The organism is Streptomyces sp. NPDC055506, from assembly GCF_053643595.1.
This window is the reverse complement of sequence record NZ_JBSHKH010000033.1, coordinates 1-56801: the sequence shown is the minus strand read 5'-3', so window position 1 is coordinate 56801 and position 56801 is coordinate 1. Positions and strand designations below refer to the sequence as shown.

General features: G+C 71.3%; 52 protein-coding genes, 1 pseudogene and 1 riboswitch (1 of these 54 running past the window's edge). Of the genes and pseudogenes, 12 read left to right on the top strand and 41 right to left on the bottom strand.

Annotated features, from left to right (window positions below):
* The 8 genes from ACWIF2_RS15515 to ACWIF2_RS15480 form a co-directional block, all read right to left on the bottom strand.
* Positions 1-43, bottom strand: the beginning of a protein-coding gene (locus tag ACWIF2_RS15515) for a hemolysin family protein (RefSeq protein WP_382497526.1). Its footprint begins 1292 nt before the window's first position; the window shows 43 of its 1335 coding nt (coding positions 1-43); the start codon lies at positions 41-43; its stop codon lies off the left edge, out of view.
* A 246-nt stretch (positions 44-289) separates the two neighbouring features.
* Positions 290-742 carry a PH domain-containing protein gene (locus ACWIF2_RS15510; RefSeq protein ID WP_454360777.1) on the bottom strand — a complete coding sequence of 151 codons (453 nt, stop codon included), beginning with the start codon at positions 740-742 and terminating at the stop codon, positions 290-292.
* Positions 743-755: 13 nt separating this feature from the next.
* Positions 756-1604, bottom strand: a complete 849-nt coding sequence (gene hisG / locus ACWIF2_RS15505; RefSeq protein ID WP_454360775.1) for an ATP phosphoribosyltransferase — start codon at positions 1602-1604, stop codon at positions 756-758.
* Between the two features lie 55 nt (positions 1605-1659).
* A complete protein-coding gene (locus ACWIF2_RS15500; RefSeq protein ID WP_361934420.1) occupies positions 1660-1932 on the bottom strand; it encodes a phosphoribosyl-ATP diphosphatase in 273 nt (90 codons plus the stop codon).
* Between the two features lie 34 nt (positions 1933-1966).
* Positions 1967-2452 carry a 6,7-dimethyl-8-ribityllumazine synthase gene (gene ribH / locus ACWIF2_RS15495; protein ID WP_184597131.1) on the bottom strand — a complete coding sequence of 162 codons (486 nt, stop codon included), beginning with the start codon at positions 2450-2452 and terminating at the stop codon, positions 1967-1969.
* 19 nt (positions 2453-2471) lie between these two features.
* Positions 2472-3767, bottom strand: a complete 1296-nt coding sequence (locus ACWIF2_RS15490) for a bifunctional 3,4-dihydroxy-2-butanone-4-phosphate synthase/GTP cyclohydrolase II (protein WP_454360773.1) — start codon at positions 3765-3767, stop codon at positions 2472-2474.
* The gene (locus tag ACWIF2_RS15485; RefSeq protein WP_454360771.1) at positions 3764-4408 is read right to left on the bottom strand and encodes a nicotinamide mononucleotide transporter family protein; all 645 of its coding nucleotides are present in this window, start codon (positions 4406-4408) and stop codon (positions 3764-3766) included. The genes ACWIF2_RS15490 and ACWIF2_RS15485 overlap by 4 nt, the downstream gene beginning before the upstream one ends.
* Complete coding sequence (locus tag ACWIF2_RS15480; RefSeq protein WP_454360769.1) at positions 4405-5013, bottom strand: riboflavin synthase; 609 nt, start codon at positions 5011-5013, stop codon at positions 4405-4407. Before ACWIF2_RS15480 ends, ACWIF2_RS15485 begins: the two co-directional genes overlap by 4 nt.
* A 144-nt stretch (positions 5014-5157) precedes the next feature.
* Positions 5158-5288: riboswitch (FMN riboswitch) on the bottom strand.
* Positions 5289-5542: 254 nt separating this feature from the next.
* Between ACWIF2_RS15480 and ACWIF2_RS15475 the strand changes: the two genes are divergently transcribed.
* The 3 genes and pseudogenes from ACWIF2_RS15475 (at position 5543) to ACWIF2_RS15465 (ending at position 10277) form a co-directional block, all read left to right on the top strand.
* On the top strand, positions 5543-6430 hold the full coding sequence (locus tag ACWIF2_RS15475; protein WP_454360767.1) for an RNA polymerase sigma-70 factor: 888 nt from the start codon (positions 5543-5545) through the stop codon (positions 6428-6430).
* 137 nt (positions 6431-6567) lie between these two features.
* Positions 6568-7344, top strand: coding sequence for an SDR family oxidoreductase (locus ACWIF2_RS15470; RefSeq protein WP_454360766.1), 777 nt, complete (start codon positions 6568-6570; stop codon positions 7342-7344).
* 168 nt (positions 7345-7512) lie between these two features.
* A pseudogene (locus tag ACWIF2_RS15465) lies at positions 7513-10277 on the top strand (Tn3 family transposase).
* A gap of 61 nt (positions 10278-10338) precedes the next feature.
* On the opposite strand, the gene ACWIF2_RS15460 reads toward ACWIF2_RS15465, so the two are convergent.
* The 6 genes from ACWIF2_RS15460 to ACWIF2_RS15435 form a co-directional block, all read right to left on the bottom strand.
* Complete coding sequence (locus ACWIF2_RS15460) at positions 10339-10722, bottom strand: nuclear transport factor 2 family protein (RefSeq protein WP_454360765.1); 384 nt, start codon at positions 10720-10722, stop codon at positions 10339-10341.
* Entirely contained in the window at positions 10719-11618 is a 900-nt protein-coding gene (locus ACWIF2_RS15455) for an NAD-dependent protein deacetylase of SIR2 family (RefSeq protein ID WP_454360764.1), read from the bottom strand. Before ACWIF2_RS15455 ends, ACWIF2_RS15460 begins: the two co-directional genes overlap by 4 nt.
* Complete coding sequence (locus tag ACWIF2_RS15450) at positions 11615-12550, bottom strand: protein-ADP-ribose hydrolase (protein ID WP_454360763.1); 936 nt, start codon at positions 12548-12550, stop codon at positions 11615-11617. The genes ACWIF2_RS15455 and ACWIF2_RS15450 overlap by 4 nt, the downstream gene beginning before the upstream one ends.
* Before the next feature lie 130 nt (positions 12551-12680).
* Positions 12681-13004, bottom strand: a complete 324-nt coding sequence (locus tag ACWIF2_RS15445; RefSeq protein WP_454360762.1) for a MoaF-related domain-containing protein — start codon at positions 13002-13004, stop codon at positions 12681-12683.
* Positions 13005-13035: 31 nt separating this feature from the next.
* Positions 13036-13797, bottom strand: a complete 762-nt coding sequence (locus ACWIF2_RS15440; protein WP_454360761.1) for a nuclear transport factor 2 family protein — start codon at positions 13795-13797, stop codon at positions 13036-13038.
* A complete protein-coding gene (locus ACWIF2_RS15435; protein WP_454360760.1) occupies positions 13794-14495 on the bottom strand; it encodes a DsbA family protein in 702 nt (233 codons plus the stop codon). The genes ACWIF2_RS15440 and ACWIF2_RS15435 overlap by 4 nt, the downstream gene beginning before the upstream one ends.
* A gap of 120 nt (positions 14496-14615) precedes the next feature.
* On the opposite strand from ACWIF2_RS15435, the gene ACWIF2_RS15430 reads away from it, so the two are divergent.
* Positions 14616-15524, top strand: a complete 909-nt coding sequence (locus tag ACWIF2_RS15430; protein WP_454360802.1) for an AraC family transcriptional regulator — start codon at positions 14616-14618, stop codon at positions 15522-15524.
* Between the two features lie 211 nt (positions 15525-15735).
* Positions 15736-16566, top strand: a complete 831-nt coding sequence (locus tag ACWIF2_RS15425) for a recombinase family protein (RefSeq protein WP_454360759.1) — start codon at positions 15736-15738, stop codon at positions 16564-16566.
* A gap of 204 nt (positions 16567-16770) precedes the next feature.
* On the opposite strand, the gene ACWIF2_RS15420 is transcribed toward ACWIF2_RS15425, so the two are convergent.
* Positions 16771-18057, bottom strand: a complete 1287-nt coding sequence (locus tag ACWIF2_RS15420) for an ROK family transcriptional regulator (RefSeq protein WP_454360758.1) — start codon at positions 18055-18057, stop codon at positions 16771-16773.
* 133 nt (positions 18058-18190) lie between these two features.
* Here ACWIF2_RS15420 and ACWIF2_RS15415 point away from each other — a divergent pair, with 133 nt between their 5' ends.
* Together ACWIF2_RS15415 and ACWIF2_RS15410 are read left to right on the top strand one after the other, a co-directional pair.
* Positions 18191-19399 (top strand): MFS transporter, encoded by a 1209-nt coding sequence (locus ACWIF2_RS15415; protein WP_454360757.1) that lies wholly within the window; start codon positions 18191-18193, stop codon positions 19397-19399.
* Between the two features lie 107 nt (positions 19400-19506).
* Complete coding sequence (locus ACWIF2_RS15410; RefSeq protein ID WP_454360756.1) at positions 19507-20886, top strand: uracil-xanthine permease family protein; 1380 nt, start codon at positions 19507-19509, stop codon at positions 20884-20886.
* Between the two features lie 52 nt (positions 20887-20938).
* Here ACWIF2_RS15410 and ACWIF2_RS15405 read toward each other — a convergent pair whose 3' ends face one another.
* Positions 20939-22069, bottom strand: a complete 1131-nt coding sequence (locus ACWIF2_RS15405; protein WP_454360800.1) for a glycoside hydrolase family 6 protein — start codon at positions 22067-22069, stop codon at positions 20939-20941.
* Positions 22070-22244: 175 nt separating this feature from the next.
* Here ACWIF2_RS15405 and ACWIF2_RS15400 point away from each other — a divergent pair, with 175 nt between their 5' ends.
* Complete coding sequence (locus ACWIF2_RS15400; RefSeq protein ID WP_454360755.1) at positions 22245-22937, top strand: DUF5995 family protein; 693 nt, start codon at positions 22245-22247, stop codon at positions 22935-22937.
* A gap of 194 nt (positions 22938-23131) precedes the next feature.
* Here the strand turns inward: ACWIF2_RS15400 and ACWIF2_RS15395 are convergent, their stop codons facing one another.
* Positions 23132-24829 carry a flavin monoamine oxidase family protein gene (locus tag ACWIF2_RS15395; protein WP_454360754.1) on the bottom strand — a complete coding sequence of 566 codons (1698 nt, stop codon included), beginning with the start codon at positions 24827-24829 and terminating at the stop codon, positions 23132-23134.
* A gap of 44 nt (positions 24830-24873) precedes the next feature.
* A complete protein-coding gene (locus tag ACWIF2_RS15390) occupies positions 24874-25662 on the bottom strand; it encodes a carbon-nitrogen hydrolase family protein (RefSeq protein ID WP_454360753.1) in 789 nt (262 codons plus the stop codon).
* 309 nt (positions 25663-25971) lie between these two features.
* On the opposite strand from ACWIF2_RS15390, the gene ACWIF2_RS15385 reads away from it, so the two are divergent.
* Positions 25972-26535 (top strand): Repetin, encoded by a 564-nt coding sequence (locus ACWIF2_RS15385; protein WP_454360752.1) that lies wholly within the window; start codon positions 25972-25974, stop codon positions 26533-26535.
* Here the strand turns inward: ACWIF2_RS15385 and ACWIF2_RS15380 are convergent.
* From ACWIF2_RS15380 to rpe, 7 genes are all read right to left on the bottom strand, one after another.
* Positions 26510-27655, bottom strand: a complete 1146-nt coding sequence (locus tag ACWIF2_RS15380) for an MFS transporter (RefSeq protein ID WP_454360798.1) — start codon at positions 27653-27655, stop codon at positions 26510-26512. The genes ACWIF2_RS15385 and ACWIF2_RS15380 overlap by 26 nt on opposite strands.
* Before the next feature lie 116 nt (positions 27656-27771).
* Positions 27772-28224, bottom strand: a complete 453-nt coding sequence (locus ACWIF2_RS15375) for an Lrp/AsnC family transcriptional regulator (protein ID WP_003988931.1) — start codon at positions 28222-28224, stop codon at positions 27772-27774.
* A 10-nt stretch (positions 28225-28234) separates the two neighbouring features.
* Positions 28235-29701 carry an amino acid permease gene (locus ACWIF2_RS15370; protein WP_454360751.1) on the bottom strand — a complete coding sequence of 489 codons (1467 nt, stop codon included), beginning with the start codon at positions 29699-29701 and terminating at the stop codon, positions 28235-28237.
* A 332-nt stretch (positions 29702-30033) separates the two neighbouring features.
* On the bottom strand, positions 30034-31476 hold the full coding sequence (locus ACWIF2_RS15365) for a GuaB1 family IMP dehydrogenase-related protein (RefSeq protein ID WP_454360750.1): 1443 nt from the start codon (positions 31474-31476) through the stop codon (positions 30034-30036).
* 108 nt (positions 31477-31584) lie between these two features.
* Positions 31585-31938 carry a barstar family protein gene (locus tag ACWIF2_RS15360; protein WP_454360797.1) on the bottom strand — a complete coding sequence of 118 codons (354 nt, stop codon included), beginning with the start codon at positions 31936-31938 and terminating at the stop codon, positions 31585-31587.
* A 24-nt stretch (positions 31939-31962) separates the two neighbouring features.
* Positions 31963-33006: a sugar-binding transcriptional regulator gene (locus ACWIF2_RS15355; RefSeq protein ID WP_454360749.1), complete on the bottom strand. Its 1044-nt coding sequence runs from the start codon at positions 33004-33006 to the stop codon at positions 31963-31965.
* 78 nt (positions 33007-33084) lie between these two features.
* Positions 33085-33771, bottom strand: a complete 687-nt coding sequence (gene rpe, locus ACWIF2_RS15350) for a ribulose-phosphate 3-epimerase (protein ID WP_454360748.1) — start codon at positions 33769-33771, stop codon at positions 33085-33087.
* A gap of 134 nt (positions 33772-33905) precedes the next feature.
* On the opposite strand from rpe, the gene ACWIF2_RS15345 reads away from it, so the two are divergent.
* Positions 33906-36053, top strand: coding sequence for an MMPL family transporter (locus ACWIF2_RS15345; RefSeq protein WP_454360747.1), 2148 nt, complete (start codon positions 33906-33908; stop codon positions 36051-36053).
* On the opposite strand, the gene ACWIF2_RS15340 is transcribed toward ACWIF2_RS15345, so the two are convergent.
* Both ACWIF2_RS15340 and fmt read right to left on the bottom strand, forming a co-directional pair.
* On the bottom strand, positions 36034-37461 hold the full coding sequence (locus tag ACWIF2_RS15340) for an RsmB/NOP family class I SAM-dependent RNA methyltransferase (RefSeq protein ID WP_454360746.1): 1428 nt from the start codon (positions 37459-37461) through the stop codon (positions 36034-36036). The genes ACWIF2_RS15345 and ACWIF2_RS15340 overlap by 20 nt on opposite strands.
* A 65-nt stretch (positions 37462-37526) precedes the next feature.
* Positions 37527-38459, bottom strand: a complete 933-nt coding sequence (fmt, locus tag ACWIF2_RS15335; protein WP_454360745.1) for a methionyl-tRNA formyltransferase — start codon at positions 38457-38459, stop codon at positions 37527-37529.
* Positions 38460-38785: 326 nt separating this feature from the next.
* On the opposite strand from fmt, the gene ACWIF2_RS15330 reads away from it, so the two are divergent.
* Complete coding sequence (locus tag ACWIF2_RS15330) at positions 38786-39337, top strand: hypothetical protein (RefSeq protein ID WP_454360744.1); 552 nt, start codon at positions 38786-38788, stop codon at positions 39335-39337.
* Between the two features lie 101 nt (positions 39338-39438).
* Here ACWIF2_RS15330 and ACWIF2_RS15325 read toward each other — a convergent pair whose 3' ends face one another.
* From ACWIF2_RS15325 to pyrR, 14 genes are all read right to left on the bottom strand, one after another.
* Positions 39439-41592 carry a primosomal protein N' gene (locus tag ACWIF2_RS15325; protein WP_454360743.1) on the bottom strand — a complete coding sequence of 718 codons (2154 nt, stop codon included), beginning with the start codon at positions 41590-41592 and terminating at the stop codon, positions 39439-39441.
* Between the two features lie 120 nt (positions 41593-41712).
* Complete coding sequence (metK, locus tag ACWIF2_RS15320) at positions 41713-42921, bottom strand: methionine adenosyltransferase (RefSeq protein ID WP_454360742.1); 1209 nt, start codon at positions 42919-42921, stop codon at positions 41713-41715.
* Positions 42922-43158: 237 nt separating this feature from the next.
* Entirely contained in the window at positions 43159-44361 is a 1203-nt protein-coding gene (gene coaBC, locus ACWIF2_RS15315; RefSeq protein WP_454360741.1) for a bifunctional phosphopantothenoylcysteine decarboxylase/phosphopantothenate--cysteine ligase CoaBC, read from the bottom strand.
* Between the two features lie 115 nt (positions 44362-44476).
* Positions 44477-44749 carry a DNA-directed RNA polymerase subunit omega gene (gene rpoZ, locus ACWIF2_RS15310; protein ID WP_003988945.1) on the bottom strand — a complete coding sequence of 91 codons (273 nt, stop codon included), beginning with the start codon at positions 44747-44749 and terminating at the stop codon, positions 44477-44479.
* 70 nt (positions 44750-44819) lie between these two features.
* The gene (gene gmk / locus ACWIF2_RS15305; RefSeq protein ID WP_382497575.1) at positions 44820-45377 is read right to left on the bottom strand and encodes a guanylate kinase; all 558 of its coding nucleotides are present in this window, start codon (positions 45375-45377) and stop codon (positions 44820-44822) included.
* 37 nt (positions 45378-45414) lie between these two features.
* Complete coding sequence (locus ACWIF2_RS15300) at positions 45415-45738, bottom strand: integration host factor (protein ID WP_003977346.1); 324 nt, start codon at positions 45736-45738, stop codon at positions 45415-45417.
* Positions 45739-46015: 277 nt separating this feature from the next.
* A complete protein-coding gene (gene pyrF / locus ACWIF2_RS15295) occupies positions 46016-46861 on the bottom strand; it encodes an orotidine-5'-phosphate decarboxylase (protein ID WP_454360740.1) in 846 nt (281 codons plus the stop codon).
* Complete coding sequence (locus ACWIF2_RS15290; protein WP_454360739.1) at positions 46858-47964, bottom strand: quinone-dependent dihydroorotate dehydrogenase; 1107 nt, start codon at positions 47962-47964, stop codon at positions 46858-46860. Before ACWIF2_RS15290 ends, pyrF begins: the two co-directional genes overlap by 4 nt.
* 70 nt (positions 47965-48034) lie before the next feature.
* On the bottom strand, positions 48035-51343 hold the full coding sequence (carB, locus tag ACWIF2_RS15285; RefSeq protein WP_454360738.1) for a carbamoyl-phosphate synthase large subunit: 3309 nt from the start codon (positions 51341-51343) through the stop codon (positions 48035-48037).
* The gene (carA, locus tag ACWIF2_RS15280; RefSeq protein ID WP_454360737.1) at positions 51336-52478 is read right to left on the bottom strand and encodes a glutamine-hydrolyzing carbamoyl-phosphate synthase small subunit; all 1143 of its coding nucleotides are present in this window, start codon (positions 52476-52478) and stop codon (positions 51336-51338) included. The genes carB and carA overlap by 8 nt, the downstream gene beginning before the upstream one ends.
* Positions 52475-53044 (bottom strand): PH-like domain-containing protein, encoded by a 570-nt coding sequence (locus tag ACWIF2_RS15275; RefSeq protein WP_454360736.1) that lies wholly within the window; start codon positions 53042-53044, stop codon positions 52475-52477. Before ACWIF2_RS15275 ends, carA begins: the two co-directional genes overlap by 4 nt.
* Positions 53041-54327, bottom strand: coding sequence for a dihydroorotase (locus ACWIF2_RS15270; RefSeq protein ID WP_454360735.1), 1287 nt, complete (start codon positions 54325-54327; stop codon positions 53041-53043). Before ACWIF2_RS15270 ends, ACWIF2_RS15275 begins: the two co-directional genes overlap by 4 nt.
* Complete coding sequence (locus ACWIF2_RS15265; RefSeq protein ID WP_454360734.1) at positions 54324-55310, bottom strand: aspartate carbamoyltransferase catalytic subunit; 987 nt, start codon at positions 55308-55310, stop codon at positions 54324-54326. The genes ACWIF2_RS15270 and ACWIF2_RS15265 overlap by 4 nt, the downstream gene beginning before the upstream one ends.
* A gap of 98 nt (positions 55311-55408) precedes the next feature.
* A complete protein-coding gene (pyrR, locus tag ACWIF2_RS15260) occupies positions 55409-55975 on the bottom strand; it encodes a bifunctional pyr operon transcriptional regulator/uracil phosphoribosyltransferase PyrR (RefSeq protein ID WP_184597184.1) in 567 nt (188 codons plus the stop codon).
* 266 nt (positions 55976-56241) lie between these two features.
* On the opposite strand from pyrR, the gene bldD reads away from it, so the two are divergent.
* Positions 56242-56745: a transcriptional regulator BldD gene (gene bldD, locus ACWIF2_RS15255; RefSeq protein ID WP_018570201.1), complete on the top strand. Its 504-nt coding sequence runs from the start codon at positions 56242-56244 to the stop codon at positions 56743-56745.
* Positions 56746-56801: the final 56 nt, after the last annotated feature.

Below are 56801 nucleotides of genomic sequence, written 5' to 3'. Positions count from 1 at the left end.
TCAGCAGGAACGCGGCTGCCAGGAGCAGCAGGGGGGTGGTCATGATGCCGCCGCCTCCGCAAAGTCGCGTACCTCGAAAGCGAGGTCCGCGCTATGTCGGCAGGGGGCGGCGCAGGTACTACAGGACGATCCGTCCATCGCCGGAGAGGGTCACTCCTCGGTTAGCAGGAGCCTCGGTGCACCGGGCGGGGCAGCAGAGGCGGAGGCGCATCCGTACACGCCTCCGCCAACAGATTAATCAAGACACGGGCCGGTGCGGCAGTGGCGACCGCCCAGTGGATTTCCCGAGTCAGCTCTGATGCCGCTCGTCCGCCACCGAACGGGCCTCGGCGAGCGCCCGCAGGGCCCGGGCGTCGGCGATCGCCCGCTGCCTCGCGATACCGGGCTGAATACCGAGGACAGGCAGGCTGGTGCCGTCGCTGAGGTTGAGGAACACCCAGGGGTCGCCGGGCCGGAGGGTGACCTGAAGGATCTCGGCCCACTCCAGCCGGCGCTTGTTCGTGAGGTTCACCACGGTGACGCCGGATTCGTCGGCGACGACCTTCGGCCGGGCCAGCAGGAGCAGCACCGCGTCCAGCAGCAGCGCCGTGACGACGAAGCTGAGACGCTCGGCGGGGCTGAGCTGCTTCAGCAGCATCGCGACAGCCGTGATCACGACCAGGATCGCGACGGCGGCGGTGAGCAGCACCGCCCGGGTGCTGCCCGGCCGGAAAGTGACGGGCAGGGTGGGCAGATCGGACATCGGTGTACGCCCCTCAGAGACGGCAGGCGTGGATGGCCGTGGTCAGGATGGCCCGGGCCCCGATGTCGTAGAGGTCGTCCATGATCCGCTGCGCCTCCTTGGCCGGGACCATCGCGCGGACGGCGACCCAGCCCTCGTTGTGCAACGGGGAGACCGTCGGCGACTCCAGGCCGGGGGTGAGGGCGACGGCCTTCTCGAGCTGCTCCACTCGGCAGTCGTAGTCCATCATCACGTACGTGCGGGCGACCAGGACGCCCTGGAGGCGGCGCAGGAACTGCTGCACCTTGGGGTCGTCGGCGTCCGCGCCGGTGCGGCGGATCACGACGGCCTCGGACTTCATGATCGGCTCGGCGACGACCTCGAGGCCCGCGTTGCGCAGCGAGGTGCCGGTCTCGACGACGTCCGCGATGACCTGGGCGACGCCGAGCTGGATGGCGGTCTCCACGGCGCCGTCGAGGTGGACGACGGAGGCGTCGATGCCGTTGTCGGTGAGGTGCGCCGCGACGATGCCCTCGTAGGAGGTGGCGACCGTCTTGCCCGCCAGGTCCGCCAGGCCGCCGATGGTGTCGGGCTTGGCGGCGTAGCGGAAGGTGGAGCGGGCGAAGCCGAGCGGGAGGATCTCCTCGGCTTCGGCGCCCGAGTCGATGAGCAGGTCGCGGCCGGTGAGGCCGATGTCCAGCTGGCCGGAGGCGACGTAGATGGCGATGTCGCGGGGGCGGAGGTAGAAGAACTCGACCTCGTTCACCGGGTCGACGATCCGCAGCTCCTTGGATTCCCGGCGCTGCTGGTAGCCGGCCTCATGCAGCATCTCCGCCGCAGGGCCGGACAGGGAACCCTTGTTGGGGACGGCGATGCGCAGCATGAGGTCGGCTTCCTTTGCGTGGTGTCTTACGGGAACGGGTGCGGCGTGCCGCGGCTTACAGGTGGGCGTAGACGTCGTCGAGGGAGATGCCGCGGGCGACCATCATCACCTGGACGTGGTACAGCAGCTGCGAGATCTCCTCGGCGGCCGCGTCCTTGCCCTCGTACTCGGCGGCCATCCAGACCTCGGCTGCCTCTTCTACGACCTTCTTGCCGATGGCATGGACGCCCTTCTCGACCAGTTCTGCGGTGCGGGAAGTGGCGGGATCGCCCTGGGCGGCCTTGTGCTGGAGCTCGGTGAAGAGCTCCTCGAACGTCTTCTTGGACATGGTGACGCTCAGCCTATGCCACACCCGGCCTCCGTCAGCGCCAGGGTTCGGATACCGAGCGGAGGGTGGCCGCGGTCGCCACCGCCGCCGTCACCGCCTCGTGTCCCTTGTCCTCGTTCGAGCCGGGCAGGCCCGCGCGGTCCAGGGCCTGCTCGTCGGTGTCGCAGGTCAGCACGCCGAAGCCGACCGGGACGCCGGTCTCGACCGACACCTGGGTCAGGCCCTGGGTCACGCCCTGGCACACGTACTCGAAGTGGGGGGTGCCCCCGCGAATGACGACGCCCAGTGCCACGATCGCGTCGTAGCCGCGGCCCGCGAGGACCTTGGCGACCACCGGCAGCTCCCAGCTGCCGGGGACCCTGAGCAGGGTCGGCTCGTCGATGCCCAGGTCGTGCAGGGCGCGCAGGGCGCCGTCGACCAGACCGTCCATCACCTTCTCGTGCCACTGTGCCGCGATGACGGCGACCCTGAGGTCACCCACATTGCGTACGGACAGTTCCGGTGCACCCTTGCCGCTCACGTCTCTCCCTCTTGCTCTCTTACTGGTTGCTGCAGGCCGGCACGGTGGTCGTGTCGAGCCAGGGCAGGTCGTGGCCCATCCGGTCCCGCTTGGTGCGCAGGTAGCGGAGGTTGTGCTCGCCGGCGCTCACGGGCATCGGCACCCGCGCCTTGACGGCGATGCCGTGGCGGACGAGCGCGTCGGTCTTGTCGGGGTTGTTGGTCAGCAGCCGCACGCCGCGCACCCCGAGGTCGGCCAGGATCTGGGCGCCGGCGGCGTAGTCGCGGGCGTCGGCGGGCAGGCCGAGTTCGAGGTTGGCGTCGAGGGTGTCGCGGCCGCGCTCCTGCAGTTCGTAGGCGCGCAGCTTGGACATCAGGCCGATGCCGCGGCCCTCGTGTCCGCGCAGGTAGACCACCACTCCCCTGCCCTCGGCCTGGATACGGGCCAGGGAGGCGTCCAGCTGGGGGCCGCAGTCGCAGCGGGCGGAGCCGAAGACGTCGCCGGTGAGGCATTCGGAGTGGACGCGGACGAGGACGTCCTGGCCGTCGCCGATGTCGCCGTGCACGAGGGCGACGTGCTCGACGCCGTCGACGGTGGAGCGGTAGCCGTACGCCGTGAACGTGCCGTGGGCGGTGGGCAGTCGGGTCTTGGCCTCGCGGCGGACGGTCGGCTCGCTGCCGCGGCGGTAGGCGATCAGGTCCTCGATCGAGATGATCGTCAGGCCGTGCTTGCGGGCGAAGGGGATCAGCTCGGGCAGCCGCAGCATCGTGCCGTCCTCGCCGGCGATCTCGACGATCGCTCCGGCCGGGCGCAGGCCCGCGAGGCGGGCGAGGTCGACGGCGGCCTCGGTGTGGCCGTTGCGGGTCAGGACCCCGCCGGGCCGGGCGCGAAGCGGGAAGATGTGGCCGGGGCGAACGAAGTCCTCGGGCCCCGTGACGCCGTCGGCGAGCAGTTGGAGCGTGGTGGCGCGGTCGGAGGCCGAGATGCCGGTGCTCACGCCGTGCGCGGCGGAGGCGTCGACGGAGACCGTGAACGCGGTCTTCATCGACTCGGTGTTGTCCTCGACCATCTGCGGCAGGCGCAGCCGGTCGAGTTCGTCGCCCTCCATGGGGGCGCAGATCAGGCCGCGGCACTCGCTCATCATGAAGGCGACGATCTCGGGGGTCGCCTTCTCCGCGGCGATGACGAGGTCGCCCTCGTTCTCCCGGTCCTCGTCGTCGACGACCACGACGGGGCGGCCGGCCGCGATGTCGGCGATGGCCTGCTCCACGGGGTCGAGTGCGAAGTCCTCGACGTCGTCGGTGCGGTCGGTGTACAGGACGGTTGCGGCGCTCATGCCGGCGCTCCTTCCAGGGTGGGCTGTGCTGCCGCGCGCGAGCGCAGCCACCAGTCGCGCATGCCCCACAGGACGAGCGCGCCGTAGATGATGTAGACGAAGCCGGAGAAGGCGAAGCCGTTGGCGAAGTTCAGCGGGACGCCGACCAGGTCGACCAGCAGCCAGGCGAACCAGAACTCGACCATGCCGCGGGCCTGGGCGTACATCGCGACGATGGTGCCGACGAAGATGTACGCGTCCGGCCAGGGGTCCCAGGAGAGGGTCGGGAAGGCGGTGAACAGGCCGCCGACCGCGAGGGTGCCGACGGCGGCCGCCCCGGCCAGGACCCCGCGTTCGCGCCAGGTGGCGAACCGTACGGCGATGGAGCCGTCCTGGGCCTGCTGCCTGCCGCGGTTCCACTGCCAGAAGCCGTAGGTGGCGACGAGCATGACGACGATCTGCTTGCCTGCGCTGCCCGCGAGGTGGGCGGTGGCGAAGGCCGCGAAGAGGATGAGGCCGGAGAGGAACTGGGCGGGCCAGGTCCAGATGGAGCGCCGCCAGCCGAAGGCGAGGCCGATCAGGCCGATCACGTTGCCGATCATGTCCGACCACTTGATGTGCTGGCCGAAGAGCGTGAACGCCTCGGAATTGAGCCAGTTCACCGGTCCGCCCCCCGCACTCGGTCGCCCATCATCCGCTCGACGTACTTGGCGATGACGTCCACCTCGAGGTTGACCGGGTCGCCGGGTCCCTTGTGGCCGAGCGTGGTCAGGGCGAGGGTGGTGGGGATGAGGCTCACGGTGAAGTAGTCGGGGCCTGCGTCGACGACGGTGAGGCTGATGCCGTCGACGGTGATGGAGCCCTTCTCGACCACGTAGCGGGTGAGGTCCGCGGGGAGGGAGATCTTCACGATCTCCCAGTTCTCGGACGGCTTGCGCTCCAGGATCTCGCCCGTGCCGTCGACATGGCCCTGCACGATGTGCCCGCCGAGGCGTTCGCCCACGGCCATGGGGCGTTCGAGGTTGACGCGGGTGCCGACCGCGAGGGCGCCCAGGCTGGAGCGGTTCAGCGTCTCGGCCATCACGTCGGCGGTGAACTCGTCGCCCAGGTGGTCGACGACCGTGAGGCAGACGCCGTTGACCGCGATCGAGTCGCCGTGCTTGGCGCCTTGGGTGACGACGGGACCGCGCAGGCGGAAGCGACAGGCGTCGTCGAGGGTCTCGACGGCGGTGATCTCGCCCAGCTCTTCGACGATTCCGGTGAACACTTCCCGGGTCCTCCTGCCTCTTGGGGCACGGACTCCGGGGCTGTCGATGACGACAGATGTACGAGCAGGGACACCGGGGGCGACGCCGGACGGAGTCCGCCCCGAGGACGGACTTCTTCGGCGGCACGCACGTATGCCTGCCCGCCGCGCACTGCCTCCCATCCGGACTTTAACCGTCGGTCCAGGAATTTCACCTGGTCAACCGATCGCTGGAGGCGACCGGGTCGCGGACTGTAACCGCCGGTTCGGACTTTCACCGACCCCGGAGTGCGCTGCTACTGGTACACGGCCAGTGTGCCACGCCTGATCGACGTTCAAAGAGGCGATCGGTGTGGCCTGCCTCACAGACCGTGTCGCCATGCTCACCGGGATTGGTACGCACCTATTGACGGTGTGGTCTAGTCCTTTTTAGGGTCGCCTCCAGGGTTGACATGCCCCCACAGACCGGTCCGGCGACGGTGACGACGGCCCTTGCCCGTCGCCGGGCCTCCCCACACCGCGCGGACGGCGTTCTGGCAGGGTGAGCCCCATGACCACCACGATCGCCGACGAGTTCGAGGTCCACCGGCCCCGGTTGTTCTCGCTCGCCTACCGGCTGCTGGGCTCCGCCGAGGAGGCCGAGGACGCGGTCCAGGACGCGTATCTGCGCTACAGCGGCGCCGACCGTACGGGGATCGAGCATCCGGCGGCCTGGCTCGCCAAGGTCGTCACGAACCTCTGCCTGAACCGGCTGACGTCCGCGCGCGTCCGGCGCGAGCGGTACGTCGGGACCTGGCTGCCGGAGCCGGTGGTCACCGGGGACGGCGCGCTCGGCCCGCTGGAGTCGGCCGAGCAGCGGGACGCCGTGTCGATGGCGATGCTGGTGCTGCTGGAGCGGCTCACGCCGACCGAACGGGCCGTGTACGTGCTGCGGGAGGCCTTCGGGTACGGGCATCGGGAGATCTCCGGGGTCCTGGATCTGAGCGAGGCGAACTGCCGTCAGCTGTACCGGCGGGCCGTGCGGCGGGTGGGCGAGCCGCAGGCCCGTTTCGAGCCCGTGTCCGAGCAGCAGGAGGAGCTGGTCGCGTCGTTCATCACGGCGGCCCGTGACGGCGACCTGGCGGGGCTGGAGAAGCTGCTCGCGGCCGATGCCACCTGGTGGAGCGACGGTGGTGGCAAGGTCACGGCGGCCCGGTGGCCGATCGAGGGCGGTCCCAGGATCGCCCGGTTCCTGGCGGGCGGGGGCCCGAAGTTCTCGGTGGGCCTGGACTTCACGTCGGCCGAGGTCAACGGCGCGACGGGGCTGGCGACTTGGGCCGGCGACACGCTCGTGGGGCTGGCGGCGTTCGAGGTGCGCGACGGGCTGGTCACCGGGGTGCGGGCCGTGGTCAACCCGGAGAAGCTGGAGTTCGCACGGCGTCAGCTCGCCCGGCCGTAGGACGGTCGGACGGTCGGACGGTCGGACGCGGTCGCGGTTTCGCCGGGTGTGGCTGTCACATTCGGCGGGGGTGTCCGGTCTCAGCTGACGAGGGCGCTCCGGCCGGAGCGTCCGGGCCTTCGAAGGGACTGAACGGCATGACCACGATCCTGGTGACCGGTGGCACCGGAACACTCGGCCGGCTCGTCGCCGAGCGCCTGCGCGCGGACGGGCACGAGGTCCGGGTGCTCAGCCGGCGCACCCAGCCGTACGCGGTCGACCTGCGGGAGGGCGGGGACGCGCTGGACGCGGCCGTCGCCGGTGTGGACACGATCGTGCACTGCGCGTCGGCCCAGAAGGGCGACGAGCAGGCGGCGACGAACCTGATCAGGGCGGCGCGCGGTGCCGGGGTGCGGCACCTCGTCTACATCTCGATCGTGGGCGTCGACCGGGTGCCGTTCGGCTACTACAAGAGCAAGCTCGCCGTGGAACGGCTGGTCGAGGAGTCGGGGCTCGGCTGGACCGTGCTGCGGGCGACACAGTTCCACGACCTGCTGGTCATGGTGCTGCAGGGGCTGTCGAAGCTGCCGGTCCTGTTCCTGCCGGCCGGTGTCCGGGACCAGCCCGTCGAGGTGTCCGAGGTCGCGGACCGGCTGGTCGAGCTGGCGGCGGGCGAACCGGCGGGGCGGGTGGAGGACCTGGGCGGGCCGGAGGTACGGACGTTCGAGTCGCTGGCTCGCGCGTATCTGAAGGCGTCCGGCCGGCGCCGTGCGGTGGTGAACGTACCGCTGTGGGGAGCGGCGTACCGGGGCTTTCGGAGCGGGGGTCATCTGACGCCGGGGCGGGCGGTCGGCACGGGGACGTTCGAGAAGTACCTGGCGGCGCGGTTCGGAGACGGGCAGGTGCGGACGGGGAGCGGGCGGTCGCGGGCTTAGCGGGGCGCCTGGGCGCAGTCGGGGGCCCGGGCATTCGGGTGTGACTAGTTGGCGTACAGGAAATCCCGGTGAGAACGATCATGGTCGGCTAGCACACCGTTCTGCGGCCTTGCTGAGGTTCACGGAAAGATCGTCGAGCGGGTGCCGGTGCTGGCCACGGTCCGCCTCGTGCCGGTGGAGTTTCTGACTGATGAGCAGGCCGAAGCGTACGGCGCGTTCACCGAGGTGCCCACGCGCCCGGAGCTGGAGCGGTTCTTCTCCCTCGACGATGACGACCGCGATCTGATCGCGCTGCGGCGCACGGATGCGCACCGGCTGGGCATGGCGGTGCAGATCTGCACGGTCCGCTACGTCGGCCGGTTCCTGGGCGAGGACCCGCTCGCCGTGCCGTGGGAGGCCGTGGAGTACCTGGCCGGGCAGCTCGGCATCGCGGACGCCTCGTGCGTGAAGCGGTACGCCGAGGGGCCGGTGGCGCTGTTCAACCACGCGGTGACGTGGCTGCGGAAGAACCGGGTGCTACTGCCGGGCGTCTCGGTGCTGGCCCGGCAGGTGTCTGAGGCCCGTACGGCGGCCGAGCGGCGCCTGTACGAGGCGGTGGCCCGGGCGACGGTCCGGGCGGATGCGGCGCTGGCGCCGGCCTTGGCGGAGCTGCTGGTGGTGCCTGAGGGCAAGCGGGTCTCGGAGCTGGAGCGGCTGCGTACGCCTCCGGTGAAGTCGACGGGCACGGCGATGCTGCGGGCAATGGAGCGGGTGGAGGAGATCTCCGCGTTCGCGCTGGGGCGGGTGGACCTGTCCCGGGTGCCGGTGAACCGGTTGTCCGCGCTCGCCCGGTACGGGCAGCTGAGCAAGGCGCAGACGATCGAGCGGGCGCCGGAGCCGCGGCGGACCGCGCTGCTGACCGCGGTGGTGCGCCAGCTGGAGGCGCAGGCGGTCGACGACGCCCTCGACCTGTTCGCGGTGAGGATGGCGAACCGGCTGATCAGCCCGGCCCGGCGGGCGTCGGACCGCGAGCGGCTGGCGATGCTGCCGCAGCTGGAGAAGGGCGGCCCGCATCCTGGCGAAGGCGTCGAAGATCCTCACCGAGGAGCTGGACCTGGTCGCCGAGCACGAGGCGGACCTGGACGTCGCCGCGCTGTGGTCGGCGGTCGAGGAGGCCGTGCCGCGTACGGCGGTGGCCGGGGCGGTTGCGACCGTCGAGGCCTTGGTGCCCGAGGACGACGGCTCGGCCGAAGCCGCGATGCGCGAGAAGCTGGCCCTGCGCTACAGCACCGTCCGCGCGTCCTGTCCCTGATGGGCGAGTCGGATGCGCTGGGCGCCGCCCCGGCCGGGCGGCGCATCCTCAAGGCCGTGCGCCGCCTGCCCGCGCTCTCCCGGTGCCGGGTCAAGGACCGGCCGCTGCTGCCCCGCGAGGTCGACGCCGAACTGGTGCCGACGATGTGGAAGCGCGCGGTGTTCTCCAACGCCAAGCTGCCTCAGGGCGCGGTCGACCGTGACGCGTACGTGGTGTGCGTCCCGGAGCAACTGCACCGTGCCCTGAATCGGCGCGATGTGTTCGCTGCCCCGTCGAACCGGTGGGCGAACCCGCGCGCGAGGCTGCTGGACGGGCTGCGTCCGGGGGTTGGACGCGGCGTGGCGGCAGATTGCCGACCGTCTGGAGGAGGCCGGCGCCGACGCGAAGGTGGAGATCGTCGTCCCCGAGGGCGGCGGACGCGCCCGCCTGTCGGTCGGTGGACAAGCCCGGCGCGGTGGGCGAGCCGGAGTTGCTGACCTGGCTCAAGGCCACCACGGAGGCGATGCTCCCGAGGATCGACCTGCCGACCTGCTGTTCGAGGTCCACTCCTGGACCGGGTTCCTCGACACCTTCGGTCACATCTCCGAGCGGCGCACCCGCATGGAGGGTCTGCTCGTCTCCCTGGTCGCGCTGCTGGCGGCGGAGAGCTGCAACATCGGCCTGACCCCGGTCATCGACCCGGAGAACAAGGCGCTGACCCGCTCTCGGCTGTCCCACGTCGACCAGAACTACCTGCGCGCCGACACCATCGCCGCGGCGAACGCCGCGCTCATCACCGCCCAGTCCCGCATCGAGCTGGCCCAGATGTGGGGGGGGCGGGCTGCTCGCCTCCGTCGACGGCCTGCGGTTCGTCGTCCCCGTCAAGAGCATCAACACCGGGCCCTCGCCCAAGTACTACGGCCACAAACGGGGTGTGACCTGGCTCAACGCCGTCAATGACCAGGTAGCGGGGATCGGCGCGATGGTCGTACGCGGCACCCCGCGCGACAGCCTCTACACGCTGGACACGCTGCTGAACCTCGACGGCGGGGTGAAGCCGGAGATGGTCGCGACCGACAACGCCTCGTACTCCGACATGGCCTTCGGCCTGTACAAAATGCTCGACATGCTCCGCGTCGCCGGGTCGCTCATCACCAACCAGGTCCGGGCCTACGACCTGCTGCGGATGTTCGGCCGTGAGGGCCACCCGACCCCGCTCGGCGCCGCGTTCGCCGAGTACGGGCGGATCGACAAGACCATGCACCTGCTCGCTCCGGTCGACCCGGTCGACGACACCTACCGTCGGCTGCAGGAGTCCCGCCACCGTCTGGCCCGCGCGATCTGCCACGGCGGTCGCGGCCAGATCCGCCAGGCGTACCGCGAGGGCCAGGAGGACCAACTCGCCGCCCTCGGCCTGGTCCTCGACGCCGTCGTCCTGTGGAACACCCGCTACCTGGACGCCGCCGTCGCCCAGCTCCGCGCCGAGGGCCACAAGATCAAGGACGAGGACGTCGCCCGCCTCTCTCCGCTCAAGGACCGGCACATCAACTTCCTGGGCCGCTACCTGTTCGACATCAAGACCAGCGGCCCCGGCCAGGGCCTGCGCCCGCTGCGGGACCCGGACGCCGTCGAGTACGACGAAGACGAGTCGGCCGCCGACTGAAGCGGGGTGTCAGCCTCCGGGTAACAGCGCGGCGTCGTACTGGAGAACGGCCGAGGCCTGGTCAGAACATGGTGTTGTCGTTCTTGGAGGTGGCCGGGATGACCTGGAGGACGTCCCAGTGCTCGACGATCTTTCCGTTCTGGTCGAAGCGGAAGATTTCGATGCCCGCGTAGTCCTCGTCGCCTGGCCAGGTCTGGTGGCAGTGGAGGATGACGTGGTCGCCCTCGGCGAAGGCGCGTTTGTACTCGACGTGTTTGCCGGGGTACTCGGCGGCCATGCGCTCGAAGTAGTCGATGAATGCCTGTTTGCCGTCGCCGACGTGCGGGTTGTGCTGGATGTAGGTGTCGCCGACGTAGCGATCGAGGGCCTCGGCAGGGCGGCAGTCGTTGAACATGAGGTCGTAGAACGCCTTGGCCGTGGTCTTGTTCTTCTCCGGATCGCTCATGAGGTCACCATAGGACCGGCCGGGGCCTGCGGCGCAGTGAGTGCGTCGAGCAAGTGATCGGCGCCGGCGGGGACTGGCAGAGCCCGTCCTGCCAGGTCGGAGGGTATGTCGGGGTGGGCGGGGTTGACGCGGACCAGGCGGGCCTGGGGGAAGTGGCGGGTGAGATGCTCGCCGGGGTGGCGGATGACGCCGGGGGTGTTGAACCCGGCGCCGAACTCCAGGATCAGGAGGCGGGCGTCGGTGGGGGCCTCGTTCAGCCATTCCCGCAGACGCCGGCCCGTGGGGAGGTAGGGGGCTTCGACGAACTCGGGGCCGATGCGGACGTTGATCTCGACCTCGCCGCCGCAGTTCGGGCAGCGGGGCAGGGCGTCGGGGTCGGTGACGGCGCCGGTGTCCGGGTCGTACGCGGACAGGAGCCGGTCGATCACGGGCTTGCTGTCCCAGGTGATGGGGGTGCAGGGGGTCGTGCACTGGTAGCGGCCGTAGTCGCCCTGCGGGGTGAAGACCCGGTCCGCCGCGAAGCCGTTGCGGGGGAAGAGTGCGTCGACATTGGAGGTCATCACCCAGTGGTCCTTGTCCCCGACGAGTGTGCGCAGCCGCTGGTAGAGCGGGTTGAGGGCAGGGCTGTAGCGGATGTCGTCGATGTGGACGGCCCAGTATCCCCACAGCAGGGCGGGCGGCAGGGGCAGGCCGACGAGATAGCGGGAGCGCAGGCCCAGGCGGTACAAGGCGGGGAAGAGTTCCTGGAAGCGGTCGGTGTCGCCGTAGTCGTAGCCGGCCGCGGCGCTCAGTCCGGCGCCGGCTGTGATGAGCACGCGGTCGGCGTCGGCGAGCCAGGAGCGGACCGTGTCGGCCTGGGCTTGAAGGGCGTGGGGCTGGTGGTTCGTCTGGTTCATCGGGTGGTGGCCCCTTCGGTCAGGGCGTCGAGGTAGGCGGCGCGGTCGTCGGGCGCGTACACGTTGAAGATCACGCGGTCCAGGCGTCCGGGGTGGGCGTCGAGCCAGTCGGCCACCGTGTCCAGGGCGATGCGGGCCGCGGGCCGCTTGGGGTAGCCGAAGACGCCGGTGCTGATGGAGCAGAACGCCACCGTGCGGATGTCCGCGACGTCGGCGGCGAGGTCGAGGCAGGCCCGGTAGGACGCGGCGAGGAGACGCTCGTGCGTCGGGCGCAGGACACCGTCGACGATGGGGCCGACGGTGTGCAGGACGTAGCGGGCGGGCAGGTGGTAGCCGCGGGTGATCTTCGCGGTGCCGGTCGCCTCCGGGTGGCCCTGCCGGGTCATGATCGTGTGGCAGTCGTCGCGCAGGCGGGGGCCCGCCGCGCTGTGGATGGCGTTGTCGATGCACGGGTGCTGGGGGACGAAGCAGCCGAGCATCGCGCTGTTGGCGGCGTTCACGATCGCGTCCGCGCCGAGCGCGGTGATGTCGCCCTGCCACAGCACCATACGTTCCGCGGCCGGGTAGGCCGTGGCCGTGTCGGGAAACTCCTCGGCGATGCAGGGAAGGCGTTTCGGGTCCGTCACGGTCCTGGCCGCGCGCTCGCTGCTCAGGAGGGCGTCCAGCAGCTCGGACGCATCCGCTGGAAGCGGGCCCGGTCGGCGGACGGTGAGTACCGCGCGCAGCAGGCGTCGGGCGGCCACGTCGTCGAGCCGGTCCGCGTCGCCCGCTCCCAGGTCCGCCGCCGTCGTGGCCGGGTCCTTGTCCAGCGCGGACAGCGCGGCACGGACCAGGTGCGCCGGGCGTGCGGCCGGGGCGCCGGTCGGCCGGAACGGCTCGTCCAGGGCTATCGCGCCACGGTAGGCGTCGAGCGGCAGCGGGGCGGCATGCACGATCGTCCTCCAGGCAGTGTGGGTGGTGCGTCAGGCAGGCGGCCTCGTGAACCGGGCTGTCGGGCCGATGGGCGCCGCCAGTGCCTTTCGGGCATGGCGAGAGGGCACGGCGGCGCATCGGGGGACGGATTCAGCCGGGCTCGAGGGTTCCGGTGTGGAGCTCGGCAACCCGGCCGGCGCCCTCCTGGTAGGTCCAGAAGGCGTGGACGGTCAGGGCGTCCAGGTTCATGATGTGGGTGACCGTCATGCCGGACTCCTCGACCCAGCCGACCATGAACTGGCCGGGGCCGAGTGCGGCGGTGTGGAGCGTGACCGTCTCCGTCGTGCCCTTGGTCGGCCCTGCCAGCGTCTCGTAGTGCAACGTGGTGCCGTCAGCCGCGTAGGTGTTGCGGAAGACGACTCCGTTGTCGACCCGCAAGACGAAGGTTCGGCCGGCGTAGGTGCGCGCGTTCATGCTGCTCTTTCTCACGTGTGACTCGGGGGCGTCAGAACAGGCCGTTGCTGTGGGGAAGTTCGGCCGGGATCGGGGCGACGACGTCCCAGTGCTCGACGATCTTTCCGTCGGCGACGCGGAACAGGTCGTAGTAGGCGACCGGGCCACCGAACTCGCCTTCGGACTGGGTCAGGACGAAGTCGCCCTCGGCGATGACCTTGTGGACCTTCGTGTAGACGAGGTTCTTGCCCTGCTCGGCCCACTGCGCGGCGGCCGCGCCGAACCCGTCCAGGCCGTCGGCGGCTTCCGGGTTGTGCTGGGCGTACGTCTCCGTGGAGATGTAGTCCGTGAGGACCGAGTAGTCGGCGCCGACCAGGACCTTCTGCGCGAACTCGGTGACCAGGGCGCGGTTGGCCTCGGTCCTGGCGGGCTCGGCCACCTCGGTGGGGCCGTCGGTCTGCGAGCGGCCGGAGGCGGTCGGGGAGACCACCGGGGCCAGGGCGTCCCAGTGCTCGGCGAGCTTGCCGTCGGCGTCGACGCGGAAGATGTCGAAGCCGACCAGCGGGTCCGGGCCGAAGCCGTGGTACGTGCCGTGCAGGGCGACCAGGTCGCCGTCGGCGATGACCCGGGCGCCCTCGTAGCGGAAGTCGACACCGAGGGAGGCGACCAGCGCGCGCAGAGCCTCGGGGCCGTCGGCGGCCAGGGGGCTGTGCTGCGTGTAGTCGGCAGCGACCCAGCGGTCGACCGCGGCGGGGTCCTTCTTGCCGAACAGTTCGCCGGCGGCCGTCAGGACGGTGTTCTTGGCGTCGCTCATGACAATTCTCCTTGCGGAACAGAAGGCGGGGTGGAAGTGGGTCGGGGGAACGCTCCGGCGAGGCACTGGTCGAGCGCCGCGGTCAGTGATGCGGCGGTGGATGCCGCACCGCCCAGCCGGCCCGCGCCGTGCACGGTGTGCAGCAGGAGGGTCGGGTAGGTGGTCACGTGCAGGCGACGCAGCGCGCGGAAGTCGGCGCGGGCCTGCTCCCAGGGCGCCGGCGAGGCGTACGCCGCCGTCACCGAGGACGCGTCCAGGCCCAGACCGGCGGCGATGTCGCGGTAGACCTCGGGATCGGCGAGGCTGCGGCCGTCGACGAACCACGCCAGCTGTACGGCCTCGGCCGCATCCAGGTGCGGTACGCCGACCTCGTCGGCCTGGCCGTACAGCACCGCCAGGCCGGCGGCCGCCGCGGTGGAGTCCGCGACCGTCGTTCCGTCGGTCAGCGCCCGTGCGAATCCGGCTCCGAAGCCGACTCCGGTCAGCCGCGTGACCCGCTCGCACGCCTCGGCCATCCGAGGGTGGGCCGAGACCGGCCGGGCCCGGGCGCCCGTGTACAGGCCCGCCGACCGTATGTGCAGCCGGATGCGGTGGGCGTTGTCCTGGGCGAAGGACCGCAGGGTCGGGCCGAAGCCGTAACACCAGGGGCAGTACGCGTCGAAGGCATACGTCAGCCGGACACTCTCTGTTGTGGCCATCGCACGCCTCCTCCCATACGGCTCTTACGCTTTTCCGACACTCGGTGTGGTGCCGTGTGAAGCGATATCTCCAAGCTACGAGGCAGAACCGAGGGCAGTTGGATACGCTGGTGACACATGATGGCCAAAAAGCGACATGATGCCCGCGTGGATGCCAGGGCGGAGATCCCCGAGATCGCCTTCACCGCGCCCGCCGGCACGCCTGCGGGGGTCGAGGTCCTGTCCCTGGCCGATCTGCGCCACCGGGCCACTACGGCCCAGCTCGCGACACCGCATCGGCCAGACTTCCACCACCTGCTCACCCTCACCGGCGGCACCCTGTGGCACACCGTGGACTTCGCCGGCTACGCCCTCGAACCGGGATCCTGGCTCTGGGTCCGCCCCGGCCAGGTCCATCAGTGGGGCGACCTCACCGGCGCCGAGGGAACCCTGATCCTGTTCCGCCCGGACTTCCTCGACGCGGCCACGGCCGACGCCGCCCGCACGCAGGACCCGCACGCCCCGGTCCTGCGCCTCCCCCTGCCCGACGACGCCACGGCCCTGTGCCTCGCCGCCGAGCACCTCGGCATCGAGTTCCGCGCACTCGGACACCTGCCCCTGGACGTCCACACCGCAGCCCTGCGCCACCTGCTGGCCGTCCTCGTGCTGCGCCTGACCCACCTGACCACGCCCGCCGGCTCGCCCGCCCCCGAACCCGACCCCACCTACCTGCGCTTCCGCGACGCCGTCGAACGGGACTTCGCCCGCACGCGCCGCGTGGAGGACTACGCCCAGACCCTCGGCTACTCGCCCCGCACACTCTCCCGCGCCACCCTCACCGCCGCGGGGCTCGGCGCCAAGGAGTTCATCGACCGCCGCGTGATCCTGGAGGCCAAGCGCCTCCTGGCCCACAGCGACCAGAGCGCCGCCCGCATCGCCGACCATCTCGGCTTCCCCAGCGCGACGCACTTCAGCAAGTTCTTCCACCGGGGCACCGGGCAGACCCCCATCGCCTTCCGCGACACGGTCCGCGGACACTCCGCGCGGTGAAGGGCACGGCAGTCACAGGTCGGCATGTCGGGGCTCACCGTGCCGGCTGCCTGTCGCCAAACGATCGTTGACGACAGACAGCCGGCGCGGCCAATGAACCCGCGCCATCCCGGGGTTCGCGGCGGCACGGATCCAATCAGATCCGATGGCGATTACTGACAGAGTTTGACGACAGACAGGGTCCGATCCTCCGTACGGAAGGGGCCCTTCGGTGGCGAACCTGGTCTACAAGCGGGTCTCGACCGACCAGCAGTCCACCGCCCGGCAGAACCTCGTCCTGGACGAGGCCGGCATCGAGGACCCGGTCGTCTTCGAGGAGGACGGCGGCACCTCCAGCCGCCTCCACCCCCGCCAGCGCCCGAAGTTCCGCGCGCTCCTCGACTACACCCGCCCAGGCGACACCGTGCACTTCTCCGAGATGTTCCGCCTCGTACGCGGCACCGGGCACATCCTCGGAGAGCTGCTGTCCACCGTGAAGTTCATGGTGCAGACCCTCGCCGCCGCCGGCGAACTCCAGCGCGACCTCCAGCGGGAGCTGACCTACGACGGGCTGCGGGCCGCCGAGGCCAAGGGCAGCAAGGGCGGACGTCGCCCCGTCGTCCCGGCCGACAAGACCGACGCCGTGCGAACCGCCTACCTGGACGGCTGCTCCATCGCCGCTCCCGCCCGCGACCACGGCGTCAGCCGCGGCGCGATCCGCACGGCCGTCGCCGACCTCATGCCCGGCCACACCGTCACCGAGGAGGACGCCCCGGCCCCGGAGCTGCTGGTCACCCTCGACATGCCCGGCAAGGTCGCCGACTTCCTCCGCGCCGCCGACCTGGAGCCCGCCGAGCGGGCCTCGCTCGACCAGGGAGTGGTCGTGCGGCGCGGCCAGGGGTACACCCTGCGCGTCACCGCGGTCCCGATCGTGCACCGCCGGCTCCTCGCCCTCTGCCAGCCGCTCGACGGGGGTCAGGGCACCCCGGCGGTCCCGGCTCAGCGCAAGGCCCGCCGCGAGTACGAGAACCGGGTCAGCGCGCTCGCGCCGACCGGCCCATGATCGTTCTCACCGGGTTTTCCTGTACGCCAACTACTCACACCCGGCATTGCCGGAGGGTTCCGACCGTAGGAGTGCGAACGAAGAGCAGCCGTCCCGGGCTCAGCGGAGTACTGGCGGGGACCGGCGGTCCCGGCCTCAGCAGGGGCCCGGGACGACGAGCAGCCGTCCCGGGCCCGGAGGTTCGGCCGGGAGGCCCGGGGCGCGCTACCAGCGCTGGACCGGCCGCTCCCCGGGGGTGAAGAGCTCGTCCTGAGCCCGGTGGCGGGCCGTGAGGAGGGCGCCGCGCAGGACGGCGTCGCCACCCAGGGTGGTCGTCCGTACCTCCGTGAGCAGGGGCGTCATCCGGGCGATTCGGTCCTGCACCCGGCCGGCGAGCTCCTCACCACCGGCCTGCCCGACCTCGCCCCCGAGCACCACACACCCGGGGTCCAGAATCGCCACCACCGAGGCGACCCCGACGGCGAGCCGATCGGCCAGGGCGTCGAGGAATCGGGCAGCGGGGCCGGCGGACGCGGGCGAGACCGGCACCTCGTACCCGCCCTCGGACCGAGACCCTCCGCCCTCCACTCCCCGCACCCGATCCACCGCGGCCCGCACCACACCCACCGCCGCCCGTACGACCCCCACCGCCGACGGCTCCTGCCCCGGCTCCGCCGGAACCCCGTGCTGTGCCGCCAGGTCCACGACCGCGGCCGACGCGGCCAGGCCGTGGAAGCCGCCCTCGCAGTCCGTCGCGGACGGCAGCGTGGTCGTGCCCGGGACCGGGAGGAAGCCGATCTCGCCGGTGCCGCCCGAGGCACCGCGGCGCAGCGCGCCGTCGAGCACCACGGCCGCGCCCGTGCCGTGGCCCAGCCACAGCAGGACGAACGTGTCCCGGTCCCGGGCGGCGCCGTCGCGCTGCTCGGCCAGTGCCGCGAGGTTGGTCTCGTTCTCGACGCTCACCCGCGCCTCGGGCAGCCGTTCCTGGAGGGCGGCGACCAGGCGCCGGTGCCACTCGGGCAGCCCGGAGGAGTCGCGGAGTTCGCCGCTGGCCGGGTCGATCAGGCCGGGCGCTCCGATGCCGACGGTGTGCAACCGGTCGGCGCCGGCCTCCTTCACCACCCGCTCGACCAGCGCGACCGCCTGTTCCACGGCGGAACCCGTGGCCATGTCACCCCCGATGGGCACTGAGGCCTCGGCCAGGACCCGGCCCACCAGGTCGGCGACGGCCACGGAGACACCCTCGGTGCGTACGTCCAGGGCGGCGAGGTGCGCCCGGTCGGCGACGATGCCGTACACCTTGGCGTTGGGCCCGCGCCGCTGCTCCCCCGCCTCTCCGACGACCGCGATCAGACCTGCGGCGGTGAGGCGTTCGACGAGGTCGGCGACGGTCGGCCGGGACAGACCGGTGAGCTGCTTCAACTGCCCTGCCGTCAGCGGGCCCTCCTGCTGGAACAGACGCAGGGCGAGCCGGTCGTTGATGGCCCGGGCGGTGCTCGGGGATGCGGGCATGCCGGGATCCTTCCAGATCGGCGGGTCCGTCGGCCGTGGCCCGCCGGGAAACCCTCTTATTATCAGGCAGGGTTCCTGATAGTTTACGCCCGCATGACGTGATCGCGGCAGAGACCTGGAGGGGGACCGCAGAATGGGCAACGTGGTCGACGAACTGCGCGAGGTGAAACGGTCCCGGTACGCCGTGGCCGCCGTCTTCGCCGTGCACGGCGCCGTGACCGGCTCGTTCGCCACCCGCGTGCCCTGGATCCAGGACCACGCGGGCGTGAGCGCCGGGCAGCTGGGGATCGCGCTCGCCTTCCCGGCGCTCGGCGCGTCCGTCGCCATGCCGCTGGCCGGCAGCGTCAGCCACCGGTTCGGAGCCCGCAACGCGCTGCGCGGACTGATCGCCCTGTGGACCCTCTCGCTGGTCCTGCCGTCCCTCGCCCCGAACCTGCTCACGCTCTGCCTGGCCCTGTTCACCTACGGCGCGACGGCGGGCATGGCGGATGTGGCGATGAACGCGCTGGGCGTCGAGGTCGAGAACCGCCTCGGCCGGTCGATCATGTCCGGGCTGCACGGCATGTGGAGCGCGGGTGCCCTGATCGGCTCGGCCGCCGGCACGCTCGCCGCGCACCTCGGCTCGGACGCCCGGCTGCATCATGTGCTGGCCGCCGCGGTCCTCACCGTGATCGGTGTGGCGGCCTGCCAGTGGGTGCTCGATCTCCAGCCCGCCGAGGACGAGGAGCCGCCGCCTAGATTCGCACTGCCGCCCCGCTCGGCCCTGCTCATCGGCGCGATCGGGTTCTGCGCGGTGTTCGCCGAGGGCGCGAGCCTGGACTGGTCGGCCGTCTATCTGCGCGAACAGCTGGAGACCTCGGCCGGTCTCGCGGCGGCGTGCACCACGGGCTTCACGCTCACCATGGCCATCGCCCGGATCGCCGGCGACAGGATCGTGGACCGCTTCGGTGCCGTGCGGACCGTACGGGTCAGCGGTGTGCTCGCCGTTCTCGGCGGTCTGCTGATCGTGGTCGCGGACCATCCGGCGGTGGCCATGAGCGGGTTCGCGCTGATGGGGCTTGGCATCGCGGTCGTCGTACCGCTGTGTTTCGCGGCGGCGGGCCGCAGCGGCTCCAACCCGAGCCTGGCCATCGCGGGCGTCGCGACCATCACGTACACCTCGGGCCTGATCGCGCCGAGCGCGATCGGCATGCTGGCCCAGGCGACCAGCCTGATGGTGTCGTTCTGCCTGGTGACGCTGCTGTCCTGTGGCCTGGTGGCGTTCGCGCGGGTGCTGCGCCCGGGCGACCGGGCGAAGATCAGCCGCCCTGAGACGGCGGCGGTTCCCGACCCGCGGCCCTGAGCGGAGACCCGGCCCGGCCGTCCTGGTCAGCCCCGGTCACCGCCGCTCCTGACGCACCCCGACAATGGTCCGGACACTCGCACGCACGACGAAAGCGATACCGCACCATGGATCTCGGCGTCCGCTGGAAACTGCACGGCGACGGACGCACCCCGGCGCCCGGCGCGGTGGTCCGCCCCGACGAGCGGCTCTCGTGGCCCCGCACGGCCGGGCTCGGCGCCCAGCACGTGGTGGCCATGTTCGGGGCGTCTTTCGTGGCTCCGGTCCTGATGGGCCTGGACCCCAACCTCGCGATCATGATGTCGGGCGTCGCGACCGTCGTGTTCCTGCTGGCCACCCGCGGCCACGTCCCCAGTTACCTGGGCTGCTCGCTGTCCTTCGTGGGCGTGGCGGCGGTCATCCGCGCGCAGGGCGGCAGCAGCGCCACCGTCACCGGCGCGGTCTTCGTCGTCGGGGCCGCGCTGTTCCTGGTGGGGCTCGCCGTGCGGCGGTTCGGGGCGCGGATCATCCACGCCACGATGCCGCCGATCGTGACCGGCGCCGTGGTGATGCTGATCGGCTTCAACCTGGCGCCGGTGACGGCCTCGACGTACTGGCCGCAGGACCAGTGGACGGCCCTGCTGACGATGCTGTTCACCGGTCTGGCGGTCGTCTGTCTGCGCGGGTTCTGGTCCCGGATCGCGATCTTCCTGGGGCTGGTCTTCGGATACGGCATCTCCTGGGTGTTCGACCTGGTCTTCGGCAAGATCCACTCGGTGGACGCGAGCGGCAAGGTCACCGACCACTGGCGGCTCGACCTCTCGGGCGTGGACAAGGCCGACTGGATCGGGCTGCCGACGCTGCACGGCCCGTCCTTCGAGTGGTCGGCGATCCTGGTCGCCCTGCCGGTCGTCATCGCGCTGGTCGCCGAGAACGCCGGGCATGTGAAGGCGGTCGGCGAGATGACCGGCGAATCGCTGGACAGCAGGCTCGGCACGGCGATCTCGGCCGACGGCGTCGGCTCGATGCTGTCCACCGCGGTCGGCGGCCCGCCCAACACCACGTACTCCGAGAACATCGGCGTGATGGCCGCGACCCGCGTCTACTCGACGGCCGCCTACTGGGCCGCCGCCGGCTTCGCCCTGCTGTTCGGCGTCTGCCCGAAGTTCGGCGCGGTCGTCGCGGCGATCCCGGGCGGGGTGCTCGGCGGCATCACCGTCATCCTGTACGGCATGATCGGCCTGCTCGGCGCCCAGATCTGGCTCAACGCCAGGGTGGATCTGCGCAATCCGCTGAACCTGGTCCCCGCGGCGGCGGGCATCATCATCGGCGTCGGCAACGTCACCATGGAGTTCACGGACACGTTCTCGCTGAGCGGTATCGCGCTCGGCACGATCGTCGTCATCACCGGCTACCACGCCCTGCGGGCCTTCGCCCCGGCCCATCTGAAGACACAGCATCCGCTGCTGGACGAGGGCACCTCGTCCTACGACGAGGGCAAGCCCTAGCTCCTACGGCGGGACGAGGTCGTAGCGTCCTACGGCGGGGCGAGAACGCGGGCTACGGCGAGGCCAGCTCGTAGGCGTAGGACGCCGTGAACGTCCCCGGCCTGCCCTTGCAGCCGTCCGACTCCCCCGGGAGCTTCACCCACAGGTAGGCGTCGATCCGGGCCTCGCCGGTGCCGAGGGTCGGGGCCCGGCCGAGCTTGCGGCCCGACGGGTCGCACCACTCCCCGTCGGCCGGGGCGCCGTTGCCGTTGCGGCTGGTGTCGATGACGGCGCCCAGGCCCGCCGGGCCGCCGAGGGCGTCCAGGACCCGCCGGTCGTAGGCGACCTCGTCGGCGGTGGTGTGGAAGTTGGAGACGTTGCTGAAGATCCCGTCGGAGGACTCGGGCGAGGCGGCACCGGCCTGCCGCAGCCATGCCGCCTGCTTGCCGGGCGCGTTCCAGCCGGAGTGTCCCGCGTCGAAGTACACGCGGGCCCGGGGGTTGGCGGCCTTCAGGACGCGGCCTGCCCGGGCCAGCGAGGCGAAGCGGTCCGCGCGGTCACCGGCGGAGAGGCACTCGGTCTGGGCGACCGAGTCCGGCTCCAGGACGACGATGACCTCGCCGGAGCCCAGCCCGGCCGCGAACCGGTCGATCCAGGCGTCGTACGCGTCCAGGTCGGGCGCTCCGCCCTGGGAGTGGCCGCCGCAGTCCCGGCCGGGTATCGCGTACGGCACGATGACGGGCACCCGGCCCTGTGCCGCGCCGCCGGACGTCACCGCGGCGACCCGGGCGGTGAGCGTGTCCGGGGAGTAGTCGGCGAACCAGACGGCGGCCGGCCGGTCGGCTATGCGGGACGCGATGACCTCGTGGCGCGGGTCGCCGTCGTGGGCCCGGATCCAGTCGAGCACCTGGGAGTCGGGGTGGCGGTAGAGCCGCCCGGTCACGGCATCGGCCGTCTTCTGCTCCTTGGTCTCGGCCCTCGGGGATGAAGGCGCGGGGACGGCGCTCTTCGTCGGAGACGGTGTGGGCGAGGCGGCCTCGGAGACCGATGGGGACACCGACGGCACAGCGGGCAGGGGCGCCAGACGGGGCGAGGCGGACACCCCGGAGGGCCGGGCCTCGGCCGACGATCGCCGGTCCTCGACCGCGGAGAGCGCCCCGGCGACCACACCGGCCGCGACCACGACGGAGGCCGCCACGACCATCGCGCCGCGCCGGGCGGCGCGCCTGCGCTCGGCCCTGCGGGCGGCCAGGCGCTGGGCACGTAAGCCTGACACGGTGCTGCTCCCCCTCCCCCTGCGGCGGGCGGCGTTCCCCCGTTTCGGGGAAGCGCCGGGCCAGCCGGTACTCCGGCCAGCCTAGAGCTGGGACTCTGCCCGCATGCCGCGATGCGAACAAGTCCCCTCAGCCGTGGACACTCCGGTCGACGGGGTCATCTCCCGGATGCGCGCCCTCGATGCGGCACTGCACCCCCGGGACGGGGTGGCGGTCTTCAACCGCGTCTACCTGGCGGTGACGGAGGTGGTGGACCGGTACGTCGACACCGGGCGGTTCGCGGACCCGCATGCCGCGATCACGCTGGACGTACGGTTCGCGGAGCGGTACCTGGAGGCGGTCGACGCGGCGGCCGGAGAGCGGCGCCCACCCGCCTGCTGGCGACCGCTGTTCCAGTTCCGCCGCCATCCCGGGGTACGGCCGTTGCAGTTCGCCCTCGCGGGCATCAACGCGCACATCGGGCACGATCTCGCGCTGGCCGTCGTGGACACCTGCCGTACGCTCGACTGCGCACCCGCCGACCTGGAGGACGAGTTCGACACGGTGGGCGATCTCCTCGTCTCGCTGGAGGAGCGCATCCGCGAAGATCTGATGCCGGGCCCCGATCTCCTCCAGATCGCCGACCCGCTGACCCATCTGCTCGGCTCCTGGAGCCTGGACCGCGCCCGGGACGCCTCCTGGACGGCGGCCCGGGCCCTGTGGGCACTGCGCGGACTCCCCGAGGTGGCCCGGGAGTTCACCGAGCACCTGGACGCGGCGGCTGGCCTCGCGGGGCGCATGCTGCTCACGCCGTTGTAAAGATGATCCAACGCCGTGATCGCCATGGTGATCCGACGCAGACCTCCGGCCGGCGGGCCGGACGACGACGCCGGCACCGCCGCTCCCGCACCGGAGGCCGGCCGGCGCCCGCGGCCACGACCGGTGCGGCGGGTGCGGCGGGTGCGGCGGGTGCGCTCACGCCTCGGTCGGACCGCTCGCAGGGCCCGAGCCCGTCAGTCCTCCGGGAGTTCCACCGGCGCGATCTCGTCATAGAGGTCTCCGGGGCCCGGGTTGGTCGGGTCGGTCGTGCCGCCGAAGTGGTGCATGACGCCCCAGACCGCGTTGAGTGCGGTCTGGACGGCGCCCTCGGCCCAGCCGGCCGTCCAGGAGATGTCGTCGCCGGCGAGGAAGATGCCGCGCTTGTCCTCGGGCAGCTCCTCCTGCATGAAGTGCGTGAACAGGCGCCGCTGGTAGCGGTAGTGGCCGGGCAGGTTGGCCTTGAACGCGCCCATGAAGTAGGGCTCGTTCTCCCAGGAGACGGTCACCGGGTTGCCGATGATGTGCTTGCGGATGTCGACCTTGGGATAGATCTCGCCGAGCGACTTCAGCATGACCTCCATCCGCTCGTTCGCGGACAGCGGCAGCCACTTCAGGCTGTCGTCGCACCAGGTGTAGGAGAGGCAGATGACGGCGGGCTTGTCCGGGCCGTCGTCGAGCAGGTAGGTCCCGCGGGTCATACGGTCGGTGAGCGTCATCGACATGACGTCCCGGCCGGTCTCCTCGTCCTTGTCGAGCCAGAAGGGCCGGTCGACGGGCACGAAGAGCTTCGAGGACTCCATGTAGTGGGTCCGCTCGATCGCGGTCCAGTGATCGATCGGGAAGAGCGAGTCGTCACAGTCGATCTTCGAGAGCAGCATCCAGGACTGGGCGGTGAAGATCGCCGTCCGGTAGGTGCGGATGTCGCCGCGCGCGTCGGTGACCGTGATGCGGTTGCCTGCCGTGCGGTGCAGCCGGGTCACCGCAGGGCGGGGCTCGCCGCCCTCGTGCAGGCTCGCGAGCGAGGTCCCGTGGGCCCAGTGGACGATCTTCTCCGGCTCACGCTCCCAGAGGCGCAGCGGCAGCTGCTGGGAGCCGCCGACGATGCCGCGGTGGTGGTCGTCGGCCTCGGTGTAGACGACCCGGAGGATCTCCAGGATGGAGTTGGGGAAGTCGGTGTCCCAGCCGCCCGTGCCGAAGCCGACCTGGCCGAAGATCTCGCGGTGCCGGAAGGACTTGAACGCCTCGGAGTCGCAGAGGAAGCCGTAGAAGGTCTGGTTGTCGAGCTTCTCGACGAGCCGGGACCAGATCTCGCGGATGCGCGGGACGTCCCGCTCGCGCAGGGCCCGGTTCATGTCGGAGAAGTCGGCACCCTCCTCCAGGCACCTGTTCCAGGCCTCGGCGACGTCCCGGTAGACCTGGGGCAGATCGGCGACGGTCTCGGCGTAGTGCGACTCGCCCTTGAGATCGACGACGGTCGACGGCGTCGCCTCCGCGAGAGGGTTGGGGAAGGACTGCGTCTGGAGACCGACCAGGTCGATGTAGTGCTGTAGCGCGGTGGACGACGGCGGGAAGCGCATCGCGCCCATCTCGGCCGTGAGGGACTCGTCGCACCCGTCGAAGCCCACCGTCCGCAGCCGGCCGCCGATCTGGTCCGCCTCGTACACGACCGGCTTGAGGCCCATCTTCATCAGCTCGTACGCGGCGACGATGCCGGACAGGCCGCCGCCGATGACCGCGACCTCCGTGCCGTGCTCGGTCGCGGGTATCTGCCCGAGACCCGCCGGGTGGGCGAGGAAGTCGTCGTAGGCGTACGGGAAGTCCGGGCCGAACATGGTGATCGGCGGCTGCTGCGCGTCTGCGTGCTCGACGGCGTTGGGCACGGTGGACGTCATGGGGTACGGACTCCTTGCAGAAGATACAAACAGGTGTGAGGGGATCAGGCGAGCGACCCGTAGAGGCCCGGGCGCCGGTCCAGCAGATACGGGTTGGCCCCGCGGGACGCGGCGAGGAGCGCCGGGTCGACGTCGGCGAGGGCGAGCTCCTCGCCGCGTCCGGCCCGGGTGCGGGCCACCCCGTCGGGCCCGGCGAGCGTGGACAGCCCCACGAACTCGAACTCGCCTTCCCGGCCGACCCGGTTGACGTACGCGACGTACATCTGGTTCTCGAAGGCCCGCACCGGGATCATCGACTCGGCGACGAACTGGAACGGGTGCATCTGGGCCGTGGGGACGAGAAGCAGGTCGGTGCCGGCCAGGGCGTGGGCGCGGACGTTCTCCGGGAACTCCACGTCGTAGCAGATCAGGATGCCGACGCGCAGACCGTCGATCTCCGACTGGACGACCGGCTGGTCGCCCGGGGTGAAGTGGTCGCGCTCAAAGCAGCCGAAGAGGTGGGTCTTGCGGTAGTTGGCGAGCCGGGTGCCGTCGGCGGAGATCAGCTGGGCCGAGTTGAACACGGCGTCGCCCGCCCGCTCGGGGTAGCCGTAGGCGATCGCCAGGCCGTGGCCGGTCGCGATCTCGGCGATGGCGTCCGCGCAGTCTCCGTCTGCGGGCTCGGCGAGGCGGCCGATGTCGTCGCCGATCGCGTACCCCGTCAGGAACATCTCCGATGTGACGAGCAGCCCGGCGCCCGCGGCGGCGGCCCGGCCCGCGGCCTCGTCGAGGACCTTGAGGTTCTCGGCGGTGGAGCCGGGGCGGCCGGAGCTCTGGAGCAGGGCGGTGCGCATGCGTGTTCCTCACCGGGACGCGGAGGGTTTTCGGGGGCCTGATAGACGGTACGGTCGGCGGGCTCGGCCGGACAAGGAGCAGCCATTGCGCGCCGGTGAGCTGATCATTGCGTCCCTCGAGGGCTCGGCGGCGATTCGTTGCGATCCTGCGGTCGTACGTCGGTCCACCCACGGGTGCAGACCGGTGCGGCGGTCCCCCGCCGGGCGGCGGAGGCGGGGTCACGTCCCCGGAGCGATGTGGCGCGGGCGCCGCGCCGGGACAGTGGTGAGCGTTCCGACGACCTGTTTCCCCTTGCGGAAAGGACCGCCATGAACCGCCGTACGAAGACCGCCGTGTTCGGGGCCGCGCTGCTGCTCACCGCGACCGCCGCGGCGGCCTCCGCCGCCGCGTCCTCCGACTCCGGCTCCGGCTCCGGCTCCCCGGTGCAGGCCCGTGAGGCCGCCGCGCTCACCGGCAAGGCCAAGCTGTACCGCTCGGCCGGGGACGACATCACCTTCTCCTTCGACGCGCATCTGGCCGCGAAGGACAAGGCCGACCCGACGAAGGCCACCGGCACCTTCGAGTGGAGCCACTATCTGAACGGCGAGGGCGCCCGGGCGAAGGCGAAGGTCGACTGCCTGGTCACCGGCGGCAAGGTGGCCGTCGTCTCCGGTGTCATCACCTCCTCCGACCTGCCCGGCGCGAAGGGCAAGCGGGTCGGGATCACCGTGCACGACCTCGGTCACCGTGACCGGCTCGGCTACAGCTGGGCCGCGACGGGCTCCCCGGTCGAGACGAAGGACCTGCCCAAGTGCGTGGGCTCCGCGCCCTTCGAGAAGGTGAAGAAGGGCACCGGCGACTTCTCGGTCATCCCCTGGCAGCCCGACCTCTAGCAGCCAGCAGCAGCGCGGTCACCAGGTACGGCACGGCGAACCACGCGAAGGCCGTGCCGTGTCCGCCGGCCGTGCCGAGTACCCCGTAGCCGCCGTACACGGCGACCGTGGCCAGGTCCGTGCCGAGGCCGGCGACCGAGGTGAGGGTGGCCCGGCCGGTGTCGTCGACGCGCTGCTGGAGCCGGGCGTCGGCCAGCACGCTCGCCGCCTGGAAGCCGCCGAAGGCGAGCGCCACGAGGGCGATTCCGGCAGGGGTGCCGGCCCCGGCACCCACGGCCAGGGCGAGTGCCGCGCACGCGAGCAGCGCCGCGAGGCCCTTCGTGCCCAGGCGCTCGCCCGTCCCGGCCAGCAGTCCCCCGGCCGTGGCGCCCGCCCAGATCAGCAGGAGCAGGTAGGGCACCAGCGCGTCGGAGACACCGGTGTCCTGGACCAGCAGCGGTGTGTACTCGTCGAGGGCGCCCCACACGGCGGTGACGGCCGGGACCAGCAGGAGCGCTCCGCGTACGGACCGGTCGGCGCGGGCCTCGGCGAGCCCGGCCTTCAGGGTCGCGGTCCAGCTGTCCCGCCCGGCACCCGGGGTCCGGTGTTCCGGGAGCCGGGCCGCCGTCGCCGCCGCCAGCAGGCAGACCAGGACGCTCGCGGCGCCGACGGCGGTGTGGCCGCCCCAGGCGAACACAGGCCCGGCCAGTCCCATCGCCGCCATCACGGCCACCAGGGCGGCCGCACGGGCGCGGCCCATGACACGGGCGTAGCGGTCGGCGGCGCCGAGCCGCTCCAGTTCGTCGTAGACCAGCGCCTCACGCGCGCCGGAGGCGAGGGCTCCGCCCGCGCCCCACAGCACGAAGCCCAGCGCGAAGGCGCCGTACGACGGGAGGAGCGTCCACAGGGCGAAGCCGGCGGCGGTGAACAGCGGGCCGAGCCACAGCAGCAGCCGGCGGGAGACGGCGTCGGCCCAGGCGCCGGAGGGGACCTCCAGAGCCACACCGGTGATCGACCACAGGACGAACAGGGAGGAGATCTGCCAGACCGAAAGACCGGTGTCGCGGAACAGCAGCGCGTACACCGGGTAGAGCAGGACGAAGTCCTCGAGGAACGCGTAGCCGTACAGCGTGCCGGTCAGCCGGCGGACACCGGACGTACGGCGCCCACGGCGATCGTCGCAGGACGCGGATGGAGATCAATGTCGCCAGGTCATGACACCGATGGTAGGCCGGTCTGGCCGATCACGCCGCTGGATTACGTGGGCGATCCCGACGAGAAGCGCCGCAGCAGCGGCGACAGCACGAGCACGGACTTGGTCCGCTCGACGAACGGCTCCCCGGCGATCCGCTCCAGGACCCGTTCGAAGTGCCGCATGTCGGAGGCGAAGACCTGGGCGATCGCGTCCGCGTCCCCGGTGACGGTGGACGCGGCCACGACCTCCTGATAGCGCTCCAGGCCCCGCTGAATGGTTTCCGGGGAGGTGTTGCCCCGGCAGTAGATCTCGACGAACCCCTCGGTCTCCCAGCCGAGGGCACCCGGGTCCACCCGGACGGTGAAGCCGGTGATGGCTCCGGTGGCGCGCAGCCGGTCCACCCGCCGTTTCACGGCGGGCGCGGACAGTCCGACGATCTGGCCGATGTCGGCGTAGGAGCGGCGGGCGTCCTCGGCGAGGGCGTGCACGATGCGTTCGTCGAGATCGTTCAGCACAGTGGGTTGATCACTTTTCGGATGGTGCGAGTCGGGAACGGCGATAGCCGTACACGAAGTAGAACACGAGCCCGGCGGCCATCCAGACACCGAAGACCACCCAGGTCACGGCCGAGAGGCTGCCCATCATCCAGATGCAGAAGCCGAAGCCCAGCGCCGGCATGACCGGGGAGAGCGGCACCCGGAAGGTGCGGGGCATGTCCGGGCGGGTCCGGCGCAGGACCACGACGGCCACGTTGACGAGCGCGAAGGCGAACAGGGTGCCGATGCTGGTGGCGTCGGCGAGCTGCCCGAGCGGGATCGCGGCGGCCAGCACACCGCAGAACAGCGACACGATCAGGGTGTTGGCGCGGGGGGTCTTGGTCTTCGGGTGGACCTTGGAGAAGACCTTGGGCACCAGACCGTCGCGGGACATGGCGAAGAGGATGCGGGTCTGGCCGTACAGCACGGTCAGGACCACGCTCGCGATGGCGATGACCGCGCAGAACGCCAGCAGGGTGCCCCAGAAGGTCTGTCCGGTGACCTCGCGCATGATCTGGGCGAGGGCGGCCTCGGAGTCGGTGAAGTTCTTCCAGGGCTTGGCGCCGACCGCGACGGCGGCGACGAGGACGTACAGCGCCGTGACGACGACCAGCGACAGCATGATCGCGCGGGGCAGGTCACGCTGGGCGTTCTTCGCCTCCTCGCCGGCGGTGGAGGCGGCGTCGAAGCCGATGTAGGAGAAGAACAGCGTCGCCCCGGCGGCGCTGACACCCGCCATGCCCAGCGGCATGAAGTTCTCGTAGTTGCCGGAGCGGAAGCCCTGGACGCCGATGGCGCAGAACATCACCAGCGCGGCGATCTTCACGATGACCATGACGGTGTTGGCGCGGGCGGACTCCTTGGCGCCGCCCAGCAGGAACGCCATCGCGAGCAGCACGACGATCAGCGCGGGCAGGTTGAACACGCCGCCGTCGCCGGGCGGTGCGGACAGGGCGGCCGGGATGGTGACGCCTATGGTCCCGTCGAGCAGTTCGTTGAGGTACTCGCCCCAGCCGACCGCGACGGCGGCGACCGAGACGCCGTACTCCAGGACCAGGCACCAGCCGCAGACCCAGGCGATCAGCTCGCCCATCGTTGCGTACGCATACGAGTACGAGGATCCGGCGACCGGGATGGTGCCGGCGAGCTCGGCGTAGGACAGGGCCGAGAACAGGGCGGTGAGGCCGGCGATGACGAAGGAGAGGGTGACGGCCGGTCCCGCCTTGGGGACGGCCTCGCCGAGGACGACGAAGATGCCGGTGCCGAGGGTGGCACCGATGCTGATCATGGTGAGCTGCCACAGGCCGAGGGTCCGCCGCAGCGACCCTCCCTCACCCTGGCCACCCTCGGCGACCAGGCTTTCCACCGGCTTGCGACGCATGAGGCGCGCACCGACGCCCCGGGCGGGCGGGGCGGTCTGACTACTGCTGTGCGGGGGTGCGCCTTGGTCGAGCACGCGCTGGCTCCTTCATCGCTGCCGGTCAGGGGCGGCAGGGACCAGCGGCAACTCTTGAGCAGAGCCCCACCGAGCGGGGTCCCTGCCACGCCACGTACGAGGCGACAGCCTACGAGGATCGGCGTTGCTGGTGAAATGCAGCAACCTTGCGCATACCCGCAAGATCGTTGCGTTCCTCGGGGCTCGGTGGGTGTTCGTTGCGGGACGGCTGTCGACCGTTGCGTGACGGGCCGTCAGAAGAAGGCAGTGGCCCTTGAGAGGGAACACGCGCGCCGACACGGGAAACGGCCCCCGGTCGTTCACCGAGGGCCGTACGGAAGGGCGTTGGCGTGTCAGCTCCAGCTGGCGTGCAGGGGCTTGCCCTCGGCGTAGCCGGCGGCGCTCTGGATGCCGACGACGGCCTTCTCGGCGAACTCCTCCAGGGAGCCGGCGCCCGCGTAGGTGCAGGACGACCGCACGCCCGCGATGATCGAGTCGATCAGGTCCTCCACGCCGGGGCGGGCCGGGTCGAGGAACATGCGGGAGGTGGAGATGCCCTCCTCGAACAGCGCCTTGCGGGCCCGGTCGTACGCCGACTCCTCCGAGGTGCGGTTGCGCACGGCACGCGCGGACGCCATGCCGAAGGACTCCTTGTACGCCCGTCCCTGCGCGTCGTGCTGGAGGTCGCCCGGGGACTCGTAGGTGCCCGCGAACCAGGAGCCGACCATCACGTTGGACGCGCCGGCCGCGAGGGCCATCGCCACGTCGCGCGGGTGGCGGACGCCGCCGTCGGCCCAGACGTGCTTGCCGTACTTCTTCGCCTCGGCTGCGCACTCCAGGACGGCGGAGAACTGCGGCCGGCCGACGCCGGTCATCATGCGGGTGGTGCACATGGCGCCGGGCCCGACACCGACCTTGACGATGTCCGCGCCCGCCTCGATCAGGTCGCGCACGCCCGCGGCGGCCACGACGTTGCCCGCGACGATCGGCACCCGCGGGTCGAGGTCGCGCACCAGCTTGAGGGCGCTGATCATCGACTCCTGGTGGCCGTGCGCGGTGTCGATGACGAGCGCGTCGACGCCCGCGTCCAGCAGCTCCTGGGCCTTGCCCGCGACGTCGCCGTTGATGCCGACGGCGGCCGCGATGCGCAGCCGGCCCTGCGCGTCGGTGGCCGGCTTGTAGAGCGTGGCGCGCAGGGCGCCCTTGCGGGTGAGGATGCCCGCGAGGGTGCCGTCCTTGTTGACCGCGGGGGCGTAGCGGCGGTTGGCGTGGTCGAGGGTGTTGAAGGCCTCGCCCGGGTCCATGTCCGCGTCGATCAGCAGCAGGTCCCGGGACATGACCTCGGTCAGCTGCGTGAAGCGGTCCACGCCGGACAGGTCCGCGTCGGTGACGACGCCGACCGGCTTGTGGTTCTCGTCGACGACCACCCCGGCGTTGTGCGCGCGCTTGGGCAGCAGTGCCAGCGCGTCGGCGACGGTCTGGTGCGGGGACAGGATGATCGGGGTGTCCAGGACCAGATGCCGGCTCTTCACCCAGGAGACGACGTCGGTGACCACGTCGTTCGGGATGTCCTGCGGTATCACCACGAGGCCGCCGCGGCGGGCCACGGTCTCGGCCATGCGGCGGCCGGCGATGGCGGTCATGTTGGCGACGACGAGCGGGATGGTGGTGCCCGTGCCGTCCGGGGAGCTGAGGTCGACGCCCTGTCGCGAGCCGACCGCGGAGCGGCTCGGCACCATGAAGACGTCGTCGTACGTCAGGTCGTACCCGGGCTGGATGTCATTGAGGAAACGCACGTGCTGCACATCCCAGTCGTTCAGAGGTGACCCCCGAACCGGACGGTCCGGGGGAAAGAGCACGTACTTCATTGTCCCACGACGACGGCCCGGACGTCCCTGAGCGGATCATCCAGGCTGGTCAGGGGGCCTCTCGGAGGATGCTCCAAGGCCGAGGGTCACGAAGAGACCCGGTCCCCGGTCCGTCGCCTCGGCGAAGATCTCCTCCGCGACCTGCCACTCCTCGGGCCGCGTCTCGGCGTACGTCCGCCAGCCCCGTACGACGACCAGCAGCCCCCGCTCCTCGGACCCCTCGGGCCAGAGGGCGGGGTCGGCCAGGCAGTCGGCGAGGGCGTCCCAGTTGCGGCCGAACCAGTCGGGCAGGGACAGGTCGCGGGCACAGCGGTCCATGAGGCCCGCCTTGTCCGTGACCCCGTCGAGGTCGAGAACGACCACGATCCGGCCCGCCGGGTCGTCCGGCACCTGCTGCGGCTCCCTCACCATCCGTCAGACTCCGTCCGGGTCGGCCCTGTTGAGCGCGGACTTCGGCGTCGGGCCCGCCGTCATCAGGTAGTCCGCGGCCGACGTGTCCGTGACCAGGCTGGTGACCAGCCCGGACCGCAGCACCGCGTCGATCGCGGGGCCCTTGCGCTGTCCGCCCGCGATGGCGACGACCTCGGGGACGCGGCGGAGCTGGTGGGTCTTGACGGTGATGCACCGCTCGCCCAGGTCGCGGCCGACCCGGCGGCCGTCGGCGTCGAAGAGGTGCGCCGACATCTCGGCGGCGACACCGAGGGAGGCGTAGTGCGCGCGCTCCTCGTCACTGAGCATGTCGTGCACCGTGGAGATGCCGGGCTCCCAGGAGCCGATGGAGACACAGGCGACGGTGACCTTGTCGAAGTGCTCGAAGGCCCTGGCGATCCCCGTCTGGTTGCGCAGTGCCGTGGCCGTGGCCGCGTCGGGCAGCAGCATCGGCGCGTAGATGGGATGGGCGTCACCGCCGGACACCTGGGCGGCGCGGCGTACGGCCTCGACCGAGCCGCGCTCGGCGGTCCCGGCGTCGTACACGCCCGTCAGCTGCACCACCGTGCACGGCGGCAGCCGGTCGAGCGCCGCCGCCATGTGGATCGTGGAACGGCCCCAGGCCAGTCCCAGCACATCACCTTCGTTGACCAGTTCGCCGAGCAGGTCGGCGGCCACCTCTCCCAGGTTCTCGGGGTCGGGTGTCTCCTCGGCCTCGGCCGGGGACTCGACCACGACAGCGTGCCTGAGGCCGTAGCGGGCGCGGAGCGCGTCCGAGCGCTCGGCGTCCAGTTCGGCCGGCACGCGGATCTCGATACGTACGAGATCCCGTTCGAGGGCGGTCTCCAGGACCCGGGCCACCTTGAAGCGGCTGACGCCGAACTCCTCCGCGATCTGGATCTTGGACTTGCCCTCGAGGTAGAAGCGGCGGGCCATGGCCGCCGCCTGCACCAGCTCAGCGGGTCCCATCCGCATGGCTGACCGGCCCGCCGACATACCCGACACGGCGATCTCCTCACTGCTGTTCACACTCTGGATTCGCCGTTCATCCTTGCAGATCCGGCGCGGTTGATCAGCCCTGATCGGAGCCGTTCACTTTGCTGTGGCTCAGTGGTCGCAGGCCCAGGATGCCCTGGCCGTCGTCGCCTCAGCCTGCGTGCGTAGTGCACGTACCGCCTCGGCCGGGTCTTTTGCCCCGTAGACCGCCGATCCGGCCACGAAGACGTCGGCTCCGGCGTCGGCGCAACGCTCGATGGTGGAAGCCGAAACTCCGCCGTCGACCTGGAGCCAGAGCTCCAGTCCGTGCTTGCTGATCAACTCGCGGGTGCGGCGAATCTTCGGAAGCATGATGTCGAGAAAGGCCTGTCCCCCGAAGCCCGGTTCCACCGTCATGATCAGCAGCATGTCGAGCTCGGGGAGCAGGTCCTCGTACGGCTCGATGGGGGTCGCGGGCTTCAGTGCCATGGAGGCGCGGGCGCCCTTGGCGCGGATCTCCCGGGCGAGCCGGACCGGTGCGGCGGCCGCCTCGACATGGAAGGTGACGGAACCGGCCCCCGCCTCCACGTACTGGGGCGCCCACCGATCGGGGGCCTCGATCATCAGGTGGCAGTCCAGCGGAGTGTCCGTCGCACGGGCGAGAGACTCTACGACCGGCACCCCGAGCGTGAGGTTCGGGACGAAATGGTTGTCCATGACGTCGACGTGGAGCCAGTCGGCTCCCTCCACCGCCTTTGCCTCGTCCGCGAGGCGAGCGAAGTCGGCGGACAGGATGCTGGGGTTGATCTGCGCGGCCATGGCCTAAGCCTATGCGCTGCGCTGGGCTTGGGCGGTGGGGGTCCCGGGACTGGCGGTTCTCGTCGGCCGCGGGTCGTGTGTGGCTGGTCGCGCAGTTCCCCGCGCCCCTTGAGGACACCGGTGCGGAGGTCCCCATGACGAGCAAGCGCGGTCTCGGTCATCTCGTCTGCGGGCGGCGGGCCAAGTGGCTGGTGCTGGGGCTGTGGCTGGTCGTGCTGTTCGTGACGGCGCCGTTCGCGATGAAGCTCACCGATGCGCAGGACAACGACGCGGCGTCCTGGCTGCCGGGGTCCGCGGAGTCGACGCAGGTGCTGGAGCTGTCGAAGGACTTCCGGCCCGAGCAGATCCCCGCGGTCGTCGTCTACGCCCGGGACAGCGGGCTCACCGTACAGGACCGTGCGCAGATCACCGAGGACGCGGCGGAGCTGAGGCAGCTGCGCGACCACGGCATCCGGGGCGCGGAGACCCAGGGGCCCGTCTACGACCGGCCGGCCGATCCCCGGGCGGCGGAGATCCTCGTACCGATCACGATGGACGAGAAGGGCTGGGAGCGGATCGCGCCCGCGGTCGACTCCATGCGGGACATCACCGGCGACAGTCATGGCGGCCTCGCCGTGCACATCACCGGGCCGGGCGGCACATCGGCGGACTTCTCCAAGGCCTTCGAGGGCATCGACTCGACGCTGCTGGTGTCGGCCATGGCCGTCGTCATCGTCATGCTGCTGATCACCTACCGCAGTCCCACCCTGCTGCTGGTCCCGCTGCTCGCCGTGATCGCGGCGCTGTTCACCGCGCAGGCGCTGATCTATTTCCTCGCCGAGCACGCCGGCCTGACGGTGAACGGGCAGAGCGCCGGCATCCTCACGGTGCTCGTGTTCGGCGCGGGGACGGACTACGCGCTGCTGCTCGTGGCGCGCTACCGGGAGGAACTGCGCCGCCACGAGGACCGGCACGAGGCGATGGCGCTCGCCCTGCACCGGGCGGGCCCCGCCGTGCTCGCCTCCGGGGCGACGGTCGTGCTGAGCATGCTGGTGCTGCTGGTCGCGGAGATGAACTCCACCAGCGGCCTGGGCCCGGTCGCCGCGATCGGCGTGGCGGTCGCCCTCCTGGCGATGATGACCCTGTTCCCGGCCCTGCTGGTGATCTTCGGCCGCTGGATCTTCTGGCCGGTGATCCCGCACCTCGGCTCGGCCGACCCCACCGGGCGCGGCATCTGGGCCCGCACCGGCCGCCGTATCGCCCGCCGCCCGCGCACGGTCTGGGCGGTGACGGCTCTCGTCCTCGCGATCTGCTCGCTCGGTCTCATCCAGCTGCGCGCGGAGGGCATCAGCAACGCGGACGCGTTCACTGGCAAGCCGGACTCGATCGTCGGCCAGGAGGTCTCCGAGCAGTACTTCCCCGCCGGCAGCGGCAGTCCGCTCGTCATCGTCTCCAACCAGGCACAGGCCAGGCAGGTGGGCCGCGCGGTCGCCGGAACCGAGGGCGTCGTGCCGACCTCGCTCGGCCTGCCCCCGGCCACGAGACCCGTGTACGAGGGCAAGGTGCTCTTCGAGGCGACTTTGGCCGATCCGGCGGACAGCGAGGCGGCCAAGCAGACCGTCGAAAGGGTGCGGGACGCGGTGCACGCGGTGCCGGACGCGGACGCCCAGGTGGGCGGCGGCACGGCCGGGCTCATCGACATGGACAGAGCGACGATCCACGACAACATCGTGATCATCCCGCTGGTCCTGGCGGTCGTCCTGCTGATCCTGTGCGCGTTGCTACGGTCCCTGATCGCCCCGCTGCTGCTGGTCGGGACGGTGATCCTGTCCTTCACGGCGGCCCTGGGCCTCAGCGCGCTCGCGTTCCGCCACATCTTCGACTACGCGGGCGAGGCGACCGACTTCCCCCTGTTCGTCTTCGTCTTCCTGGTCGCCCTGGGCATCGACTACAACATCTTCCTCACCACCCGCATCCGCGAGGAGGCGGCCCGCAAGGGCACCAGAGAGGGCGTGGTCACGGGGCTCGCGGCCACCGGTGCGGTCATCACCTCCGCGGGCCTGGTGCTGGCCGGCACATTCGCCGCCCTCGGCACCCTCCCGATGGTCGCCTTCGCCGAGATCGGCTTCGCGGTGGCCCTCGGCGTCCTCATCGACACGTTCATCGTGCGCTCGGTCCTGGTGACGTCGCTGTTCCTGGACGTGGGACCGAAGGTGTGGTGGCCGCACCGGCTGGCCAGGGAGGACGGCGGTGCGGCACACCAGGAGAGCGTCGGGGCGGGGGTCAGCCGGTCCGGCGAATGAGTGCCAGGTACATGGCGTCGGTGCCGTGCAGATGCGGCCACAGCTGGACGTCGGGCCCGTCGCCCAGATCCGGTACGCCGGGCAGCAGCGGCCGCGCGTCGACGAGGTCGGTGTCCGGGATCTGCTTGAGCACATCGGCGACCACGGCCCGGGTCTCGGCGAGGTGCGGCGAGCAGGTCGCGTAGCCCACGACGCCGCCGACCCGCACCGACTCCAGGGCGGTGCGCAGCAGCCCGCGCTGCAACGGAGCGAACCCCTCCAGGTCGTCGGGCCGGCGCCGCCAGCGGGCCTCGGGGCGGCGCCGCAGGGCGCCCAGACCGGTGCACGGCACATCGACCAGGACCCGGTCGAAGCTGCCGGGCCGCCACGCCGGCCGGGTCCCGTCCGCGGTGATCACCTGGTACGGCCCGGGATTGCCCTCCAGCGCCCTGGCCACGAGCCCGGCCCGGTGCGGCTGCTTCTCGGAGGCGAGCAGCGTCGCGCCCCGTTCGGCGGCGAGGGCGCCGAGCAGCGCGGCCTTGCCGCCGGGCCCCGCGCACCCGTCGAGCCACCGCCGGTCGGGCCCGTCCAGCGGCGCGTTGGCGAGGGCGATCGCGACGAGCTGGCTGCCCTCGTCCTGCACACCCGCGCGCCCGTCCCGGACGGCCTCGACGGCGCCCGGCTCGCCGCCCTCGGCCAGCCGTACGGCATACGGTGACCAGCGCCCCGGCACGGCGGCGTCCTCATCGAGCAGTTCCCCGGCGGTGGCCCGCCCGGGCCGCGCCACCAGGGTCACCTCGGGCCGCTCGTTGTCGGCGCGCAGCAGCTCCTCGATGCCGGCCCGACCGCCGCCGAGGGAGTCCCACAGCGCGGACACGACCCATCGCGGATGCGAGTGGACGACGGCGAGGTGGTCCTCGGGGTCCTCGTCGTAGGGCGGCGCGACCCGCTCGAGCCAGCCGTCCAGGTCGTCCTGCGCGATCTTCCGCAGAACGGCGTTGACGAACTTGGCCCGTCCGTCGCCGAGGACGACCCGCGCGAGCTCGACCGTGGCGGACACGGCCGCGTGGGTCGGGATCCGCGTCCCGAGCAACTGGTGCGCGCCGAGGCTCAGCACGTCCAGCACCGGCGGGTCGACGTCCCCGAGCGGCCGGTCCACACAGCTCGCGATGACCGCGTCGTACGTCCCTTGCCAACGCAGCGTGCCGTACACCAGCTCGGTGGCGAGCGCCGCGTCCCGCGCGTCGAACTTCTCGGGTCCCTCGTTCTCCCGCGCTTTGCGCAGCAGCGGCGGCAGGACGAGGTTGGCATAGGCGTCCCGCTCGTCCACGGCCCTCAACGCCTCGAAGGCGAGGATGCGGACGGGGTCCTTCTTGGGCCGACGGTAGGGCTTGCCGGACGGGCGGGGCCGACGGGGCTGTTCGCTCACGAAAAAGGTGCTCCGGGTGTGAGAAGAAGTGCGCCGTCCAGCCTACGCCGCCGGGAGCAGGGGCATCAGACCCCGAGCCGCTCCCCGTCGGCGATCCGCACACCGCGCGCCCAGTCCGCGGCCCTCATCGGCTTCTTGCCCTGGGCCTGCACCCACAGCAGCTCGACACCGTACGAACCGGTGCCGACGTACACGTTGTTCTTCCCCGCGGAGATCTGCCCCGGGGCGAGGTCCGCCCGGTCGGGCACGGGGGTGACCTGGATGAGCTTGAGCCGCTCGCCGCGGAACGTGGTCCAGGCGCCCGGGGCCGGGGTGCAGCCCCGCACCATCCGGTCGACGCGCAGCGCGGGGGCGGCCCAGTCGAGGTGCGCGTCCTCGACGTTGACCTTCGGCGCCTGGCTGATGCCGTCGGCCGGCTGCGGTACGGCCTTCAGCGTGCCGTCCTCGATCCCGTCCATGGTCGCCGCGAGCAGCCCGGCACCGGCGAAGGCGAGCCGCGTCAGCAGGTCCCCGCTGGTGTCGGTGGCCCGGATCTCCTCGGTCACCGTCCCGTACACCGGCCCCGAGTCGAGCCCCTCCTCGATCAGGAACGTCGATGCCCCGGTGATCTCGTCACCGGCCATGATGGCGTGCTGCACGGGCGCGGCCCCGCGCCAGGCCGGCAGCAGGGAGAAGTGCAGATTGACCCAGCCGTGCGCGGGGACGTCGAGGGCGACGCGCGGCAGCAGCGCCCCGTAGGCGACGACGGGACAGCAGTCCGGCGCGATCTCCCGCAGCCGCTCCAGGAACTCGGGGTCCTTCGGCTTCGCGGGCTTCAGCACCTCGATCCCGGCCTCCTCCGCCCGCTCGGCGACGGGCGACGCGACCAGCCTGCGCCCGCGCCCGGCCGGCGCGTCGGGCCGCGTGACGACAGCGGCCACCTCGTGCCGCCCGGAGGCGAGAAGAGCGTCCAGAGCGGGAACGGCGACCTCGGGTGTACCGGCGAAGACGAGCTTCATGGGGTGGTGGGGGCCTCTCGGGCGGGGATGAACGACGGGCAGCACACCAGTCTATGGCTGACGTCAGGGAAAGCCGCCGACGGCGATCCGCCCCCACGGGAGACGCGGACCGCACGAGAGACAGTTACGGGCGGTGCGCGGGTGGGAGACATACGCCGATTGCCGAAGGCCGAGGCGCACACCCCGCGCAAACAGGCGCACGCATATGCCCCCACGCCCCCACACCGTGACCCGCGGAGCGAATCCGCGTTGGTCAAGACAGAGTTGACCACAACGGGCCGTGATCACGGCCCATTCCTTTCAACGCCGGTTCGAGAGGCTTGTTCATGGCCGACCACGCAACCCACGACGCCCAGGCTCGGGCCAGCCTGCACTTGCTGGTGCGGGACATCGAGCGGGTCCGCCGGCAGGTGGACGCACTGCGCACCCTCACCGCCCAGCTGGGCAATGTCTACCGCCCGCGCCGCTCCGGCCCTTCCACGGGCTTCGTCGTCTACGGACGCGCCCCCGCCCCGACGGTACGTCTCGCCCAGGAGCTGCGGGACAGTGTGGAGACCCTGGTCACCGCGGCCGTGGACTTCGACCGCTCACTCGGCTTCTCGTGGGACGCGGTGGGCTCCGCGCTCGGAGTCACCAAACAGGCGGTGCACCGCCGTTACGGCGCACGCCGTGCCGCGACCACGGCCCAGGCGGCCACGGCCGAGCCGGAGCGCACGCCCGAGCCGACGGGCGGCCGCGCGGTCGGCATGCCCACCGGCCTGCCCACGGTCCCGACGGTCCCCGCCGCCCGCTCCATGCCCACGCAGCCGACGGCAGGCAGCCCCGCACTCCGCGACGAGGCACGGCCGACGGCGTTCCCCGGCCCGCGCAACGGCTGAACCACCCCTCGCCCTGCCCTCCCGGGACGCCTTCGGGAGGGCAGTCGCACATCCGGGCGACGCCCGCCGGGCCTGCCACGGCAGCTGACCCGCTGCCCGGCTCATCCGATGTCAGCCGGATCGATCCGCACCCAGACGCCGGCCCCGCTCCCACTCCCCCGAGCCATCCGCGCGGCCTGCGCGGCCTTGAGCGCGGCCGCCAGCGCGGCCCCCTTCCCGGGCGGCACCCGCAGCAACGCGCGCTCCCACTGCTCCCCGGGCGGCGGCGCCCCCGCCCGCCGCGGTCGCCCCGCGGCGACGACGGGCAACGGCACCGGCCCCAGCACCTCCGCCTCCGGCGGCAGTTCCGCCGTACGGAGAAACTCGGCCACCGCCTCCGCAGGACCCGACACGGCCGCCATCCGCGACACCGGCGGAAACCCCAGCTCGGCCCGCTCGGCGAGTTCCCGCACCGCGTGACCGACGGGATCCCACCGTACGAGCGCCTGGACGGGCCGCAGTGTCGGCTCGGCGACGACCACCACCGTGCCGCCGGCCGACTGCGGCCGGACGAGCGCCCCGGCCGCGATCCACCGCCGCAACGCGTCCTCCCCGGCCCGCAGATCGGGCCGCCCGAGCATGGCCCATCCGTCCAGCAGCAGCGCAGCCGCGTACCCGCCCTCGGCGACCGGCTCGGCCCCCGGCGTGCTCACCACCAGCGCGGGCGCCCCCGGGACCGTGTCGAGCACGTGTTCACGCCCCGAGGTCCGCACCGGAACCGCGGGGAAGGCCCGACCGAGTTCCTCGGCGGTCCGCCGCGCGCCCACCACCGAGGCGCGCAGTCGGAAGGCGCCGCACTCCGGGCAGTGCCAGCCGCTCTCCTCGCGGCCGCACCATCCGCAGCACAGGGCACCGCCGTCCCGCGTCTCCAGCGGCCCGGAGCAGTGCCGGCAGCGAGCGGGCGCCCGGCAGTTGGCGCAGGCCATGCGCGGCACGTAGCCCCGCCGGGGCACCTGCACCAGCACCGGGCCGTGCCGTAGGCCGTCCCTGACGGCCTGCCAGGCGAGGGTCGGCAGCCGGGCGGCCCGGGCGGCCTCGTCCCGGGCGAGGTCCTGGTCCCCCACGGTGCGCACGAGCGGAGCGGCTTCCCGGACCTGCTCCCGTCCGGCGACGAGCGGCCGGGCCCACCCGCTCTCGACGAGCTGTGCGGCCTCCACCGTGCAGCCCCAGCTGCCCAGCAGGAAGCCGCACTTGTCCTGGGCGGCCCGCAGCAGAAGCACCTCCCGTGCATGGGGCTGCGGGGCGTGCTGTTCGCTGTGGCTGTCGTCCCCGTCGTCCCAGAGGGCCACCAGCCCGAGGTCCTGGACCGGCGCGAACATCGCGGCCCGGGTCCCGATCACGGCCCGTACGGAACCGCGGCGCACCGCGAGCCACTGCGCGTACCGCTTCTCGGGCCCCGCGTCGGCGGTGAGCACCGCGTGCCGCCCCTCCCCGAGCAGGGAGGTCAGTGCGGCGTCCGCTCGCGCGACGGCCCGTCCGTCGGGCAGGACGACGAGCGCACCGCGCCCGGAGGCCAGTGTCGCCGCGACGGCCCGGGCCAGCTCCTCGCTCCACTGCGGTCCCGGCAGCGCGTTCCACACCGCCCGTGGCGCGCCGCCGGACGCCAGCGACTCCACGAAGGCCGGTCCCCGCTCGTACCGCTGCCAGGATCCCGGCTCGGGGGCCGGGGGCGGCGGCAGGGGGGCGGGCGAGGCGCGCTGCTCAGCGCGTGCGTTACGCGGCGGCACGGCGAGTTGCAGGACATCCGCGAGGCTGCCCGCGTACCGGTCGGCGACCGCCCGGGCCAGCCCCAGCAGTTCCTCGCTCAGCACCCGCTCGGGCGACACGACCTGGGCCAGGGCGGCCAGCGGCCCGGAGTACTCGGACTCGGCCAGTCGCTCGACGAGGAACCCGTCGATCAGCCCGCCGCCCTCGCGCCGTCCGTCCCGCACCCGGTGCCGCCCGGCCCCGAACCGCACCCGCACCCGCACGCCCGGCTGGGCCTCGGCGTCCAGCTCCTCGGGCACCGCGTAGTCGAAGTACCGGTCGAGATGGAGCACGCCCTTGTCGACGAGGACGCGCGCCACGGGCAGCTCCTTGGCGAGCGCGGCTCCCCGCCAGGTCCGCGGCTTGGCCCGGGGCGTCTTGGCCTTCCGCACACTCTCCCGGATGAGCGCGAGCTGCTCGGGCGGCGCACCCTCGACGCCGCCGTCCGCCTGTCCGTTCTCGCTGCTCACGCTTGCATTCTTACCAAACACCACTGACAACCGGCGGTGCCGGCGAAGCCCCCTTGGGCACGACGAGGCCCGGCCCCCGAAGGGTGCCGGGCCTCACTCGGTGCCGTGAGGGCGTCGGACCTACAGGCCCGCCGCCTTGCGCAGCGCGTCCACACGGTCCGCCTGCTCCCACGTGAACTCGGGAAGCTCACGTCCGAAGTGGCCGTACGCCGCGGTCTGGGCGTAGATCGGGCGGAGCAGGTCGAGGTCGCGGATGATCGCGGCCGGGCGGAGGTCGAAGACCTCGTCGATCGCCTTCTCGATCTTGTCCGTGTCGATCTTGGCGGTGCCGAAGGTCTCGACGAACAGGCCCACCGGCTCGGCCTTGCCGATCGCGTACGCCACCTGGACCTCGCAGCGGGAGGCGAGGCCCGCGGCGACGACGTTCTTGGCGACCCAGCGCATCGCGTACGCGGCGGAGCGGTCGACCTTGGACGGGTCCTTGCCGGAGAAGGCACCGCCGCCGTGGCGGGCCATGCCGCCGTAGGTGTCGATGATGATCTTGCGGCCGGTCAGGCCGGCGTCACCCATCGGACCGCCGATCTCGAAGCGGCCGGTGGGGTTGACCAGGAGACGGTAGTTCTCCGTGTCGAGCTTGATGCCCTCGTCGAGCAGCGCCTTCAGCTCCGGCTCGACGACGAACTCCTTGATGTCAGGAGCCAGCAGCGAGTCCAGGTCGATGTCGGAGGCGTGCTGGGAGGAGACCACGACGGTGTCCAGGCGGACCGCCTTGTCACCGTCGTACTCGATGGTGACCTGGGTCTTGCCGTCCGGGCGCAGGTACGGGATGGTGCCGTTCTTGCGCACCTCGGACAGGCGCTTGGACAGGCGGTGGGCCAGGAAGATCGGCAGCGGCATCAGCGTCGGGGTCTCGTCCGTCGCGTAGCCGAACATCAGGCCCTGGTCGCCCGCGCCCTGCTTGTCGAGCTCGTCCTCATCGCCCTCGACACGGGACTCGTACGCCGTGTCGACACCCTGGGCGATGTCCGGGGACTGTGCGCCGATGGACACCGAGACGCCGCAGGAGGCGCCGTCGAAGCCCTTCTTCGAGGAGTCGTAGCCGATTTCGAGGATCTTGTTCCGGACCAGCGTCGCGATGTCCGCGTACGTCTTGGTCGTGACCTCGCCGGCCACGTGCACGAGGCCGGTCGTGATCAGAGTCTCGACGGCGACCCGGGAGGTCGGGTCCTCGCGGAGCAACGCGTCGAGAATGGTGTCGCTGATCTGGTCAGCGATCTTGTCAGGGTGACCCTCGGTCACAGACTCCGAGGTGAACAGGCGACGGGACACAACGCTCCCTGGGGTTGCAGCGGCTGCTGGCTGATCATTGGCGGACGGCGGGGGCTGCACCTCGCGCCGTCCGTGGAACAGTTTACGGGTCACGCTTCGGCCACGGTCCCCCTGTCTCGCCACTCGGGAGTGCTGTGACCTGCGGCACGGGCATTCTGCCCAATCCTGAGCGACGTTGGCCAGAGGCGCCACGCCCCGATCGGCCGGGTTTCACAAAGGCGCAGGGCGACTGAAACATCAGCCGAGGCGCCCGGCCACCAGGTCCCACACGGTTTCGGCCAGGGCTTCCTTGGGTCCGTACGGCACCGCGGTCTCGCTGCCGTCGGTGCCGAGAACCACGGCTTCGTTCTCCTCGGAACCGAAGGTCTTGCGCTCCCCGACCTCGTTCACCACCAGCAGATCGCAGCCCTTGCGCTTGAGTTTGGCGCGGCCGTTGGCGAGCACGTCGTCCGTCTCCGCGGCGAAGCCGACGATCACCTGTCCGGGGCGAACCCGGTCGGTGGAGATCTCCGCGAGGATGTCCGGATTACGCGCCAGGACGATCGGCTCCGGCTCCTGGTCGTCCTTCTTCTTGATCTTCCCGGCCGCGTAGGTCACCGGCCGGAAGTCCGCCACCGCCGCCGCCATGACCACGGCGTCGGCGTCCGCGGCGGCTCTCAGCACCGCCTCGCGCAGGTGCGCGGCCGTGCCGACAGGGACGACGTCCACCCCGGCCGGGTCCGGCAGGGTGCTGTTGGCCGCGATCAGCGTGACGCGTGCGCCGCGGGCGGCCGCGGTGCGGGCGAGGGCGTAGCCCTGCTTGCCGGAGGAGCGGTTGCCCAGGAACCGGACCGGGTCCAGGGGCTCGCGGGTGCCGCCCGCGCTGACCACGACATGCCGGCCCTTGAGGTCCGGCTCCCGCACGCCCCGGGCCAGCACCCGGCGGCACACCTCGAAGATCTCGCCCGGGTCGGGCAGCCGGCCCTTGCCGGTGTCGACGCCGGTGAGCCGGCCCACGGCCGGCTCGATGACGACGGCGCCGCGGCGGCGCAGCGTCGCCACGTTCTCCTGGGTGGCCGGGTGCTCCCACATCTCCGTGTGCATGGCGGGGGCGAAGACGACCGGGCAGCGGGCGGTGAGCAGGGTGTTGGTCAGGAGGTCGTCGGCGAGGCCGTGGGCGGCCTTGGCGAGCATGTCGGCGGTGGCCGGGGCGACGACGACCAGGTCGGCCTGCTGTCCGATGCGGACGTGCGGGACCTCGTGGACGTCGTCCCAGACCTCGGTGGAGACCGGGTGTCCGGAGAGCGCGGACCAGGTGGCGGCGCCGACGAAGTGCAGCGCGGAGGCCGTGGGCACCACACGCACGTCATGGCCCGACTCCGTCAGCCGCCGCAGCAGCTCACAGGCCTTGTACGCGGCGATGCCGCCACTGACCCCCAGAACGACCTTCGGCTTGTCCACCGTTTCTCCCCGGACCTCGGCAACCGGCACAACGTACGACTCCATGACACACCACAGGCCCGGCAGTCGACCTGCCGGGCCTGTGGAAAAGTCAGCGTCAAGCTGCAAATACTACTTACTGCGCCGGGCCCTCGACGGCCTCGGACGTGAGCAGCCCCGCGTTGATCTCGCGGAGGGCGATCGAGAGCGGCTTCTCGTGGACGTGGGTGTCGACGAGGGGACCGACGTACTCGAGGAGGCCCTCGCCGAGCTGCGAGTAGTACGCGTTGATCTGGCGGGCCCGCTTGGCCGCGTAGATCACGAGGCTGTACTTCGAGTCGGTGGCCTCGAGGAGCTCGTCGATCGGCGGGTTGATGATGCCCTCGGGCGCGGAGATGGAAGAGGACACGCTCTACCTTCCGATGGGTGGGAAAGAGTCTGTCGGGGTGATCAGCGCGGATCGGGACGATCAGCGATGGTCACACGACGTTCGTCAAGGCTAGCAGCTCGCGAGCCACGTCCTCGACGGCGGTGTTGACCAGGGTGGTGTCGAACTCCGGCTCGGCGGCGAGTTCGATCTTCGCCGCCTCGAGTCGGCGCTCGATCACCTCGGGCGGTTCGGTACCCCGCCCGGTGAGTCTGCGCACCAGCTCCTCCCAGGAGGGAGGAGCCAGGAACACCAGCTGGGCCTCGGGCATCGACTCCCGGACCAGACGGGCACCCTGCAGGTCGATCTCCAGGAGGACCGGCTCACCGGCCTCCAGGCGCTCCTGCACGGCCGCGCGCGGCGTGCCGTAGCGGTTGCCGGCGAATTCGGCCCACTCCAGCAGTTCGCCGTTGGCGATCAGCTTGTCCATCTCGTCGTCGGTGACGAAGAAGTAGTGGACACCATGCTTCTCGCCGGGGCGGGGCTTACGGGTCGTCGCCGACACCGAGAGCCAGACCTCGGGGTGTTCCTTGCGCATATGAGCGACGACCGTGCTCTTGCCGACCCCCGAGGGGCCGGAGAGCACGGTCAGCCGCGGACGTTCAGTCATGCAGCGATTATTCCAGTTGAACCGGAGTGGTCCGGACTCAGCTGCCGGTGCTGCCGAACTCGCGCTCCAGGGAGGCGATCTGGTTGGAGCCGAGACCACGCACACGACGGCTCTCGGAGATGCCGAGTCGCTCCATGATCTGCTTGGCGCGGACCTTGCCCACGCCCGGCAGGGACTCAAGGAGAGCGGAGACCTTCATCTTGCCGATGACGTCGTTCTCCTGGCCCTGCTTGATGACCTCGTGGAGGGAGGCGCCGGAGTGCTTGAGTCGATTCTTGACCTCGGCCCGCTCCCGGCGAGCCGCGGCGGCCTTTTCGAGCGCGGCTGCGCGCTGTTCAGGGGTAAGGGGCGGAAGAGCCACGCCTACGTCACCTCGGATGTCGAACTGTCGGATACGGACCGGTGAGGAACCTAGTCGCCCCACACCTGGGGAGCCACGAGCAACACGCTCGCCCGTTGACTCTCGTCGGAGACTAGCGGGCAAGTCCGCCAGAGTCAGCGAGAACAGCGGAAAAGTCCTGGTCAGCCTTCATCTGAACAGACATTTAGGACATACTGCCCCGGATTTGAGGATGTATTCAGACTCAAGCCCGCCCCCGGCCACTCATCGGAGGACTCACAAGAAGGTCAGGAAGTGGTCAGGAGGAGGTCACAGCGTGACGGATCTCCTCCGCGAAGCGTTCCGCGGCGTCACGCAGCGCGACCACGTCGGGACCGTGGCGTAGCACTGCCCGGCTGACGTTCGGCACGACATTGCGCACCGCCGCCCCGAAGACCCCCGGAAGATCGGCCGGCGTGGCCCCCTGGGCGCCGATGCCGGGCGCGAGGAGCGGGCCGTTGATGTCCAGGTCGTACGACGACAGGTCACCGAGAGTGGCACCGACGACCGCGCCGAAGGACCCCAGGGGCTCCTCCCCCGCGTTCTCGGCGGCCAGGTGCGCGAGCATCGTCGCTCCGACGTTCCGGCCGTCGGAGCGTACGGCGTGCTGGACCTCGCCGCCCTCCGGGTTGGAGGTCAGCGCCAGCACGAACAGCCCGGCGCCGCTCTCCCGGGCCAGCGCGACGGCCGGGCTCAGCGAGCCGTAGCCGAGGTAGGGCGAGACCGTCAGCGCGTCGGAGAACAGCGGCGCGTCCTTGTGCAGGAACGACTCGGCGTACGCGGCCATGGTCGAGCCGATGTCGCCGCGCTTGGCGTCCGTCACGACCAGGGCGCCCGCCGCCCGGGCCTCGGCCACCGACGCCTCAAGGACGGCCAGTCCGCGCGAGCCGAAGCGCTCGAAGAACGCGCTCTGCGGCTTGAGCACGGCGACCCGGTCGGCCAGGGCCTCGACGACCGTGCGGCTGAACCGCTCCAGGCCCGCCACGTCGCCGTTCAGGCCCCACTCGGCGAGCAGGGAGGCGTGCGGGTCGATGCCGACGCAGAGCGGGCCGCGCTCGTCCATGGCCCGGCGCAGACGCGTGCCGAAGGGTTCGAGACCACTCATGCCGTCTTCCTCACGTCGGCGCCCACCGCGTCGGCGAGCGTGGCGTACGGGCTGGTGCGAAGGCGCGCGGCGAGCCCCTTGTGGATCGCGCGGCCCCAGAAGGGCCCCTCGTAGATGAAGGCGCTGTAGCCCTGGACCAGCGTGGCACCGGCCAGGATGCGCTGCCAGGCGTCCTCGGCGTTCTCTACGCCGCCCACGCCCACCAGGGTGATCCGGTCGCTCACGCGCGCGTAGAGGCGGCGCAGGACCTCCAGGGAGCGTTCCTTCAGGGGCGCCCCGGACAGGCCGCCGGTCTCCTTGACCAGGGAGGGGTCGGACTTCAGGCCGAGTCCTTCGCGCGCGATGGTGGTGTTGGTGGCGATGATGCCGTCCAGGCCCAGTTCCACGGCGAGGTCGGCGACCGCGTCGATGTCCTCGTCGGCGAGGTCCGGCGCGATCTTGACCAGGAGCGGGACACGCCGCGCCGGCACCGCGCCGTCGGCGGCCTCGCGGACGGCGCTCAGCAGGGGACGCAGCGCCTCCGTGGCCTGCAGATTGCGCAGACCGGGCGTGTTCGGCGAGGAGACGTTGACCACGAGGTAGTCGGCGTAGGGTGCCAGCCGCTCGGCGGACTTCACGTAGTCCGCGACGGCCTCCTCCTCGGGTACCACCTTGGTCTTGCCGATGTTGACGCCGACGACGGTCCTGAAGACCGGCGTACGGGAGGCCAGGCGGGCGGCGACGCGGAGCGAGCCGTCGTTGTTGAAGCCCATGCGGTTGATGAGCGCGTGGTCCTTGACCAGCCGGAACAGCCGCTGCTTGGGGTTGCCGGACTGCGGCTCGCCGGTCACCGTGCCGATCTCGACGTGGTCGAAGCCGAGCATCGCCATGCCGTCGATGCCCACGGCGTTCTTGTCGAAGCCCGCCGCGAGCCCGAAGGGGCCGTGCATGCGCAGCCCGAAGGCCTCCGTGCGCAGCTCCTTGTGGCGGGGCGCGAGGGCGGCCGCGAGGAAGGTGCGCAGCACGGGAACGCGGGCGACCAGGCGGATCCAGCGGAAGGCGAGGTGGTGCGCCTGCTCCGGGTCCAGCCGCTTGAAGACGAGACTGAAGAAGATCTTGTACATGATGTCCTCACGAAGACGTGGCGTCCTCACGAAGAGGGGGACACCGTTTCCGGTGTCCCCCTCGGGGCTGCTAGTCGCGGGCCGCGGTCAGATGTTCCGCGTGTTCCTGGAGCGACCGGACGCTCACGTCGCCGCGGTTGAGGGCGTCGATGCCCTGGACCGCCGCCGCGAGCGCCTGGACCGTCGTCAGGCAGGGCACGGACCGTGCCACGGCCGCCGTACGGATGTCGTAGCCGTCGAGGCGGCCGCCCGTGCCGTACGGGGTGTTGACGATGAGGTCGACCTCGCCGTCGTGGATGAGCTGGACGATGGTCTTCTCGCCGTTCGGGCCGGTGCCCTCGGACTGCTTGCGCACGACGGTGGCGTTGATGCCGTTGCGCTTGAGCACCTCGGCCGTGCCGGACGTGGCCATCAGCTCGAAGCCGTGGGCGACCAGCTCCCGCGCCGGGAAGATCATCGAGCGCTTGTCGCGGTTGGCGACCGAGATGAAGGCCCGGCCCTTGGTGGGCAGCGGGCCGTAGGCGCCCGCCTGCGACTTGGCGTACGCCGTGCCGAAGACGGAGTCGATGCCCATGACCTCGCCCGTGGAGCGCATCTCCGGGCCGAGGACCGTGTCGACGCCGCGGCCGTGGATGTCGCGGAAGCGCGACCACGGCATGACGGCCTCCTTGACGGAGATCGGCGCGTCGAGCGGGAGCTCGCCGCCGTCGCCGGTGGCCGGGAGCAGGCCCTCGGCGCGCAGCTCGGCGATCGTGGCGCCCAGCGAGATCCGGGCGGCGGCCTTGGCCAGCGGCACCGCGGTCGCCTTCGAGGTGAAGGGGACGGTCCGGGAGGCGCGCGGGTTGGCCTCCAGGACGTAGAGGATGTCGCCCGCCAGCGCGAACTGGATGTTGATCAGGCCGCGGACCCCGACGCCCTTCGCGATGCCCTCCGTGGAGGCCCGCAGGCGCTTGATGTCGAAGCCGCCGAGCGTGATCGGGGGCAGGGCGCACGCCGAGTCGCCGGAGTGGATGCCGGCCTCCTCGATGTGCTCCATGACGCCGCCGAGGTAGAGCTCCTGGCCGTCGTAGAGCGCGTCGACGTCGATCTCGATGGCGTCGTCGAGGAACCGGTCGACCAGGACCGGCCGGGACGGGCTGATCTCCGTCGACTCGGAGATATACGCCTCCAGGCGCGTCTCGTCGTAGACGATCTCCATGCCGCGCCCGCCGAGGACGTACGACGGACGCACCAGGACCGGGTAGCCGATCTCGTCGGCGATGGCCTTGGCCTCGGCGAAGGTGGTGGCGGTGCCGTGCTTGGGGGCCGGGAGACCGGCCTCCTGGAGGACCCGTCCGAAGGCGCCCCGGTCCTCGGCGGCGTGGATGGCCTCCGGGGAGGTGCCGACGATCGGCACGCCGTTGTCCTTGAGCGCCTGCGACAGGCCCAGCGGGGTCTGGCCGCCGAGCTGGACGACGACGCCCGCGACGGGTCCGGCCTGCTGCTCGGCGTGGACGATCTCCAGCACGTCCTCGAGTGTCAGCGGCTCGAAGTACAGGCGGTCGGAGGTGTCGTAGTCCGTGGAGACGGTCTCCGGGTTGCAGTTGACCATCACGGTCTCGTAGCCTGCGTCGCTCAGGGCGAAGGAGGCGTGGACGCAGGAGTAGTCGAACTCGATGCCCTGGCCGATGCGGTTCGGGCCGGAGCCCAGGATGATGACGGCCGGCTTCTCGCGGGGCGCGACCTCGCTCTCCTCGTCGTAGGAGGAGTAGAAGTACGGCGTCTTCGCGGCGAACTCGGCGGCGCAGGTGTCGACCGTCTTGTACACCGGGCGGATGCCCAGTGCGTGCCGGACCTCCCGGACGACGTCCTCGCGCAGGCCGCGGATCTCGCCGATCTGCGTGTCGGAGAAGCCGTGCCGCTTGGCCTCGGCGAACAGGTCGGCGGTCAGCTCGGGCGCCTCGGCCAGCTCGTCCGCGATCTCCTTGATCAGGAAGAGCTGGTCGACGAACCAGGGGTCGATCTTCGTGTACTCGAAGATCTCCTCGGGCGTGGCGCCCGCGCGGATGGCCTGCATGACGGTGTTGATGCGGCCGTCGGTGGGCCGGACGGACTCGCGGAGCAGCTCGGCCTTGTCGCCGGGCTCGCCGACGAAGGTGAACTGGCTGCCCTTCTTCTCCAGCGAACGCAGGGCCTTCTGGAAGGCCTCGGTGAAGTTCCGGCCGATGGCCATGGCCTCGCCGACCGACTTCATGGTGGTCGTGAGGGTGGAGTCGGCCTGCGGGAACTTCTCGAAGGCGAAGCGCGGGGCCTTCACGACCACGTAGTCGAGCGTGGGCTCGAAGGAGGCCGGGGTTTCCTGCGTGATGTCGTTCGGGATCTCGTCGAGCGTGTAGCCGACGGCCAGCTTGGCGGCGATCTTGGCGATCGGGAAGCCGGTCGCCTTGGAGGCGAGCGCCGAGGAGCGCGAGACGCGCGGGTTCATCTCGATGACGATCACGCGACCGTCCTCGGGGTTCACCGCGAACTGGATGTTGCAGCCGCCGGTGTCGACGCCGACCTCGCGGATGACGGCGATGCCGATGTCGCGCAGGGTCTGGTACTCGCGGTCGGTGAGGGTCATCGCCGGGGCGACCGTGATCGAGTCGCCGGTGTGCACGCCCATGGGGTCGAAGTTCTCGATGGAGCAGACGACCACGACGTTGTCGTGCTTGTCGCGCATCAGCTCCAGCTCGTACTCCTTCCAGCCGAGGATGGACTCCTCCAGGAGCACCTCGGTGGTCGGCGAGAGGGTGAGGCCCTGCCCGGCGATCCGGCGCAGCTCCTCCTCGTCGTGGGCGAAGCCGGAGCCGGCGCCACCCATGGTGAAGGAGGGGCGGACGACGACCGGGTAGCCGCCGAGCGTGTCGACGCCCGCGAGGACCTCGTCCATGGAGTGGCAGATGACCGAGCGGGCGGACTCGCCGTGCCCGATCTTGCCGCGGACGGCCTCGACGACCTCCTTGAAGAGGTCGCGGTCCTCGCCCTTGTTGATCGCCTCGACGTTGGCGCCGATGAGCTCGACGCCGTACTTGGCGAGGGTGCCGGCCTCGTCCAGCGAGATCGCCGTGTTGAGGGCCGTCTGGCCGCCCAGGGTGGGCAGCAGGGCGTCCGGGCGCTCCTTGGCGATGATCTTCTCGACGAACTCGGGGGTGATCGGCTCGACGTACGTGGCGTCGGCGATCTCCGGGTCGGTCATGATCGTCGCCGGGTTGGAGTTCACGAGGATGACCCGCAGGCCCTCGGCCTTCAGGACGCGGCACGCCTGGGTGCCGGAGTAGTCGAACTCGGCGGCCTGGCCGATGACGATCGGGCCGGAGCCGATGACCAGGACGGACTGGATATCGGTGCGCTTAGGCACGCTGGCCCTCCATCAGGGATACGAAGCGGTCGAACAGGTAGGCGGCGTCGTGCGGGCCGGCTGCCGCTTCGGGGTGGTACTGGACGCTGAAGGCGGGGCGGTCGAGAAGCCGCAGCCCCTCCACCACGTTGTCGTTCAGGCAGACGTGCGACACCTCGGCGCGGCCGAACGGGGTCTCGGAGACCTGGTCGAGCGGTGCGTCGACGGCGAAGCCGTGGTTGTGCGCGGTGACCTCGACCTTGCCGGTCGTACGGTCCTGCACCGGCTGGTTGATGCCGCGGTGGCCGTACTTCAGCTTGAAGGTGCCGAAGCCGAGCGCGCGGCCCAGGATCTGGTTGCCGAAGCAGATGCCGAAGAGCGGGGTGCCGCGCTCCAGGACGCCGCGCATGACGGAGACGGGGTGGTCGGCGGTGGCCGGGTCGCCCGGACCGTTGGAGAAGAACACGCCGTCCGGCTCGACCGCGTAGACGTCCTCGACGGTCGCGGTGGCGGGGAGGACATGCACCTCTATGCCGCGCTCGGCCATGCGGTGCGGGGTCATGCCCTTGATGCCGAGGTCGACGGCGGCGACGGTGAACTTCTTCTCGCCGATCGCGGGGACGACGTACGGCTCGGTGGTGGCGACCTCGGCGGAGAGGTTCGCGCCCTTCATCTGGGGGGCTTCCTGGACGCGGGCCAGCAGCGCGCCGTCCTCCCGCACCGCCTCGCCGCTGAAGATGCCGACGCGCATGGCGCCGCGCTCGCGCAGGTGCCGCGTGAGGGCGCGGGTGTCGATGCCGGAGATGCCGACGACGCCCTGCTTCGCCAGTTCCTCGTCCAGCGAGCGCCGGGAGCGCCAGTTGGACGGCACGCGCGCGGGGTCGCGCACGACGTATCCGGAGACCCAGATCTTCTTGGACTCGGGGTCCTCGTCGTTCACACCTGTGTTGCCCACGTGCGGGGCGGTCATCACCACGACCTGGCGGTGGTACGAGGGGTCGGTGAGGGTCTCCTGGTAGCCGGTCATGCCGGTGGAGAACACCGCTTCGCCGAAGGTCTCCCCCACGGCCCCGTAGGCACGGCCGCGGAAGATCCGGCCGTCCTCAAGGACGAGTACGGCGGGAGTCCTGGCAGCTCCCCTTGTGGAGGTGGTCATCGTTCGACGCCTTCCCTGGTGTTCGTTTCGATCATGGAGTTGATGGTCTCGACCCACTCGTTGTGCTCGGCCGCGTGGTCGGAGCGGAACCCGGAGTCGATCAGCCGGTCGCCGTGCTCCCAGGTGACGATCAGCAGGCCGCCCTCGGTGAGGACCTTGCCGGCGATGCCCTTGTCGAGCCGGGCCTCGCGCAGCTGTGCGACGGGGACGAAGAAGTCGCTCGCCCCGGGGCGTACGACGTCGAGGCCGGCGTCCGTGAGGGTGAGCTCGGCACGACTGCGGGTGCCCAGGCCCTGAGCCACGATGCGGTCGAGCCACTGACCGGCGGTGGTGGAGCCGTGGTAGCGGCCGCTCATGGCCAGCTTCTCGGGGCCCGGGTCGTCCGGGGCGGTGGGCAGCTCGGGCAGGTCGCCCTGGAGGGTGCCGCGCCACTTCCAGCCCTCGCGCATCAGCCAGTAGACGAGCGCGACGAAGAGGGCGAGGCCGACGACCCAGCCGATGCGGGCGGCCCAGTCGGTCACTTGCGCCGATTCCTTCTCGGCGGCCAGCAGGAATACAGGTGTCACGTGAGCTTCCCGTCGACGAGCGTGGCCTTGCCCCGCAGCCACGTGTGCGTCACACGGCCCGGCAGCTCGCGCCCCTCGTAGGGGGTGTTGCGGCTGCGCGAGGCGAAGCCCGCGGGTTCCACGAGCCCACGGTATGCCGTGTCGACCAGGGTGAGGTTGGCGGGCTCACCTGCCGAGACGGGACGTCCGTGGCCCGTGGCCTGTCCGATCTGCGCGGGCTTGACGGACATCCGGTCGGCGACGCCGGCCCAGTCCAGCAGACCCGTGTCGACCATGGTCTCCTGCACCACTGACAACGCGGTCTCCAGGCCGACCATGCCCATGGCGGCCGCGGCCCATTCGCAGTCCTTGTCCTCGTGCGGGTGCGGGGCGTGGTCGGTGGCGACGATGTCGATCGTGCCGTCGGCGAGCGCCTCGCGCAGGGCCAGCACGTCGCGCTCGGTGCGCAGCGGCGGGTTGACCTTGTAGACGGGGTTGTACGTGCGCACCAGCTCGTCCGTGAGCAGGAGGTGGTGCGGGGTGACCTCGGCGGTGACGGCGATGCCGCGGGACTTCGCCCAGCGGACGATCTCGACGGAGCCGGCGGTCGACAGGTGGCAGATGTGGACGCGGGAGCCGACGTGGTCGGCGAGCAGGACATCCCGGGCGATGATCGATTCTTCGGCCACCGCGGGCCAGCCCCCGAGGCCCAGCTCGGCGGAGACGATGCCCTCGTTCATCTCGGCGCCCTCGGTCAGCCGCGGCTCCTGCGCGTGCTGCGCGACGACACCGCCGAAGGCCTTCACGTACTCCAGGGCGCGGCGCATGATCACGGCGTCGTGGACGCACTTGCCGTCGTCGGAGAAGACGGTGACGCCGGCGGCCGACTCGTGCATGGCGCCCAGCTCGGCGAGCTTCCTGCCCTCCAGGCCGACGGTGACGGCACCGATCGGCTGGACGTCGCAGTAGCCGTGCTCCTTGCCGAGCCGCCAGACCTGCTCGACGACACCTGCGGTGTCGGCGACCGGGAAGGTGTTGGCCATGGCGAACACGGTGGTGTAGCCACCGGAGGCCGCGGCGCGCGTGCCGGTGAGGACCGTCTCCGAGTCCTCGCGGCCGGGCTCGCGCAGATGGGTGTGCAGATCGACCAGGCCCGGCAGCAGCACCTTGCCGTCGGCCTCGACGACCTCGGCGCCCTCGGCGCTCAGACCGGCACCCACCTCGGCGATTGTCCCGCCGTCGATCAGCACGTCCTGCGGCTCGCCGCCCAGCACCTTCGCACCACGGATCAGGATCTTGCTCATCGGTCTTGCTTCTCCTCGGTACGGGACTGGGTTACGGCGGGTTCGTTGCCACCGAGCAGCAGGTACAGGACGGCCATCCGGATGGACACTCCGTTTGCGACCTGCTCGACGACGGTGCAGCGGTCGGAGTCGGCGACCTCGGCGGTGATCTCCATGCCCCGGACCATCGGGCCGGGGTGCATCACGACGGCGTGCTCGGGCATCCGCGCCATGCGCTCGCCGTCGAGGCCGTAGCGCCGGGAGTACTCGCGCTCGGTCGGGAAGAAGGCGGCGTTCATGCGCTCGCGCTGCACGCGCAGCATCATCACCGCGTCGGACTTGGGCAGCGTGCTGTCGAGGTCGTACGACACCTCGCAGGGCCAGGTCTCGATGCCGACGGGCACCAGGGTCGGCGGGGCGACGAGGGTGACCTCGGCGCCCAGGGTGTGCAGCAGGTCGACGTTGGAGCGGGCGACCCGGCTGTGCAGGACGTCGCCGACGATGGTGATGCGCCTGCCGGCGAGGTCCTGGCCGATCCCGGCGTCCGGGCCGACCAGACGGCGGCGCATGGTGAAGGCGTCCAGCAGGGCCTGCGTGGGGTGCTGGTGGGTGCCGTCGCCGGCGTTGACGACGGCCGCGTCGATCCACCCGGAGTTGGCCAGCCGGTAGGGGGCTCCGGAGGCGCCGTGCCGGATGACCACGGCGTCGACGCCCATGGCCTCCAGGGTCTGGGCGGTGTCCTTCAGGGACTCGCCCTTGGAGACGCTGGAGCCCTTGGCGGAGAAGTTGATGACGTCCGCGGACAGCCGCTTCTCGGCGGCCTCGAAGGAGATCCGGGTCCGGGTGGAGTCCTCGAAGAAGAGGTTGACGATCGTGCGGCCGCGCAGGGTCGGCAGTTTCTTGATCGGCCGGTCGGCGACCCGGGCCATCTCCTCGGCGGTGTCGAGGATCAGGACGGCGTCGTCGCGGGTGAGGTCGGCGGCCGAGATGAGATGACGCTGCATCTGTCAGGCTCCGTAAGGCAGTTCAGGAGAATTCGGGCAGACGGGTGCGCGCGGGGGCGCACTGAGCCGGCGTACGACAGCGGCGTACGCCTGAAGCGCTACTGGGAGGTCTGCTTGGCACCGAGCAGCACGGTGTCGCGACCGTCCTCCTCGGCGAGCTGGACCTTGACCGTCTCCCGCAACGACGTGGGGAGGTTCTTGCCGACGTAGTCGGCGCGGATGGGCAGTTCGCGGTGACCACGGTCGACGAGGACGGCGAGCTGCACCGCGCGCGGGCGCCCGATGTCGTTCAGCGCGTCGAGGGCGGCCCGGATGGTGCGGCCGGAGAAGAGCACGTCGTCGACGAGGACGACCAGCTTGCCGTCGATGCCGTCACCGGGGATCTCCGTGCGGGCCAGCGCACGCGGTGGGTGCATGCGCAGGTCGTCGCGGTACATGGTGATGTCGAGCGAGCCGCACGGAACCTTGCGTTCGGTGATCTGCTCGAGCTTGTCGGCGAGCCGCCGGGCGAGGAAGACGCCCCGGGTCGGAATGCCGAGGAGCACCACGTCGTCGGCGCCCTTGGCGCGTTCGACGATCTCGTGGGCGATGCGGGTCAGCACCCGCGCGATGTCGGGCCCTTCGAGAACGGGCCGGGCATCGGACTGCGTGTCATGCGTGTCCATACGAAACGGACCTCCTTCTCCGCCTCACGGGACGGACCTTAAAGGACGTCGGGATTGCGCCATACACGGTAGCAGGTCCCCGCGATCATCCCGATGGCCCCCTCGGATCACCCGTTCGGCCTAACAGAGTGCCGATACCACGGAAGAGTCGGTGCGGACCATTCGGCTTGACGCGGCAGAGTAACGCTGCGTAACCTCACAGTGAGTTACCAGCCGCGCGGTCCGGCAACACAGCTGACCGCGTCGACACAGTGCCGGGGAGCTATATGTCCAGCGAATACGCCAAACAGCTCGGGGCCAAGCTCCGGGCGATCCGCACCCAGCAGGGCCTTTCCCTCCACGGTGTCGAGGAGAAGTCCCAGGGACGCTGGAAGGCGGTCGTGGTCGGTTCGTACGAGCGCGGCGACCGCGCCGTGACCGTGCAGCGCCTCGCCGAGCTGGCGGACTTCTACGGTGTCCCCGTGCAGGAGCTGCTCCCGGGCACCACCCCGGGCGGGGCCGCCGAGCCGCCGCCGAAGCTGGTCCTGGACCTGGAGCGGCTGGCCACGGTGCCGGCCGAGAAGGCGGGTCCCCTGCAGCGCTACGCGGCCACGATCCAGTCGCAGCGCGGCGACTACAACGGCAAGGTGCTCTCGATCCGCCAGGACGACCTGCGCACACTCGCCGTCATCTACGACCAGTCGCCTTCGGTCCTCACCGAGCAGCTGATCAGCTGGGGTGTCCTGGACGCGGACGCGCGCCGCGCGGTCGCCTCCCACGAGGAGGCCTGAGCCCTCAGGGGCCAGCGCAGAAACGTGCCTCCGGGGTGGCCGGAACCGTATGGTTC

Bases quoted from the DNA above. Each gene is read 5' to 3' on its own strand.
- gmk (WP_382497575.1), bottom strand. From the start codon at position 45,377: ATGACTGAACGTCCGCGGCTGACCGTGCTCTCCGGCCCCTCGGGGGTC.
- ACWIF2_RS15440 (WP_454360761.1), bottom strand. From the start codon at position 13,797: ATGAGCGACGCCAAGAACACCGTCCTGACGGCCGCCGGCGAACTGTTC.
- ACWIF2_RS15405 (WP_454360800.1), bottom strand. From the start codon at position 22,069: ATGGTCGTGGCGGCCTCCGTCGTGGTCGCGGCCGGTGTGGTCGCCGGG.
- ACWIF2_RS15390 (WP_454360753.1), bottom strand. From the start codon at position 25,662: ATGCGCACCGCCCTGCTCCAGAGCTCCGGCCGCCCCGGCTCCACCGCC.
- ACWIF2_RS15270 (WP_454360735.1), bottom strand. From the start codon at position 54,327: ATGAGCAAGATCCTGATCCGTGGTGCGAAGGTGCTGGGCGGCGAGCCG.
- fmt (WP_454360745.1), bottom strand. From the start codon at position 38,459: ATGAAGCTCGTCTTCGCCGGTACACCCGAGGTCGCCGTTCCCGCTCTG.
- ACWIF2_RS15470 (WP_454360766.1), top strand. From the start codon at position 6,568: ATGACCACGATCCTGGTGACCGGTGGCACCGGAACACTCGGCCGGCTC.
- ACWIF2_RS15510 (WP_454360777.1), bottom strand. From the start codon at position 742: ATGTCCGATCTGCCCACCCTGCCCGTCACTTTCCGGCCGGGCAGCACC.
- ACWIF2_RS15400 (WP_454360755.1), top strand. From the start codon at position 22,245: ATGCCGCGATGCGAACAAGTCCCCTCAGCCGTGGACACTCCGGTCGAC.
- ACWIF2_RS15475 (WP_454360767.1), top strand. From the start codon at position 5,543: ATGACCACCACGATCGCCGACGAGTTCGAGGTCCACCGGCCCCGGTTG.
- rpe (WP_454360748.1), bottom strand. From the start codon at position 33,771: ATGGCCGCGCAGATCAACCCCAGCATCCTGTCCGCCGACTTCGCTCGC.
- ACWIF2_RS15500 (WP_361934420.1), bottom strand. From the start codon at position 1,932: ATGTCCAAGAAGACGTTCGAGGAGCTCTTCACCGAGCTCCAGCACAAG.
- ACWIF2_RS15265 (WP_454360734.1), bottom strand. From the start codon at position 55,310: ATGCAGCGTCATCTCATCTCGGCCGCCGACCTCACCCGCGACGACGCC.
- ACWIF2_RS15445 (WP_454360762.1), bottom strand. From the start codon at position 13,004: ATGAACGCGCGCACCTACGCCGGCCGAACCTTCGTCTTGCGGGTCGAC.
- ACWIF2_RS15290 (WP_454360739.1), bottom strand. From the start codon at position 47,964: ATGTACAAGATCTTCTTCAGTCTCGTCTTCAAGCGGCTGGACCCGGAG.
- ACWIF2_RS15490 (WP_454360773.1), bottom strand. From the start codon at position 3,767: ATGAGCGCCGCAACCGTCCTGTACACCGACCGCACCGACGACGTCGAG.
- bldD (WP_018570201.1), top strand. From the start codon at position 56,242: ATGTCCAGCGAATACGCCAAACAGCTCGGGGCCAAGCTCCGGGCGATC.
- ACWIF2_RS15385 (WP_454360752.1), top strand. From the start codon at position 25,972: ATGAACCGCCGTACGAAGACCGCCGTGTTCGGGGCCGCGCTGCTGCTC.
- ACWIF2_RS15455 (WP_454360764.1), bottom strand. From the start codon at position 11,618: ATGAACCAGACGAACCACCAGCCCCACGCCCTTCAAGCCCAGGCCGAC.
- ACWIF2_RS15410 (WP_454360756.1), top strand. From the start codon at position 19,507: ATGGATCTCGGCGTCCGCTGGAAACTGCACGGCGACGGACGCACCCCG.
- ACWIF2_RS15415 (WP_454360757.1), top strand. From the start codon at position 18,191: ATGGGCAACGTGGTCGACGAACTGCGCGAGGTGAAACGGTCCCGGTAC.
- pyrF (WP_454360740.1), bottom strand. From the start codon at position 46,861: ATGAGTGGTCTCGAACCCTTCGGCACGCGTCTGCGCCGGGCCATGGAC.
- ACWIF2_RS15345 (WP_454360747.1), top strand. From the start codon at position 33,906: ATGACGAGCAAGCGCGGTCTCGGTCATCTCGTCTGCGGGCGGCGGGCC.
- carA (WP_454360737.1), bottom strand. From the start codon at position 52,478: ATGACCACCTCCACAAGGGGAGCTGCCAGGACTCCCGCCGTACTCGTC.
- ACWIF2_RS15395 (WP_454360754.1), bottom strand. From the start codon at position 24,829: ATGACGTCCACCGTGCCCAACGCCGTCGAGCACGCAGACGCGCAGCAG.
- ACWIF2_RS15330 (WP_454360744.1), top strand. From the start codon at position 38,786: ATGGCCGACCACGCAACCCACGACGCCCAGGCTCGGGCCAGCCTGCAC.
- ACWIF2_RS15435 (WP_454360760.1), bottom strand. From the start codon at position 14,495: ATGGCCACAACAGAGAGTGTCCGGCTGACGTATGCCTTCGACGCGTAC.
- ACWIF2_RS15460 (WP_454360765.1), bottom strand. From the start codon at position 10,722: ATGAGCGATCCGGAGAAGAACAAGACCACGGCCAAGGCGTTCTACGAC.
- ACWIF2_RS15430 (WP_454360802.1), top strand. From the start codon at position 14,616: ATGGCCAAAAAGCGACATGATGCCCGCGTGGATGCCAGGGCGGAGATC.
- pyrR (WP_184597184.1), bottom strand. From the start codon at position 55,975: ATGGACACGCATGACACGCAGTCCGATGCCCGGCCCGTTCTCGAAGGG.
- hisG (WP_454360775.1), bottom strand. From the start codon at position 1,604: ATGCTGCGCATCGCCGTCCCCAACAAGGGTTCCCTGTCCGGCCCTGCG.
- ACWIF2_RS15420 (WP_454360758.1), bottom strand. From the start codon at position 18,057: ATGCCCGCATCCCCGAGCACCGCCCGGGCCATCAACGACCGGCTCGCC.